This window comes from Enterococcus sp. 7E2_DIV0204 (genome assembly GCF_002140855.1).
GTDB lineage: Bacteria > Bacillota > Bacilli > Lactobacillales > Enterococcaceae > Enterococcus_L > Enterococcus_L lemimoniae.
On record NZ_NGKY01000001.1, the window covers coordinates 1 to 41,229 of the forward strand.

The window sequence follows — 41,229 nt, forward strand, 5'->3', positions numbered from 1 at the left end:
ATTTGGTATCGTATCATGCCAGTAAAGTTGGGCCATTTACCTCTCACGTCCTTTCGTGGTATAATCTACCTAACCAATATTTATTTAATGGCCTTACTTCGTCTGCCAACGAGGTAGGCTCTTTTTGTAGCTTTGATAACCGATCATAACTAATCACCGTGCGATCTCCGTTGCTAAATTCTACAGTTGCAGCGCAGTTGCCTTTATTCACAATATTTACTACTACATCGCAATCAATCAATGCTTGGTCACCAATTTCTAAATCCGTTGCTATTTTCTTACGTCCGCTGTATGTGCCGTGATATCTTGGTAACGTAGTTCCTTTCGCTGATGCGGTTCTTGTTCTTACTGGTGCTGCCATTACTTTTCCCCTCCAATTCTTGGAAACACTTCTTCGACACGACAATTTAAAGCACTTGAAATCTCATAAGCTAATCTTAGAGATGGCTCGTATTTCCCTTCTTGAATCCGTTGGATTGTTTTCTTCGATACTCCTACAGCTTTAGAAAGTTCGTTAATCGTGATCCACTTTGCTTCACAAATTGCTTTTAGTTCACATGTGAATACTGGTTCTTTCTTTTTAAACATGATCGGTTCCTCCTATCTAGTTAGTAGTACAAAATTGAATACTAGTGACAATATCAGTGCGATTGCTACTAAGTAACAAAGTAGCTGCAATCTAACAACTGCTTGTCTTGGCTTCTTGTAATGACAAAATGATGCCAGTCCTTTTTTCATTTCGTTTGCTCCTTTCCTATAAATAGATTGTTAGAAATCATTCACCTTGTTATAATTAAAACGAAAGTGAGGTTTTAAAATGGATGAATACAAAATACCTTTTAGTTCTGACTTAGCTGGTGCGAATGAAACGATGATGCCTTTTAGAGCTATAGCTAAAGATATGAATGATAAAATGCAACCCACTCTAAAGGCACTTCAAATTTATCAACAGCATTTCCCGTCAATTCATGATACGTTTGGTCAGGTTGGGCTTTCTATAAACAATATCTATGCGCCTTTGCTTGAATATCAGAACACATTACTGGAAGCGACTAGAGCATCATCTAAATGGCATAAACTTCTTATAGAAAGTGATGCTTTAAAACAAATTAGAGCTGTCTCCGAAATGTGGAAAACAAATTTTGATTTCGATTTAAGCGCTCTTTCTATATCAGATTTTCGTGTTGGCGTTGTTACTCAAGAACTTGAGCAAGTAATAACTGAAAACCCAGAAGAAGTTGCAGAAAAACTACTTTTTAAAGAAATTCCTGAACCATCTAACGAAGTTGAGTCTCGTATTTTTAAAATCTTGTACGAGTTCAGGCAAGTCCCTGCAAATTCGTCTAATATTTCTGATAAAGCTTATGATTCCCAAAGCGAAAATGTACCCGATAAAAAAATTAAGAAATCTCATGATTCACCTGCCTTCTATAAAGATAAAATGTGGTATGCAGAGGTAATACTTGGACTTATGATTGAGCAAATATACAATACAACCATTGGTATTAATCCAGGAAATACAATAGGTTTTGCATTATTGTTATCTTGCTTCGTCAGATTTATTAGCATAAATGACAGAAAATAGTAATAACACATAGAGGAGTAAATTAATTCTACTTCTCTTTTTTTATCCTCCATAAAACACTACACACCCACATCACCGCTAAAAACGCATAGCCTTGCACCGTCTCGCCTGTGGCGAAACAGATGATCGATACTGCTAGTAGGATTAGGTTTGCTGTGGCTACCACTGAATGACGCTCCTTTTGTATGGTATAATTCACTTGAAAGTGAGGTGAAATTATTATATGAAATTGAATCACGATTGCATAAGAGATTTAATGCTATCAGTTGAAGAAAATCTCAAAATAGATGAAGTCTTAGAATCTTCTGATCTAGAGTCATTCGCATTTTTCAGCAAATACTCTGAGGAAGATATCGTGTACACTATTTTAAAATTATCTGAAGCACACTATCTTAAAGTCGAAACTCAATATGGCGATGATACTTTACAAACGTTACTAATTACTGATGTCACTTGGAGCGGTCATCAATTTTTAGACACAATACGAGATAACAAAGTTTGGAAAAATACTAAGAGTATCGTCTCTAAATTCTCAAGCGTTTCTGTCACACTATTAAAAGAAGTTGCTTCCACCGTTTTACTTGAAATGATCCATAAACAAATTAATCAATCTTAAACTCATGATCATTAACTAGAACAAAAAGATTATTTTCACTTTGTGGATGTTTTTTGTACGTTTGTTCCAAATGTTTTTTTGCGACATTTAAAAATGAATAGTCTTCACAACTGCCATAACTAACTGGGATACTTTCTCCCACCTCATTTTTATAAAAAAATATATAGTTCATTTGGCACCTCCTTATGATGTTTTAGAACAGGTTTTACCAATTGAGGAAGACAGTATTTGAGAAAGCTTTTTCGCATCAATAGCAATTTCTACATTTGTAATTTGCTCCATACTACTCGCAATAGTTTGGAGCAATTTTGTTTGCTCTTTCTGTTCTGTTAATATTTGGTTTAGTACTTCTTCCATTCTTTTCACATCCCTACATTTAATTTCATTTCTCTGCTGCTTAACAATCTTCCATAGACTGTTAGTAGTTTTTACTAAAGCAATTTGTATAGCTTCCTCACAATCAGAACGGTTGATACCAGGATAGGTTTGTTTCATTTCTTGATAAAATCTTTCGACTACATCCAATTTTGATTGCTCCTTTTTATTAGATTTGCTGTGGTGATCATGATACTTTCACCCATCCCATTCACCGATTATTTCTGCGCAAATTCTTTTTGCTTCTTTAGCATCGTAATAACATTTGCCATTAGGTTTCTTACGTTCAATAGCAACCATGCGAGGATCACTAAATATTTCACGTTCCGCAGTAGATAATGACATTGAATTTCTTCTGGCTATTTCTTTTCTATCAAATGTATCTTTTTCTAAATTCAATCTTTCAATAGAAAGCTCAATAGACTCTTTAAGCATTTTGGATAGAATTTTATAGACCAGATCATATAAAGCTCTTTTTAATCCTGCTTCTTCATCCATCTATTCTTCTCTCCTTTATCACAATTCATACATCGTAATAATCGAATCAATAATTTTGTTTGCTTCTGCTGATGTCTTTTTACCATTGACGATTAAAGACAATTCGCTCTTACTGATACCAAATCTTTCAGCTAACATTGTGTATGTTAAAAAATTAGAATTTTTAACATAGTTTTTGATTTTTTCTCTATCTTGTAGAGTAATTTCCGCAATTTCAGCCATTACGTGATCTCCTTCCGTATATTTAGCAAACAAATTTAACAACTATTTTCTAAATTTCATTGACTTATTCTGAGTATTACTCTATACTATGGACATAGTTAAATAAGACATAGAAATATTGATTTATAGCTTTCTTGCCGGTCAGCTCATTTAATCATTCTTGTTTTTTGTTGTCTTTTTAGTTGTTAAATTTGTTTACAAAAATAGTATAGCTTATTATTCAGAATTAATCAACGAATATCTGAGTATTTATCTAGACTTTTTTTGTTTACGTCCAGAAAGGTTGATAAATCAATGAATACTTATGAGATATTGAAAGAGCTATCTAAAGAAAAGAAAATATCCATCAGGCAATTAGAAATGAAATTTGGGTACTCGAATGGGTATTTAGCTAAATGGAAGAACAACACTCCAAATTCAGAAGAATTAATAAAATTAGCTGATTATTTCGACGTAACAGTGGATTATTTATTAGGAAGAACTGATGAACGCACGGTCAATATTAATTCTGATGAAGAGTATTCCGATTTAATTATGATGTTTAGAAAGGGGGAAAAGATTGTCCCAGAAAACAAAAAAGAAGATTATCGAAAGCAAGTTAAAAATCTAATGAATTATATCGCACAATCTATGGACGATGAAGATGACGAATAAGGAGTTTTTCTGATGGACGATGCATTTAATATACGATATTCCCTAACTAATTTACTTGTAAATCAATACCTATTAAAATATAATATTGATCCTTTAAGATATAATTTTGAAAGTTTTTCGACCAATTTTTTTGAGAATAGAAAGATTAAAGTCAAAACAAATCTTCCATTTATTGAAGATGATTACTTCCTAGCTGTCACGGTAAAAAAGAAGAAAAAAGTAAAGGTGTTTATCAATCCTAATTTATCAAAGAACAGATGGAATTTTAGTCTTTGTCATGAATTAATTCATTGCAATTTCGATTTATCCCGTACTGATGAAACGCAAACTCTAGCCAATCAGAGTGGCGATAATGTTTATTATTCAAAAGAAGAACAAAAAGTTGAAGAGTTAGCGAACCTTGGCGCGGGTATTATTCTATTGCCTGATATTTCCATTGTAAAATATTTGGAGACAAATATATCTTTTTACAAAATGGCCGAAGAATTACGAATGAGTAGTGCTGCATTATATATAAGATTAATTCAATTTTGTATGTTTCATTTCGGCTACGATTCGGAATATGCATCTAATTTGATTAAAAGGTTCCAGAACACTGGTGGCAGACAACATATAAATATGGCGTTATCAGGTTATGGATCAACAGTGAAAAAACAAATATTATTAGATTTTGAAAACAGTATATAGGAAGGAGCATTTTTATGGTAAAAAAGATTTGGTCTGAGCGATTTAAGCATGTCTATTCTTATACAAATAAAAAAGGTACTTTCTGGGGATATAGATACCCTTACTATAATTCGCTTGGCAAACGTATAGAAGCTAGCAAATCAAGCTTCTCGTCTGAAAAAATTGCGTACGCAGAGCTATTAGAAGTTATGAATCAGATTGAAAATGGAAACCTACAATTGTTTGACAGCAAAAACATGACTGTCGAAGCGTGGTCAACGGAATGGTTTAACTTCTATAAAGATACATGGTCTCCAAGTACGCTGCAGAACACTAATCAAGCTATAAAACAAGCCATTATTCCAAAATTAGGTACTCAAAAATATGCCAAGTTAGATAAAGTGACTTACAAAAAATTATTTATTGATCCGTTACTCGAGGTTTACAAACCAGCAACTGTCCGTCTTTATCATAGACGTTTTATGACAATGACAAATGCTGCTGTAGAACACGAAAAACTAGATCGTAATAGGCTAAGTGGAATAAAATTACCAAGTGAAGAGAAAGTGATCAAGGCATTTACAAAAAATGAATTGAAGCTATTCAATGCTCAGTTAGCCAATGAGAGTTTAACCAACAGAACTTTATTTAATCTAATCTTAAATACAGGAATGAGAATTGGAGAGGCTTTAGGTCTAACCTGGAATGACGTTGATTTTGAAAATAGCAAGATCAATATTAACAAATCTAGAAATGCTAATGGGCTGGGAAAAACAAAAACATATACTAGTAGAAGAATCATTTCTGTGCACAGAAATGTAATCTCTTTATTAAAGCAATTGAAAGTAGCTGCTAGATTTACTCATTCAACCGATTATTTATTTAACAACGAATACGATAATCCGTATAGCCCAGTGAATGCTAGGTATGCTTTTGATAAAATTATTACCACAATAAACGATCAGCACGGTGAATCTACTATACGAAACATCACTATACACGGTTTGCGCCACACCCACGCTACTTTTTTGCTTGCTGAGGGAGCAGATCCAAAATACGTATCGGAACGTTTAGGACACAAGAAAATTACCACAACATTAGATACCTATACTCATTTATTGAAAAACAAAGAAACTGAAACAGGGGATATGTTCGCAGAAATCCTTGATAAGCTTTAATTTTTTTACCCACAACTGTGGTAAAATTGTGGAAAATAACTTTCAAACTGATAAATCCAAAAATATAAAATAACTATTAAACCATAAAAATAACCGTCATACATAGCTTTTAAAAGCATAAAAAAACCACCACGACCGTCGTCTGTGGTGGAAATGAAGGTTGTTATTTACTCTTGGTAGGAGTAAGTATGAAAAACCAATTCGGGATAATTGGCCTGAAGATAGGTTAACACCTTCACTTAAAATAAAAATGAATAGCTATTTTGGATTTCATAAAAAAATCATGAGTAAACCCTCATATACTTAATTGTTTATGATTTTCTTGCTTTTGATTCTTTCAACCCATATTAGTTCCAACATTTTTATGGCTGTGCTACAATTTTAATAGTATTAAAGAAATGTTACCAATACATTATTTAGCTGCACAAATCAGTCCTTAGAAAAATAGGTCAGCTGTCATTGTGGTAAAGAACACTTCAATGCTACTTCCCTAATTTTCTGCTGGATCAACTGGTTTGTTCCGCTTTAAAATTTAGGAGGAATGTATTATGTTAGATCAAGAAAAAGACAATTTATCTGTTCTATTCTCTGACGAAGTTCAAGGTCCCTTTGTAACATTTATTTTTAACACCCATGTCGCACATCAAAATGTTGAAAAAGATGCCTTAGTTTTAAAAAATTTTGCTAAAGCGGCAAAGATCCGCTTCGAGAAAAAATATACTGATTTATCTTGGGCCCCTTTCCAAGATAAAATCGATGCATTGCTGTCAGATGCTTCATTTTGGCGGAATGCTTCAAAAAGTGTATCAATCATTATTAGCGAACAAGATATTTTCATTCATCGATTAAATGTGGCTGTTGACAACCAATATTACGTTGACGATCGACCTTACCTCCTAGGTATTATCAAAAACAATCAATTTAACTATCGCTATTATCTAATGGCTTTAAACCGTGATTCTATGCAGCTTTATTTAGTTGAAAACAGTCAAGTCAAAACAGTCTCTTTACCAGAAGATGCTCCTACCGATTTGGTTACGACCTTAGGTGATGAATTAACGGGTGGTAGCATGAACTATTCTATTCAAGGCGGTACTGGCTACAATGGCTCGTCTAAAGAAGGTCTAGCCTATCATGGCGTTAATACAAAAGATGAGGAAGTAAAAATCGATTGGACTAATTACTATCAAGCAATTGATAATTACTTAAAAGATACCTTTGCAAACGCTGATCATTTACCAATTCGATTATACACTTTGCCAGAAAACCAAACACTTTTTAAAAAAATCGCTAAAAATCCTTATTTAACAACTGATGTTTCTATTTCCCTTTCTCCTGCTCAAGTTTCGCTTCAGGATATTGAAAAAGGAGCACTAAAAATCAATCAAGAATTAGAAGCGCTCGAAACGGCTTCTTATAATCAGTTATTAGATAAAAAATTTGCCGATCAACTTGTTGATATCGTACCTGCATCTGCTGAAGGAAAAGTGTCTCATTTCTTTATCTCTACTTCAAATTTTGTGAATGAAACAACCGACATGTCAACAGAAGAATTTGACCGTCGTAAAGTTTTAAATAAAGTCACAGACAATGTGCTTAAAACTGGTGGAAAAGTGTTTGTGTTAGATCAAAAAGCTTCTCCAGATGAAAAAACACTATTAGCCGTTTTACGCTACTAACTGGATCGATGAAATGGACAAGAGCCGCTCAACAATCCGTTGAGCGGCTCTTTAATCAAGTAAATTAAATATTTTGTTAGCTATAAAACCATGTAAAAACTATCTATTAGTAAGGATAACCTTATTCTCATCTAAACAATCTGAACCCTTCCTACTTTCAAATCTATGCAGCTCCCAGGCTGCGCCTTCGGAATAGATTTCTACGATATAAATCTATCATTACTTTCATATTTAATGCTTAATACTCCTATACTATAACAGAAATAAGTTTTTTTTGACAATTAATCTTCATTTCTTAACAAATTTTTATTTTAAGAAGAGATAATACTAGTCAAACAGGTCTAAATATGATATATTAATAGTGTAGTTTTTGTTCGGTAATATATGTGTAGCTGTTTCAAATAAACATCTTCCACATTTTCACCTTTCAAGTAATTGCAAAATATGTGTATATCACAAGGAGGATTTTTATTATGGAAACAGGTACAGTAAAATGGTTTAACTCAGACAAAGGTTTTGGATTTATCACTGCAGAAAACGGTAACGATGTATTCGTACATTTCTCAGCTATCCAAGGCGACGGATTCAAAACTTTAGAAGAAGGTCAAGCAGTGACTTTCGACGTTGAAGAAGGCCAACGTGGTCCTCAAGCTACTAACGTTAACAAAGCGTAATTAACTTAACCTTAGTAAATTCAAAACCTGACGAATGTTCGTCAGGTTTTTTTATTAAAAAAAATCTAGTTCAGAATACTAATATTCTGAACTAGATTTTTAACTTTTTTCAATAAGCTGAACTAACGCTTCTCCAAAGCCTGAACAACTCACTAATGTCGCCCCTTCCATTTGGTCGGCAAAATCCTTCGTTACAGTTTTATTCATCAATGCTTCTTCGATGCTTCTCGTGATTAGCTGACTAGCCTCAGTCCACCCTAAGTAATCAAACATTAATACACCGGAAAGCAACAGCGATGAGGGATTCAGCTGATTTAATCCTGCAAATTCAGGTGCTGTTCCATGTGTTGCTTCAAAAATTCCGTGGCCTGTTTCTAAGTTTAAATTAGCTCCTGGCGCAATCCCGATCCCCCCAACTTGAGCTGCTAACGCATCAGAAATATAATCCCCATTTAAATTCAAGGTCGCAATCACATCATAATTTTCAGGGTGTAATAAAATCTCTTGTAAGAAAATATCAGCAATTCGGTCTTTAATGATCAATTTACCTGACGCTTCAGCTTCCGCCAGTTGTTGATCTGCGGCAGCCTTTCCTTCTTTCATTTTAATATCTAAATACGTTTCCCAAGTAAAGACTTTATCGCCAAATTCATTGGTAGCCAAGGTATAGCCCCACTTTTTAAACCCGCCTTCTGTAAATTTCATGATGTTCCCTTTGTGAACCAGCGTGACCGATTTACGATTATTTTTTAAAGCATATTCAATAGCCCCTCTGACTAATCTTTCTGTTCCTTCTTTAGAAACAGGTTTGATCCCGATTGCTGATGTTTCTGGGAAGCGAATCTTATTGACACCAAATTCAGTTTTTAAATACCCAATCAGTTTTTTGGCTTCTGGACTTTCAGCAGGAAATTCAATTCCCGCATAAATATCTTCCGTATTCTCTCTAAAAATCATCATATCTGTCTTTTCAGGATGTTTTAATGGCGATGGTACACCTTCGAAATAACGAACTGGTCGATAACATATATATAAATCTAATTCTTGTCGCAACGCTACATTCAATGAACGGATACCACCTCCAATGGGTGTTGTCAATGGTCCTTTGATCGCCACAAGATGGCTATTTATCGTCTCCAATGTTTTATCCGGTAGCCAGCTACCTGTTTTATTAAACGCCTTCTCACCAGCCAAAACTTCTTGCCAAATGACTTTTCGAGTTCCTTGATAAGCCTTATTTACAGCAACATCAAAGACATTTTTGGCTGCTTGCCAAATTTCCGGTCCAATTCCATCCCCTTCAATAAAAGGAATAATCGGAAAATCTGGAACAACTAATTTTCCCTCTGCCAAAACAACTTTTTCCCCATTTATCATGCTTCCATGCCTCCTGAATGTACTGTTGTATTTAAATCACCATATTTTAACTGCTTAGGACCTACATAATGCGAGCGTGGTCTAATTAAACAAGCTTCTTTTTTCTGTTCATCGATATGACCTAGCCAACCAGAAACCCGACTCATCGCAAAAATCAGTGTAAATAAATCACTATCAATATCTAGACAATGATAAACTGTGGCAGAATAAAAATCCACATTAGGAATCAAGCCTTTGGTCTCTTTTAAATACTGTTCCACTTGGCAAGATAAAAAATACCATTGTTCTTTTTGCGTTATTGCAGACAACTCTTTTGCTAGTTTTTTTAAATGTTTTTTTCTTGGATCTTCGGTTTTATATACGCGATGACCAAACCCCATAACTTTTTCTTTACGATCCAGTTTTTGATTTAGATACTCTTCTACATTTAGATTGTCAGAATCAATTTCTTTTAGCATATCAAATACTTTTTCATTAGCTCCGCCATGCAGTGGTCCTTTTAAAGAGCCAATCGCCGCTGTGATGCACGAATAAACATCAGACAACGTAGAAGCACAGACTCGGGCGGTAAAAGTGCTTGCATTTAGATCATGATCTGCATGTAAAACCAAGGCTTGATTCATGGCCGATACCTGTACTTGATCTGCTTCAACTCCTGTTAGCATATAAAGAAAATTTGCTGCGATTGATAAGTCACTTCGTGGTGGAATTGGGTCAAGCCCTTTTCTCAAACGAGCATACGCTGCAATAATCGTTGGCATTTTTGCTTGTAAAGAAATACTTTGCTGATACGCTGCAATTTCATCTGTTGCTTCAGCGTTCGGATCAAACACACCTAATAACGAAATCGTTGAACGCAACACACTCATTGGATGTAGGTTCTGACGTGTTTGAATTTTTAAGCACGTAATAATCGTATCAGATATTGGCATCTGTGTAGATAGTTCTTGTTTAAATTTTAGTAACTCCGCTTTTGTTGGTATTTTCAAAAACCATAGCAGGTAGATTACTTCTTCAAACTGAACATTCTCAGCAACTAGATCGTCAATATTAAAACCGGCAAAGAGCAATTGATTTTCCACGATCGAACTAATTTTTGTTTCAGAGACAACAACACCTTCTAAACCTTTGTGAATCTCCATCCAATTCCTCCTGACTCTAAAAGCGTAGTAGGTTCGTTCAGCTCTGACAGAAAAATAGGAAAATATGTTTGTGGCGATTTTTTGCCACAGGTAGATTTTATCTTTTTTCCGAAGAGCTAGCCTACTTAGCTAGATAACTATAAAAGCGGAACAAATCGTTTAATCCTGTAGAAAATTAGGAAATTGTTATTGAAACGTTCTTTGTTTCACTGACAATTTATCTATTTTCCTAAGGATTGATTTATGCAGCTAGATATGGTGACAACGTTCCGCTTCGCTACACCTTGTACTTTTCAACATCAGTTCTTTTCATTCACTGTGTTTCAAAGCAAAAGCGTAGTAGGGTCGTTTATCCTCGACTAAACACGTAGCCAGAATCATCATTTATCTTTTCATCAAAGAACCAACTTATATATCTAGAGAAAATAAAATAACAACCTTCGTGTCATTTTATCTCAAATTTTTTCACTTATCCCAAACTAACCTTGAAGTTTCTTCCGAATCACCATTGGTAAGATTCCACCATGCTGATAATAGATGATATCAACCGCTGAATCAAAACGAAGAATCGTCTCAAATTGAATTTTTCCTCCGTCAGGTTTAGTTGCTGTAACGGTTACTGTATCTAAAATACCTTTTGTTTCATCGATAGCAATATCAAATAGCTCAGTTCCTGTTAAACCTAAGCTATCTGCATCTTCACCTGATTTGAACTGTAATGGCAAGACACCCATCATCACTAAATTAGAGCGATGAATTCGTTCGTAACTTTTAGCAATCACAGCTTCAACACCTAAAAGCTGAACACCTTTAGCAGCCCAATCTCGAGATGAGCCCATTCCATAATCATCACCAGCTAAAATCACTGTTTTTGTTCCTTGCTTTTGATAATTCATCGCAGCATCATAAATAGCCATTTTTTCTTGTGTTGGTGTAAAAATAGTATAGCCTCCCTCTACACCTGGAACTAACTGGTTACGAATACGAATATTGGCTAACGTCCCTCGCATCATCACTTCATGGTGACCACGTCTGGCACCATAAGAGTTAAATTCACGAACTGGCACACCTCGTTCAATCAAATAATGACCTGCTGGACTATTCTTTTGAATACTCCCAGCTGGAGAAATATGATCAGTCGTCACAGAATCCCCAAACTTTGCTAACACAGCTAATTGTTTTAATGGTTTTCTCACAACTCTTTCTTTGGTCATACCAGAAAAATAAGGTGGATTTGCAATATACGTCGATGTTTCTTCCCATCCATATAACGGTTCTGCGTCGGTCTCAATGCTATTCCACTCTTCATTATCACTAAAAACCCTAGCATATTCTTGTTTATATAACTCAGGCGTCACACATTCATCAATCAAGGCTTGAATTTCATCACGCGTTGGCCATAAGTCGTTGAAATAGACCGGAATACCACCTTCACCAATACCAATCGATTCATTGAGTACATCAATATCGACTGTTCCAGCTAAGGCATACAAAACAACTAATGGCGGAGAAGCCAGATAATTGGCTTTTACTAAAGGATGGATACGCCCTTCAAAGTTTCGGTTCCCACTTAAAACGCCAGCAGTCAAAAGATCATTTTCTTTGATCACTGCCTCAACTTCCGGTTTCAAAGCACCCGAATTGCCAATACACGTTGTACAACCATAACCAACTAAATGAAATCCTAGCTGTTCTAAGTACGGTAATAAACCAGCTTTTTCCAAATAAGCTGTTACAACTTTTGACCCAGGAGCTAAGGAAGTTTTTACATAGTTTGGTACATTTAGTCCAAGTTGCGCTGCTTTTTTAGCAACCAAACCGGCACTTAACATAACAAATGGATTCGATGTATTCGTACATGAAGTAATGGCAGCAATCGCTACGGCTCCTGGTTTTAATTCATGGTGAACACCTTCTAAATCGAGAGCAACACTTTGAGTTTGCTGTTTTTCAGACAAACCGAATCCTTGTAATCCTTCTGGTGCACTTATAGCTTGTTCAAAGGCACTTTTCATTTCTGATAATGGTACAAGATCTTGTGGTCTTTTAGGCCCTGCAAGGTTTGCTTCAATTTTACTTAAATCAATTTCAATCACTTTAGTGTAGTTTGGCTCTAGATCAGTTAAAGGATCATAAAATAATTGATTTTCTTTTAAATAGCGTTCCGTTATTGCTACGGCTTCTTCTTCCCTTCCTGTTAGTCGCAGATAACGAATCGTTTCATCATCCACAGGGAAGAAGCCACACGTTGCACCGTACTCTGGTGCCATATTCGCTACAGTTGCTCGATCAGCTAAACTCAAACTGACTAGCCCTGTACCAAAAAATTCAACAAATTTTCCAACAACTTTTTGCTTTCTCAAGACCTGGGTCACTTTTAACGCCAAATCTGTCGCTGTCGCTCCTTGAGATAATTCGTTGATAAAACGAACACCAACCACTTCTGGAATTGGAAAATAAGAAGGCTCACCAAGCATACTGGCTTCCGCCTCAATACCGCCAACACCCCAGCCTAAAACGCCCAATCCATTAACCATCGTGGTATGTGAGTCAGTTCCAACTAATGTATCAGGATAAAGTAACGTCGTACCATCCTCTTGTTTTTTTTGTGTCACAACTGTTGCTAGGTATTCAATGTTGACTTGATGAACAATTCCAGTTGCAGGTGGCACAACACGATAATTATCGAAGACTTTTTGGGCCCAACTTAAAAAGCGGTAACGCTCTTGATTTCGTTGAAATTCCATTTTCATGTTTAATTGTAGTGCTTGTTTAACTCCTGCAACATCTACTTGGACAGAATGATCGACAACTAAATCGACTGGGACTTCAGGATTGATGGTTGTAGGATCGCCTCCAAAATCAGCAATTGTTTTTCTTAATGAAGCTAAATCAACAACTGCTGGAACACCAGTAAAATCTTGGAGAATCACTCGGGCCGGTTTGAATGGCACCTCACCTTTATTCTCATGCTCTGAAGACCATTGCGCTAAATTTTCAATATGTTCTTGCGTGATCCCGACACCATTTTCCTGTCGCAATAACGATTCTAACAGTACCCGAATACTAAACGGCAACGTTGAAACAAATCGATTCTGTTCCGTTTCTAATGAAGCCAACGAATAATATCGATACCTTTGATTCTTCATTTCAAAAAAAGCCTCTGATGATTGTTTGCTAGTAATCAAAAACATCCCTCCTAATTTAAAAGCGGAGCGGGCTCGTTTAGTCTCGACTGAAAAATAGGAAATTATAACTGAGGTGCTTTTTGCCTCATTTATAATTTATCTTTTTTCCGAGAGGCTAGCCCACGTAGCTAGATAACAATAAAAGCGGAGCGGGCTCGTTTAGCTCTGACAGGAAAATAGGAAAAATCGATTGTGGTGCTCTTTACCACAAACTATTTTTATCTTTTTCCCGAAGAGCTAGCCCGTGTAGCTAGATAACTATAAAAGCGGAACAAATCGCTTAATCCTGTAGAAAATTAGGAAATTGGCATTGAAATGCTCTTTATTTCACTGACAATTTATCTATTTTCCTAAGGATTGATTTGTGCAGCTAGATAACAATAAAAGCGAAGCGGGATCATTTAGCCTTGACAGGAAAATAGGAAAAAATGACTGAGACGCTTTTTTGTCTCACTCCATTTTTATCTTTTTCCCGAAAGGCTAGCCCGCGTAGCTAGATAACAATAAAAGCTGAAAGAGCTCGTTCAGCTTCGACAAGAAAATAGGAAAAAATGACTGAGGTGCTTTTTGCCTCATTCAGTTTTTATCTTTTTTTTCGAGAAGCTAGCTCTTGAAGCTAGATAACACATCGTAACAACGTTCCGCTTCGCTTCACCTTGTACTTTTCAACATCACTTCATTTTATTCACTGTGTTTCAAAGTAATCCTTAGAGTTTTAGCTCTTAGGAATTGTTTAGATTGAGAGCAGAGCGAAATAACTAGCCCATTCAATTCCTCTCATATGTACAACGTCTATCCTAAAGCATCAAGCAACAATTCTAAATTCGACTTGATTTTAGCCATTATAACGGCATTCTAAGCAAATGTAAACCATTAGAACAATGAGAAAAGTTACATTAATTAACATATATATGTTATAAACGCGTCATATACTAAAAACTCTATCTATCTTAGATATATCAACTATAAAAGGGTAAATACTTAGTTTAAATTAGCTATTCAACATAACTTTCACATTTTTATCTAATTTAAAACACATAATAAAAACGGCGTAATTCAGCCTAAACTACATAACATTTACTGAGTCATATTCCATTCATTTCTAACGATTTTTACTGTTGTCATGTAAGACAAAACTTTTTTATTTTTGCTAAGAAAATCTTAAAAAAATAAATTAAAAGAGTTGCAAAATCGACTGATTTTACAACTCTTTTAATTAAATATCTAGTTTAACGGTTACTTCTTGCATCAAAACATCATAAAAACGATCTTCTCTTCGACCTAAGAAATCTTTACCTTGTTGTGGAAATAAGGCATACATCAATACATCTTCTGTTGACTTTGCATATTCTTTAATTTCTTTTTCGTATTGTGGAAGTTCTGGTGTTAACAAATCTGCCGGTCTAACAGTAATCACCTCTTCATCGCCAATGATTAGCTTTGTCATTTCTTCTGAAATGGCGACTGGTGGTTTTCCATATAGTCCTTTGACATAATCTTTGATTTCTTTTGGAACCATCTTGTAGCGTTCTCCGCTAATAACATTCATTACAGCTTGAGTCCCTACCATTTGTGATAGTGGGGTTACAAGCGGCGGATACCCTAGATCAGCACGAACTTTTGGTACTTCTCTTAGTACTTCTTCGTATTTATCAGCTAACCCTTGTTCTGTTAATTGGCTCAACAAATTCGACAACATGCCACCAGGTACTTTATAAATCAATGTTTTAGGTTCTGTATCTTTTACTTTAGGATTCAACAAGCCATCTTCTCTAAATTTATCGCGAATCGGGTTAAAATAGTCCGCTGCTTCTGCTACTTTTTTCATATCTAAATGTGTATTATAACCTAGATTCTCTAATGCCAATGCCATTGATTCTGTAGCTGGTTGACTCGTTCCACCAGAAAATGAAGAAATGGCAGTATCGATAATATCCGCACCTGCTTCAACGGCTTTTAAATAGGTCATTTCAGAAATTCCACTTGTTGCATGTGTATGGACTTCTAAAGGCACTTGGATTTTACTTTTGATTTCTGTCACTAAACGGTAAGCATCATCTGGTGTTAGAATTCCTGCCATATCTTTAATACAGATCGAATCTGCGCCCATTTTCTCAAGTTCTGTCGTTAACCCTACAAAATAATCGATTGTATGAAAATCACTGGTTGTATAGGAAATTGCCGGCTGACAATGCCCACCAAATTTTTTCGTTGCTTCAATTGATGTTTGTAAGTTTCTAGTATCATTTAGCGCATCAAAAACCCGAATAATATCGATACCGTTTTCGATTGATTTTTGGACAAAGGCTTCAACAACATCATCAGCATAGTTTTTATAACCTAGTAGATTTTGTCCTCGTAAAAGCATTTGTAGCTTTGTATTTTTAGTGACTTTTCGAATCGCTCTTAATCGTTCCCACGGATCTTCATTTAAAAAACGAATACAAGCATCAAATGTTGCACCGCCCCACACTTCTAAAGCATGATAACCTGCTTCATCTAATGTTTGGATGATTGGCAACATATCACTTGTCGGCATGCGTGTAGCGATTTGGCTTTGTTGACCGTCACGCAGCACAGTTTCAGTAAAAAGGATTTCTTTTGTCATTTCATCCTTCCTTTCTCAATAAGTTCGTTATTGTCTCTTGCATTTCTTGTACGCTGTGACGTCTTTGTCTACCGCAAACCTTTGCCTCTTCATTACAAATAAAACAAGTTCTAGGTTTGTGATTTAGTTCGGTACGACTGACAGAACATAAGAGATGATCTTTTAGATAAACGACATCTAAATCCATCAAACGACCATAGACATGCGTTTCTTCACTTTCAATTAGTTTTTTCTTCAGTTTTTCAGGTGTTTCATCAAGGACTAAATAATATTCTGAACCTGTTTTTAACTCTCGGTGTTTCCGAGCCGCTATTTTTTCAGGAGGAAAAAGTGGATTTAGCTCTTTAATGACAGTTAAAAAAGCTTTTTTTAGCAACTCATTCGTTTTTACAGGTCCTGGAATATTCATCGTAGCGCTTAATAAGACGCAAGTAGGATATTTTTGTAAAAGCTCTTGCTGAATACTAACTCGTTTTTCTCGAGCATTCAGCATATCTATCATCGTAATTGTTTCTCCCTTTAAATAGGTTTTAGACATTTCTGACCACATCAATGATGGAGCCATCACGGTATTCAATCAATGCAACGACTTTGTTCCCATACTCGATTGTATCTGGTCTATCTACGATACTATAGGCTTTTTCTTGAAGTTCTTTCATCGTTAATTGAGGTACATCTAATGCTTTAAAATGTTCGATTAGATCTTGACGTTCTGGATTGATTGCAATGCCGACCTCAGTTACAACGACATCGATACTACTACCAGGTGTTACAACTGTGTTGACTTCTTCGACGATTGTTGGAATGCGTCCTCTGATCAGTGGTGCAATGACTAGGCTCATTTTACATGCTGCACTTGTATCTGAGTGTCCGCCTGATGCCCCGCGGATCACACCATCTGACCCAGTTATTACATTTACATTAAAATTCGTATCGATTTCAAGAGCTGAAAGAATCGCTGTATCTAATTGATTGATGACAGAACCTTTGCTTAATGGTGAAGCGTACATGTTTGCGTCAATTTCATAGTGATTCTCATTCTTGCCTAAAGAAACGGCAGATGGATGGTCAAAGTCTTGGACATCGATGATTTTTTCAACCAATCCTTCTTCTAATAATTCAACCATCGCATTCGTGATACCACCTAAAGCAAAACTAGCAGTAATACCATCTTTGATCATCGCTTCCTTCAAAAATCTAGAAACAGCTAATGCTGCTCCACCAGTTCCAGTTTGGAAAGAAAAACCATTTTTATAATGAGGTGAATGTGTGATCACTTTGGCTGCATATTCTGCAATCAGTAGCTCTTTCGGATTTTTAGTAAAACGGGTAGCGCCTTTAGCAATACCATTTGGATCACCGATTGCATCAACTTCTACAACAAAATCAACATCCGTTTGTGGAATACTGACTGGTGTGTTAGGGTACGGCATTAGACTATCCGTAATGACTACTACTTGATCAGAATACTTAGCATCGATCATTGCATAACCTAATGATCCGCATGTTGCTTTGCCCTTAGTTCCGTTAACGTTTCCATAAGCATCCGAGCTCGGTGCACCAAGAAAAGCGACGTCGATATGGATATCTCCAACTGCAATCGCTCTCGCACGACCACCATGGGAACGGATTACAACAGGATTTTCCATGATTCCTTCAGAAATCGCTGCACCAACTTTGTCACGCAATCCACTAGAGGTAATATTTGTCACTACACCATTTTTGATATGCTCAATCAATGGTTCATGTACATTTGCGATTGAGCTAGGCGCAATCGATAAATTTTTGATCCCTAATGCTGCGATTTCTTTTAATACCATGTTCATCACAAAATCGCCTTCACGGAAATGATGATGGAAGGAGATCGTCATGCCATCTTTTAGTCCTGTTTTCTCAATCGCTTCTCTTAGACTACCTAACAGCTTTGTATCTCTCGGTCTAACAGGATTGATTGTCCGACTCGACTCTTTGTACTCATGAATATTCGCTAGTTCTCCTTTAAATAAACCATATTGTTCAGCATAATTATCTGGAATTTCTTTGCCTACATTATTTTTCATCTTAGACTTCCTCCTCAGAAATTAATTTTGCTGCAATCGCTAGAGCAATCACTCGCTCTGCTCGTTCAACAATCGGTTTATCCACCATTTTTCCGTTCACTGAAATCACACCCGAACCTTTGGCTTCGGCTTCACGAATGCCCCAAATCACTTCTTTGGCATTTTGGATTTCTTTTTCTGTTGGTTCATAAACGCTGTTTACTAAAGGGATTTGGCGTGGATTGATCACAGATTTACCATCAAATCCTAATTGCTTAATCAGCTCAACTTCAGCTAAGAAGCCTTCCGTATTATCAACATCTGAATAGACAGTATCGATTGCAGCAATTCCTGCTGCTCTAGCAGAATGCAGAATAAAACTACGGGCAAAAAATAATTCTTGTCCATTTGGATAGCGATGAGTTTTCATATTTGTAACATAATCTTCTGCACCAAGTGCGATTCCGATCAAGCGCTCGCTTGCCTGCGCAATTTCTCTCGCATTTAAAACACCTTCAGCCGATTCGATTGCGGCCATCATTTTTGTTGTCCCAATGCTTACGCCATATTTGGTTTCCATTTCAGTGATCACAGCCGCCACATCCACAATATCTTGAGCCGTTTCTGTTTTGGGCAAGCGAATCACATCAACACCTGCTAAAACCATTGCTTCAACATCTTGGCGCCCAACTGTATCTAACCCATTAATTCGAACAACCGTTTCTACAGTTGAGTAATCAAATGTCCGTAAAGCATTATAGACAAGTAAACGAGCACTATCTTTTTCTTTTAAAGAAACTGCATCTTCTAGGTCAAACATCAACGAATCCGCGCCGTACAACGTCGCATCTCTTAGCATTGAAGCATTTGCTCCTGGTACAAACATCATAGTTCTTCTTAAGCGTTCCATGTATTTAACACCTGCCAGTCTACATTTTCTTCACCAGCAGCGCGATAAACAGCCGCCACCGTTCGAGCTTGGATGGTACAATCCAATGCACCTTTATCAATTGCTTGAACCTTCGCGTCAGTGACGGACAAATTAGTTAAAGTCTCTTGTATTTTTACGCGAATTTGACGTCCAAACTGTTTTTCAACACTACTGTCTAGATCAATTTGAATTCCTTGTCCACTGTTTTTCCCAATTGTAATCATAATATCGCTTGATTCAGTTGTACCAGCAGATGCGTTTTGTTTGATTTCCAAAATAGACACCTCATTACTTATTTTTTTGTTTGATTATTTCTTCAAAAGTTTTGGGTGGAACAAGTGATTTAATTGCTGCATAATTCTCTTGTTCCATTAAAGCACGAACTTTTGTGGCGCTGATTGCTTCTCCATCTATTTTTTTTCTTGGTAAAATAACTAGCTTCAGCTCAGAACCAAAAGTCTTTTTCATCGCCTGATTGTAAATTTCAGTTACTTCTGAAAATGGCTCTTCTCCAACAAATCTGGTTGAAATTGACAGAGTTGTGGCAATCTTTTCTTTAAATAAAGTAGCATCTAAAATAGCCTGAACCTTGGCAATATTAGCCTTCGCCTGATCCTTCAAAAAATAAGCTGGAAAGGTCGCACTGGATACCATATATTCTCTTGTCGGTAAAACAACTACATTTGTTAAATGACGGACTCCTTCTTTTACCAATTCAAGACGTGTATTTGCATCAAATAACGATCGTTCTTCAGATAAAACGAACAGATACACCGTTTCAGCTCTTTTAGCTGCTTCTGTTACTAAATATAAATGACCATTTGTAAATGGATTGGCATTCATAACTATTGCGGCGTTTTGCTTTGTGTTTCGTTGATGCTTTTTAAGTTCCGCTAAATAGTCTTTAAAATCAGGAAAACCTTGCTCCATAAAAACCAATTCACTCGTTGCAGCAATTTCCGTAAAACCCAAAGAGTGAAATAACTTGCTAGTTTTTGGCTTTGTATACAAAAAATAATGCTGATACCCAAGTTCCTGCAATCTTTCTCGCAATGCTTGAATAATTTGAGTAAGTAGATTTTCATTTTGATAAGAAGGATCCACCGCAACACATTTTAAAATGTTCCTAAAAATCGATCCCGTTCCAATCAGTTTCTCCTGATCATAGATACCAATCGTATAGTCTAACTGGTCATCTGGTATAAGATCGGCATTAATCAAAAAATCTGACCACTGCTGTTTTGCTGCCAAATCTCGATCAAGCCAAATTCTTCTGATGTTCATTGTTTAACACTTCCTAGCTTTTCGGTGGGAATAATTTATTTAACATAAACGACGCAAAGTAAATCACGAAAATGACCACAAACACGCCACCCCAACCAAAAACCAATAGCTCTAATGATTTTAATAAATCAGCTGACATAACCAAGCTCCTTTCCCTTTCTTCTATTCAAAACGCTACGCAAGCAATGCTAATAATAAGCCACCCGCAATAACTGAGGCAATCTGTCCAGATACATTTGCACCTGCTGCATGCATTAAAATAAAGTTTTGCGGATCTTCGTCTGTTGCCATTTTTTGAATCACTCGACTAGACATCGGGAATGCTGAAATTCCTGCTGCACCAATCATTGGATTGATTTTTTCTTTTCTAAATAGATTCAATAATTTGGCAAACAAAACACCACCAACTGAATCCATTACAAAGGCAACTAACCCCAAACCAATAACCATTAACGTATCAATTTGTAAAAATTCTTCGTATTGCATTTTCACTGAAATTGCCAATCCTAGCACAATACTGATGATGTTTACTAGCTCATTTTGCGCCGTTACAGATAAACGATCTAAGACTCCACACTCACGCAGTAAGTTCCCAAACATTAAGAATCCAACTAGTGGAAGCGAAACTGGTGCTACCAATCCAGCAACAACTGTGATCACGATTGGGAATAAAATTTTCGCTGTTTGTGATACTTCACCAGCACGATAAGTCATACGGATTTTACGCTCTTTTTTCGTTGTAACAGCTTTGATTGCCACTGGTTGAATAATAGGAACTAAAGCCATATAAGAATATGCGGCTACCATAATTGCACCCATATATTTTGAATTCAATGTGTTTGCAACGAAGATAGAAGTTGGCCCATCAGCTGCTCCGATAATTCCGATAGAAGCTGCATCATTTAAATCAAATCCTAATAACACTGCCGCAATAATCGTAAAGAAAATTCCAAACTGAGCGGCTGCTCCGAACAATAATAAAAAAGGATTTTGTAATAATGGCCCGAAATCGATCATAGCGCCAATTCCAATAAATAGTAATAATGGAAATAACTCAGTCGAAATTCCTATATCAAACAACACTTGAAACGGACCAGCTTCTCCACCAGCACTTAATACACCTGAATTAGGAAAATTGACTAAAATCGTCCCTAATCCCATTGGCACTAGCAAGGTAGGTTCGTACTCTTTTTTGATCCCTAAGTACATCAGGATGCCCCCGATCACCATCATTACAATGCGACCTGGCTCCTGCCCCATTCCTACTACGCCTTCAATTAATGTCTCCACAAACGTCACTCCTCTTTTAAAATTAAACTACTTTTTTCTTATTTAACCGATTGTAATCAATGGTTCTCCTGGGTTGACCATGTCACCTTGTTGAACATGAATTCCTGTGACTGTGCCGGCTTTACCAGCTACAATTTCATTTTCCATTTTCATGGCTTCAAGAATCATCAACGGTTGATTTTCCTGTACCGCATCCCCGACATTAACCAAAATTTTCAAGATCGTTCCAGGCATAGGTGATGGCATTGCATCATTTCCAGCTGGCGCGCTTGCGGTCGGTGCCGGTGTTGCTGCTTCAACTGGTGTAGGTGTTGGTGCTGTTTCTACAACAGGTGCTACTGGCGCTACGACCGGTGCTTGCGGCACACCGCCAATTTCTTCCATTTCTACTAAATACTCTTTTCCATCAATTGAGATTTTAAACTTACGTAACATTTCTTTTCCTCCTAAAATTTAAAGTGTAATGGGCTCGTCCAACTCTGACTGAAAAATAGGAAAAATTGACTGTGATGCTTTTTGTCACATTCAATTTTTATCTTTTTTCCGAAGAGTTAGCCCGTGGAACTAGATAACGCAAAAGTGTAATGATCCCGTTTAGTCTCGACTGGAAAATAGGAAAAATCGATTGAGACGCTTTTTGTCTCACTCTATTTTTATCTTTTTCCCGAGACCTTCAATCCTTAGAGTTTTAACTCTTAGGAATTGATGAGATCGAAGCGGAGCGCAGTGCCTGGCTCATGAAGCAAGATAACACAAAAGTGTAATGGGCTCGTCCAGCTCTGACTGCAAAATAGGAAATTATGACTGAGGTGCTTTTTGCTTCTTTCATCATTTTCTTTTTTCCAACAAACTGACCGATACTATCAAGTAATCCAAAAACTAAGTCGTTCTTTTCTCCTTGATCGACTGAATAACAAACTGACTTTCTGCGTGATCAGCCGATGCAATGCTCGTAGCAATCACAGAGACCAACTGTGCTTCTGGATTTCTTTTTGAAATACGTTTAATAATAAATTCACTTTCAGGTTGATCTCCAGCAGCAATTGCGCTTGCTATCAATGAAACAAATTGATATTCCGTACTTTCCACTGGTAGATATCCCACAATTTCTTGCCACTCATTTTCTTCTTCACTAGGAGAAAGCGGTGGTTTATCCGTTTTCATTTCTGTTTTTTCTTTATTAAACAGCCGTTCAAATAGACCCATGAACTCACATCCTTTCTGTTTATGAATTCATTATAGGTAAAAACGATTACAATAAAATGAAATCAGCAAGCATAAATTGTTCTTTCACTGTTCCTCTTCATCACAAATCTACTAAATCGCATACAAACACTGATATATCAACGTTTATACACATTTAAGGTTTTATTAACATCTTATTAACATCTCTTTAAGAAACCGCTCACATCCGTGTTTTTTTGGTGTTCTTTTTCCACTTGTCGTCTATTTATCTAAACTTTCTTAGATTAAACTTAGCATTGTTAACGAAATAAGAAAGGGCTTTCTATTTTATCTTACTGTTATTTTTCTACTGATCCAACACCACAAAAGAGACGCCCGATTGTTTCGGAAAACGAATTTAGTGTTGAAGGAGAGAAAAAAATGTTATTAACTGTTTTGTCTTATGTGATGATTATCGTCTTTATGTTCGTCATCATGAAAAAGAAAATGTCACCGTTTACAGCTTTAGTTTTGATTCCACTTATTTTTGCTCTGATTGCAATGTTTGCGGGTGTTTCTAAGAAAGGCTCTATCGGAGACTTTGTTATGGAAGGAATCAAAACAACATCCACTACTGGTATCATGTTATTGTTTGCCATTCTTTATTTTTCAATTATGTTGGATGCAGGGTTATTTGACCCAATCACGAAAAAAATGATTCATATCGCTAAAGGCGATCCCATGAAAGTATTGATTGCAACAGCTGTTGTTGCAGCCGCTGTATCTCTTAATGGAGATGGAACGACAACTACTTTGATTTGCTGTTCTGCTTTTATTCCTATCTATAAGAAACTTGATATGAAATTGATGAACTTAGCAGTCATTGTTATTTTACAAAATACAATCATGAACTTACTACCTTGGGGCGGACCAACTGCTCGTGCGATGAGTGTTTTGAATGTTGGTGCTGAAATTTTAGCCTATCTGATTCCTGGTATGATCATTGCATTACTGTATGTGATTTTCATCGTGGCACCTTCTATGGGGCGCAAAGAGCGTGCTCGCCTTGGAATTAAACAATTGACAGATGAAGAAATTGATGCAATGACCACTGTAACTGATGAAGAAACATTGTCCATCCGTCGACCAAAAATTTGGTTATTCAATGCGATTCTAACAATTGGTCTGATTGTATTATTAGTAACAGATTCATTTGTTGGTCTTGGTTTACCACCGTTGTTCTTATTCTTGACAGGTACTGTAATTGCTTTAATGGTCAACTACCCTGTCTTAAAAGATCAATCAAAACGTATCGGTGCAAATGGCGGCGATGCTGTTCAAGTTGTCATCTTAGTTTTTGCAGCGGGTGTCTTCATGGGACTCTTCCAAGGAACTGGTATGGCAGATGCATTAGCTCAAAGTTTCACAAAAATTATTCCAAATCAATTGGCTGGTTTCTGGGGCTTAGTGATTGCCTTGATTTCAGCTCCTGGTACCTTCTTTATTTCAAATGATGGGTTCTACTTTGGGGTCTTACCTGTTTTAGCCGAAGCTGGACGTGCCTATGGTTTTACCGATATGCAAATGGCTTTAGCTTCTTTGATGGGTCAAGCCTTCCACTTATTAAGTCCACTGGTAGCCTTCATTTATCTATTACTACGTTTAACAGGTTTAGATATGGGACAATGGCAAAAAGAATCAGCAAAATGGGCGTTAGGAATTTTTATTATCTTTGTTGTAACGATCATTCTAACTGGTCATATGCCACTTTATATTCCGCAATAAAAAACTTAATCCTTGAAAATCGCATAATCTGTAAAATGGTTTATGCGATTTTCTGTTAAAAAGAAGATTTTCTTATATTTTTTATCTTATTCTTAGCAATACCAAATAGGAATATTTAGTTAGTTTCCTACTATTAGTCTGCAAAGGAGTAATCAGATGAGTACAATATCAGAAGCAGTTGGAAAAAATTTAGATTTAAGTCTTAATGAACCATTGAAAGAACTTGTGTATAAAGCGTTCAGAAAAACAATCATTCTAGGTGAAATCCCTGCTGGACAACGGATCAATGAAAAAGAGTTTTCTGAAGTAATGAATATCAGTCGCACACCGATCCGCTATGCACTTCAAAAATTAGTTGAGGAAGGACTGGTTGATCATGTTCGCGGTGTCGGCATCATCGTTCGAGGGATTTCACTTAACGATGCCAATGAGATTTATGCTATTAGAAAATCATTGGATGTTTTAGCTACGATCACAGCAATGAAGGAGATGACTTCTGCAGATTTTGAAGAGTTAAAGTTCTTGTTAGAAGAAACTGAACGGTTAAACGAAGCAAATGAAATCGATCAAGTCTTACAAAAATTTTCTGATTTTAATGAATTGATTTATGAAAAAAGCAAGATGTTGCGCTTAAAATCGATCGTCATGAAATTACGTGAATACTTAGTCTATTTTCGAGATATTTCAATACGCTCAAAAGATCGACGTGATAAAGCGCTGAATGAACATTGGTTGATTTACAAGTGTATGTTGAACCAAGAGGAAGAACAGTTAAAACAACTGATTAAGGAACATTTAGATTATTCGCAAACCTTTATTCTCAAAGAAATGGAAAAACATTTAAATGAAACAACTAAATAGAAATAAAACGCTAAATTTAATCGGTGAATTTGCTTTAGAAGCATTACTATATGAAGCAGCCCTTTATCCTAAACCTGGCTTAGTCGATCCTAAAAGTTGCGGTGCACATGCAGACATGAATTATTTTACTTTTATTGATAGTAGTACTGCACTGGCTCCCTTTTTAACAGAGTATGCTAATTTAGGATTCAACCATGAGGGAACACCTTTTGCCTTGTTTGAAAAAGTTCGTACACTTGGACAATTGGCTGAAGCTGCCATGTTAGCTAAAACAAAGGGTGTCAATACCCACAAAGGCGCAAATTTTTCTTTTGCCTTACTGTTAAGCGCAACAGGAAAAATAATTCAGGATCAAAAACTTGAGCTGCCTTTTACTGAAAAAGACACAGCAGCAATTTTTGACTATATAAAACAGATGACAAAAGGTTTGATTTCTAAAGATTTTGCCGGTTTAGCTCAAAAAAAACACTTAAGCTATGGAGAAAAACTTTATTTAGAACATGGTATTGTGGGGATTCGCGGTGAAGCAGAATTAGGTTATCCTGCACTTAAAAATAGTGCTCTTCCATTTTTAAGACAACATCATAACAGAGAACAACAGACCTTATTCTTACTCCTATTACTACATTTAATGGCAACAATTGAAGATTCTAATTTAATTAATCGAGGCGGTATTTCAGCTTGGCAAAATGTCCAAAAACAGGCGACTGAACTTTTACAAACTTTTTCCATAAATAGCTCTAAAAAAGAACTAGAAGACGCTTTGATTTTGTTCGATCAACAACTGATCAAAGAACATCTCAGTCCTGGTGGTTCAGCCGATTTAGTTGCGTTAAGCTTCTTTTTTGGTCGCTTAGAAGGTCTATTTTGAGTTTTACATAAAATAATACAAAAACAGGTGATGACCATTGATTGATCACCACCTGTTTTTATCACTATACTAACGATTAACTAAATGCTATTCCCTGCCTCTTTCCCTTCAGGATTAAACAGATAGCCAATCCCCCATACTGTCTGCAGATATTTCGGTTTTTTAGGGTCATCTTCAATTTTATTTCTTAAGTAGTTGATATATACCGTGATCAGATTCTTATCCATGTCACCGTCACTCCAAACACTGGCATAAATTTGTTCCTTACTAAATACTTGATAAGGATTTTCCATAAAAAATAAAATCATCATGATTTCTTTAGATGTCATGTTCACGATTTCACCATTCTTGCTAAATTGATACTGATTTTTATCGAATGAAAAGATGCCATCTCTCAACATCGTTTCTTCTCGATATTGGCTTAATGTCAATAACTGCTCTGTTCGATTTAATGTACTGACGACTTGCGCTCGTAATACATCTGGCGCAAATGGTTTAGAAAGGTAGACATCTCCTCCGGACTCTAGACCACTGATGATATCTTGCTCGCTTTTTTTCCCACTAACGAAGATAATGGGTGTCAAAGGCTGACGTTCTCGGATCAATTGAGCTAAATGGTATCCGTCATTTTCATGTTCTAAACTGACATCTAAAAGAAATAATTGAAACTCTACTCGGTTCATGATATCCAACGTTTTTTCGATCGTATCACTTTGATAAACTAATAATCCCGTTGACTGAAGCGACTTCCAAATCAATCGACGAATTGCTGGATCATCATCTACCACTAAAATTTTTTCATTCCGCAACGTGCACACCTCATTATTCTTTTTTACATTATCTATACAATAGCTGAATTAACTTTAAATTTCAACATGAACTTGTTATGATATGAACAGACTTTTAAAAGGAGCTAGACCAATGAAACGAACAAACAGAATTGTAAACATCATGATCGCAGCGATGACTGTTTTTATCGTTGTATCCGTTTTCTTTGCAATTCAAGGATTTTCTATCATTCGCAAAACAACGACTGCTAGTAGTCAAGATTTTTTACTTCAGTCGACAGAGTATGTTGGGAAAGTGATCCAACTGTCCATGAAAAATCGCCACCAAGCGCTTAATTATCTAGCGATCGATGGAAATTTAAAAAATAGTGATGATCCGGCGACTTATCTAAAAAACAGTGCCTCTTCTCTAAACACTTTTTTTGAGTCACTAAACAATGAAACCGATGCTCTTTTTTACATCGAACCTGACGGTACTCCTCTCTATGCTTTTCATTGGGATGCTCAGGAAAAACAGGTAACCACCGCTGATATCCAAACGATTCGTCCCTTTATCAGCCATGATTTATCCCTAAAGCAGCTACTTGATAAACCCACTGCACAAAATGGTGATTCCTATTTTATCGATAAAAAGGCCTATGTCAATTTTTATCAAGAAATTCGTACCGCAGCTGGCACTATTGATGGCTATTTGATTTTACCGTTAAATCTAGAAGCATTTTATAAAAACTTCTTACAAGATTTTGAATTAGATTACAAAGGGTATCCCATGATCAAAGATCGCTCGATGACAGTTGTGATGCATCCGGTCGCCCAGCAGGTTGGCTTAGATATTATTAATGGGCGAGAAAAATTGTATCCTGATTTTGATTATTCTGATTTAAAACGTCTCGAAAAATATCAGCTAAGCCATGATTCAGGAAAATTAACCTATAAATCTTATTGGTGGGATGAAGATACACCGACTGAGGTCTTAAAAATCAGTGCCTTTGAATGGATCGATGTAGGTCTCGCTCATTGGGTCGTTGCAATCAATGCTGATTATAATGAACGAAATGATGATATTATTAATTTTGTCATTGTGTTGTCCTTCCTTTTAGTTTTATTATTACTTTTAATTATCATTTGCTCGTTGTTTATTCATAATTTTAGAAAAAAAGAAACGATTGAAGCAGAAAACCGGCAGCTGATCGAAAAACAAAAACAACAAAAAATGCAGCATCAATTGGAATTAGAACTTTACCAACGAAATAAGATGGAAACAGTCGGTCTACTGACAACTTCGATCGTCCATGATATGAATAATTTCTTAACACCGATTATCGGCAACACTCAGTTGTTGTTGGAAGAACATGGAGAGGATCCTGTATTAAAAGCAGATTTAGAGGAAATTCTTCATTCTGCTCAAAAGGGAAAACAACTTTCATCCAATGTTCTACGCTTTTCAAAACCTCAGAAAAGCGTTCAAGAATGGATCGATATTTCAGCGGCTATTGGGGTTGCTACTCACTTGATTGGAGAAATCATCCCTAAAAAAGTACAATTGACTCTGTCTATCCAAGAAAATCTAGGGACGACAAAATTGGAAGAAACCGATTTACAGAATTTGATCTACAATTTGATTACCAATGCCTATCAAGCGACTAAAGAGAATACAACAAAACAGCAAGAAATTCACGTAACTGTTTCACCTGCTTCAAAAGAATTAACTGAACAGCTGAAAAAGACAAGTTATCAGATGAATCAGCTGAATCGTTTTGTTACCTTGGAAATTTCTGATAACGGTCCAGGGATTCCCACAGAATTACAAGAAAAAATATTTGAACCTTTCTTTACAACAAAATCTGCTGATGAAGGGACTGGTCTTGGTCTTTTCGCAGTTACCTCGATTGTTGCAAAATATGAATGGCATCTTTCATTAGTATCAGAAGAAGGCCAAGGAACTAGCTTTTTTATCACCTTTCCAGTTCGTTTTTCTGAATAAGTCTGAAATGGAGTGATGTGGGACAAAAGTAAAAAGCACTTTTGTTTCACACCCTAAATATGAATAAACGGTGGGAGCAGAAGCAACCCCTTCGGAAATAAGCTGAAATTCACAAAAATTTGAAGTGCAATTTTCGTGAATTTCTTCTTATTTCTCGGGGTTAAACACTCCTGTCCCAACCTCTTCTATTTTTTCATTCTAAGTCGGACTTATTCACTTATATCATAAGATATTTACATTAACTTAAGGTTTGTAGTTTTTTTTTCGCTTATTTTTCGTTATACTAATGTGAAATCATTTATTGAAGGAGTTCTATCTATGGGGAATTATTTTAGTATTATCATTGGGCTTATTTATCTTATTGGCGTTTTTATTATTCCGAAATGGCGGAAAAAAAAGGTAAACCAAAATTGGAAATTTTTTGAGTTGCTTTGGTTTTCACTTTGTTTTATTGTTTATGTCATTTTTTTAGAAATACAACTTCATACTTATTATTTTTTGATTCCATTAAGCTTTTTATTATTCTTCCTGTTCTGTTATTTCAAGGAAAAACGTAGATTAATCAATGGGTTATTCTTTAATTTGTTTTTAGTTGTCGGGATGACCTATTTGGGGGTTTTGCTTGTTAGAACACTGAACCCACTATTGATTATTTTAGCAGGGATCACAGGTGTCGTTTTGTTGTTACTGCTATTGATTGGACTTTATGCTTTACTCGCTTTCTTATATTGGAATGCGATTGTCGTTATGCGTAAAGAAGGCCATTCATTAGCGAATTTATTGACCTTGCTTTTAGCTATCGGCTTGACCGTTTTTCTGATTTTCAATTATTATTCAGCGCGAATTTTGCCGCAGTGGGCTTCACTATTATTTGGGATCTTACCCTTCATCATGTTTTATTTTTCAATCGTTTTCTATAATTTTTTAACGATTTCGATTATTTATCAATTTAATCAGCCAAAATATGAGCAGGATTTCATTATTGTTTTAGGTTCAGGTTTGATTGATGGCAAAACAGTACCACCACTTTTAGGCAAACGAATCGAAAAAGCGATTCAATTTTACCAAGCCCAGTCCAATGCTACTTTGAATCCACCCAAAATTTTGATGTCTGGTGGTAAAGGTGACGATGAGCATATCGCTGAAAGTATTGCGATGAAACAATATGCCATTGAAAAAGGGATTCCAGAAGAAGCTATTTTAGTTGAAACCAATTCTAAAAACACCTTGGAAAACATGCGCTTTTCAAAAGAAATCATGGAGCAAGATTTTGGGGGAACTGGTTTTCAAGCGATTTTCACAACGAACAATTTCCATCTATTTCGTGCCGGACTTTTTGCCAAAATGGCCAATCTGAAAGCAGATGGGATTGGGGCTCGAACAGCTTTCTATTTTCTACCTAATGCCTTTTTAAGAGAATTTATTGCAATCGTAATGATGCATAAACGTCGTCATATGATCGTGTGTGGTCTGATTACACTAATGATGCTTCTATACGCATTAGTTGAATTCTTTTTTGTCACTAACCATTAAAACTGAAAATCCTCTAACTTTAGCACCTTATCTAAAGTTAGAGGGTTTTCTTTAATATAACTGGACATGACGTATTTCATCGTAGCCGATCTTATGTCCGCCTACATAGAGGCCCAATTCGTCATGACCTTGAATCAGGCCAATGATATCTGCTCCATAATTCCCTTCAGAGTCTAGTTCTTCTTTTTGAATCGTCACTTCAACCTGATTTTGAAAGGCCTGTGCTAACACTTCATCGATGTCTGACCAACTCATTTGTCGTTTCTTTTCGGCTGGCTGTCTTTTTTTTTCTCGTTCAATGAGTGCTGTATGTTCAGATAAATAGAAACCTGCCCATTTTTTCATTTTCCGATCTTGATATTGTTCAAAATAATAATCTCGTTCCTTGCTCATTGTAAGCCCTCCATTCCTCCTGCGTGCCCGCCAACTAGTGATACTCTGGAAATTGCTGTACCGCCAGAGGAAATTGAACTTGCATGAACCAATGAAACATAGCCAAAGCGCTGTCGAATTTCGTCAATCAACTGGTCTAGTTTTCGTTCTTTTAGTTGCTCATCAGGCTCATGAAATAAATCTAATTGAATATAAGTATTATAGTTCAGTTTGGAATAGGTAATTCCAATATGTCGTACTTTTTCTCCATGCCAATGTTGTCTAAAAATAGTTAAACAGTATTCAATCAGTAGCCTGCTGCTGTTTGTTAAAGGTACTTTCATTTGTCTTGAAAAACCTGATCCACCCGACAAAGCTGATTTTGAAAAGCCCACAGATAAATGAACACATTCAGTCTGACAATGGGCTTTTCTAAGACGCGCTGCTACTTGTTCCGCCATCTCTCTAATCACAACTTCGATCTCATCTTGTCTCATATAATCGCGCATCAAAATCTGAGAATTGTTATAGGAACGTTCTTCTGGTATGTATTTTTCGGACAAACGACTTCGGTCGATACCATGGGCATGGGCATATAACTGTTCGCCAATAACCCCCAAATTCCTTTTGAGACTGTTTACATCTGCATGAGCCAAATCATACACAGATCGAATGCCTAAATTGTTTAAACGCTTGGCTAAACGGTGACCAATCCCCCACATATCCGTCATTGATTCAATACGCCAGACGTTTTCAGGAACGTCTTCATAGTGCCATTCAGCTAACCGTTCTTTATTGCGCTTCGCTTCGATGTCCATCGCTAATTTAGCTAGTAAAGGATTATCGCCAATACCAACTGTGATTGCTAATCCTGTCTCTTTTTTTATCCGTTTCTGGATGATTTTAGCCATAGCTTTTGGTGTTTGACCGAACAATTTCCAACTAGCACTTACATCTAAAAAGGATTCATCGATCGAATAAATATGCAAATCTTCATTGGCAACATACTCTTTGTAGAGCTCATTGATTTTCATGTTTTCTTTGATATACTCATTCATCCGCGGTGGTACGATCATTAAATCTGGATGATTAGGCACATCGTATTTTCTTGTTACATTAGTAATTCCCAGCACTTCTTTTGCTTTTGGAGAAGACGCCAGAACAAGACCGCCAGTATTTTCAGCATGACTCATTACAACTAGCATTTTTTCTAGCGGGTCATATCCTCTAGCTACACATTCGACTGATGCATAAAAAGATTTTACATCAATACAAAAAAGCACTCTTCTAGGTTCTTTTTCATAATCAAATATCATCTCAATCCTCTCCTTATTCTATTTCACAATCAATTATACGAACGTATGTTCATTTTGTAAAGGGGAACAACTTTTTAAGTTTTGAAAATAGACAAAATTAAAAGAATAAGAGACCTCTCAGAACAAATTGGAATGGCAATAATTTTTTTGACAAAAATTATTGCCATTCCATCTTGTTGGATTTTACATGTATCCTAATTAAAGCTCCTATACTAGAAATACGGACAAGTTGTTCGCTATAATCTATTAGAGGAGTTTTTATTATGCAGACAAAAACATCAGCTACAAGATATTCAAAAGAATTTAGAGAATCGATGGTGTCACTAAGTCAGACCGGTCGGTCTGCTAATTCATTATCAAAAGAATACAACGTAAGTGTCTCTACACTTAGTAAGTGGATTCGTCAAGCAGATCCAAATGACCGGGATATTCTCTCACTAAATGAACGTGCACTACTAAAAGAAAATAAACGATTAAAAGAAGAAATCGACATTTTAAAGCGAGCGGCGGTGCTTTTGGCAAAGAATTAATCAATAAGGGACGTGCTACTGTACTACGAGTGGTTCGTGTTAACTTAGAAGCAAAGCACCGCATTACTCGTATTTTAAGCGTTCTTAAGATTCCTAGAACGACGTATTATGATTATTTAAATTGGCACCCCAGTAAGCGAATGATTAGACGACAACAGATAAAAGAGAAAGTATTAGCGTCCTGGTTATCGTATCCAATGTATGGGTATCTGAGGATGACCAAGTATTTTAATGAAAATCTCAACTACCCAGTTAGTCGCTACCTTATCTATCGCCTTATGCGTGAGCTAGGGATTCATTCACGGATGATTAAAAAAATGAAGAAACCTAGCACCTATACAGACGTTGCCAAGTTACCAAACCTAATAAGAAAAATGAATGACTGGTCTAAAGTACTTTTAACAGATATCACGTATATCCGAGTGAAAGGGAAGTGGGTTTATTTAGCTAGTCTATACAATCCAGAAACCCGAAGGGTTATCGCTCATAAGGTCGGAGCCCATATGACAAAAGAGCTGGCAACGAGTGTGCTAGAGAAAGTAGATTTGTGCAGACTTGGAGTAAAGATTGTACACAGCGACATGGGAAGCCAATACACAAGCGATTTATTTAATCAGACGCTACAAAATAGACAAATAAAGCACTCCTACTCTCGAAAGGGTTGCCCAGGAGATAATGCAAGAATAGAAAGTTTTCACTCGATTTTAAAACGAGAATATGTCAATTTTCAGTCCTTTCAAACACTTGATGAAGCGATTGTTGGCATTGATAGCTATATTCGTTGGTACAATAGTGATCGAATTTCTCTCGTTGCCTAGCGAAAAAATGTGCTACTTTCAAAAAAAACGAATGTTGAAAGTGTTATTTAAGTGCGCCTTTTGGTGTTCCGTTTAAAAATATGAAGGATGATTTAGATTGAATAGTGCATCATTTACTTTGCCTAACTGTTTTTATTGCTCTCACAACAATTCTTTCGCATTTTTTTGTTCGGATTCTTGACATAGGTGCCTATACTATTTTCAATTTTTTCCACTATTGTATTTTGCCTGCCATATGTTGAGTGTTTCATATTAGTGTACTGATTAACATATTCTTTACGCAGTAAGTTTTTAAATGACTTGTATTTACTATGATTGTTGTATTTTTTAATCGTCCAAGTCACAAAGGGAATCACTGCAATACTTACCACCCCAACACAAACACTAACTAGATCTATATTCATTGAAAGTTCACTTCCTTTATTAATTGTGTTTGGATCTCATTCATGCTGCTACCAATCTTTTTTTGACTCAATTTAGAATTTTTTTGGCCCGATTTGTTGAAACCCTTGATCAAATTCAATTTCAAACCATTCAAACGTACTATTGAATAAATTAACAATACTCGGCAGCATGGCCAAAAATAAACTACTCAATTGAAATTTATTTTGAAAATCTATCCATAACCCTACAAGAGAAAGAATACTCAAAATTATCGACATAATTCTTTTTAATAATGTATCAGTTCGGTATAGTTTCCTGCATTTCTTTTCTTGAATGAATATTTGTTTTGTAAGAGGATTCTCAAACCAGTCTCTATTAATTTTTTCTAAATCAACTTGATTGTTAGTTAATGAATCTGAAATCCTTCTATCTTTAGACTCCTCTTGCCTTTTGTAGTACAAGTCAGAATGTTGTCTTACCGCTAAACGGTAACCGTAGGATAAGTAAACTCTTACAATCGCATACAATACAAATAGACTATAAGTAATTATTAGCACTTCTTCATATCTCCTTTCTATCATTTTTGGATCTCATGCATGCTGCTACTCATCCTTTTGAAAAGACTACTTAATTTCGGCTTCAGGATTTTTCTTGTCTATACTCAAATGGGTTTTTAGCAGACGTTACTTCTTGTAAAATGACTAATGGATCAGAAATTAATTCAAACTTTTCATCTTCTGGATAGGTCACAGCTATTTCAGGATTATTACCAGCAAATTTTTTTACTGAATCCATATTTTCCCAAATTGAACATAGAAAGAAGTGGCAGTATTCTTCTTGATCTACTACTTTTAAATAGGTGTTTAAATTGCCTTCTGTATTTCGAGTTTCTTCAACTCCAGTTATTAATTCATAGTCATAGAATCCTTGTTTATGTTTCATTGGAACGCATCCATGCCATGTTCTTGAAATCATCTAAATCCTCTCCTTTTCATTTCTATCCTTTTTAGCAATCATAGAGTTTGGTTTCACTAGAACTCTTTATTTACAATCCAATTAAAATTTTCGTATTTTTCCATTTCGTTCTCTTGTGCTACCTCTTGTTTAATTTTTAAAATTAGTGGTGAAGAATTATTCTCATTCAAATCTTCTAACTTTTTCCATACAACTCCATCTGAATCATTAAGTCCATCTGACAGAACCTTAGGCAATGACTTTCTGCTTGTGGTATCAGCCATAACATCATAAAACACCATGATATGATGAACAATATGCATAACGTTTACTTCTTTAATAAAAGCATCATATACTCTTGGATTTGAATATGAGTTTATCTCATAACCTGTTTCTTCTAAAAATTCTCTACACAGTGTTTCTGTTAAACCTTCAAATTCCTCCTGGCTTCCTCCTGGAATATCGAATCTATTTTTATATGGTCCTGCATTTTTCTTTATACACATTAAATAATTTTTTTTCTTATTAACGCCATAAACCCCAAAATGAGTACTAACACTATCCTTATTTTTCATAGCTTTCACCTATATTTCTAGATTTATTTTCTTTTCCCATTACTTTGATCCTCGTAAATGATATACATACAATTTTGGCATATTCTATATTTCTTTCTGATGTTTTACAACATTTGAAGGAAGCGAATCAAATTAATATACGTGATTTAGTTCTTATTGATCCTTTTTGATAGATTTGATAAATTTTAACAATTCTTTCTTTTGATCATCATCTAAGGTTCTACAAAGAGATATGAATATTTTATCCATATTATGTTTCTTAAAGAAAACCAATACATATCCTTCTTTAACAAAGGAAGACTCCTCTTTATTTTTTCCAAAAATTTTTAATACATCAACAACGTGGATTTTATCGGTATTATTTACTTGCAGAATAATAACCTCTCCTTTTTTTATTTCAAAAAGGGGACTGCCATTCTTAATTACAAGGCAAGGATATTTTTTGTGATTCTATACCTATCATTTCCACTAATACTTGATTCATCTTCAATTATATATTTCTGTAAGTATATCCAGTTTTGATAATCTCTAGATTTGATTCCAAAATACTGAATAGGTCCTTCCCTCTATTTTTAAGCATCTTACGATCAATATATAAGACGACTTTTTCATTACTAAAATCATGATTCAGTTTTATGTTCCCTTTTGTTCTAGAAATTCCATCGGAAAATCTAACAGGTTTTGATTGTCGAATGATTTTTTTTATTGGGAAAGTACTTTTATAATTAAGTTTAGCATAATTATTGGATACAGTTATCCCAAGTATATGTAGGAAAGAAAGACTTCCTGGGATCGAAACACTTTCATCAAAAATAGTTGATATCTCGGACCAAGGCACAAAAATTTTGTTTCTAGAAAAATTTCTTACCACTCCATCAGGTAGTATTTGAATTATTGGTTTTCCTTTCATAATCAAATTTATTATAAAGTTCCCGTAGAAGTTCTTGGTGTATATCTCAGTTATTTTTCTATTTCTCGCTTCTCCCATAACTATAAAATTCCTTTCTTAGTTATTGATCATTTTAGGTTCTATCTTTCTGATTTTTTTAGAATACAGCATAGATAAATCGTGCTGTATTCTTTGTGCTATATTATATATAGCAATTACCTATTTGATCCATAATCTACACTTGTTGTGTACAAATGAATCCCATCCAGATAAACATGAATGAATATCTTTTGTAATGCATCACATGGTTCTGGTATTGCTGTTATCATTAGAATACTCCTTTCTCAAAACGCAAAGTGATAAGCCACGACCATCTTATTTAGGTCTTCGTACTTAATATAGTACAACTCACAAAAAAACTTCACTTTTGAGAAAAAAATTTAGCTTTTATTTACTATAAAACGCATACTCTACTCTCTTCTCTCTTCTCATTCGATCCTTTTTGATTAATATTACTTTTTCTTCTTACTATTCAAAGCTAGTACAATGGAACTGAAAAATTCTGCAATTGCGGAAAATAAACCTTCCATATTATTCAACTATCTTTCTTTTCATCCTTTTGGGGATAATTCTTTTGTTTCACTTGATTCAACTAATTTGATTATTGCCATCCTCTTTTTTCATAGTTTCCTCTTAAATATGTCATTTCAAATTCATGAAACTTTTCTCTGTGTTCATTTAATGAGAGGTTAGAATAACTATTAAAATCATTATATCTATCAAAATATTTTATGAGTGTAAAGAAACAGATACCTTCATCAAAATATATTCCTGAATGGCTAGTCCAATAAATCGCTTCTCTCGATTGAAAAATTCTATTTATATTTTTGTAGAGTAAAAAATGATTCTCTTTCAAATTAAACCAAGTTTCTGGTAATATCTTACGATCATTAAAATTGTCCTTTGCCTGTTTTGTTCCCCATTTCTCTTCTGTGGCATTATGCTGCGCAAAAATTAACCTGTAAACAAAATTACTAAATATATCAGCAATTCTTATCTCTTCAGCTTTCATTGAGTCTAATTCTTCTAATGAATAAAAATTAATGCTTTTAAATTCAATTCCAGAATCTTTATCAGGAAACATATCTATATTTTCTACTGATATTCCTTTTTCTTCTAATAAACTAATGAATCCATTTAATACATAATTATGATTGAACTTATTATCAAATCTATCTCTTAGGATATCTTTATCTAAAATATCCTTTAACACATTTATAACCTGAATCTCAACGTGTTTTCTTTCAACTCCTTGTCCCATAACTGATATTTCATTGAGCAAGGCTTTCATAACTTCTAATTTTTCTTCTTTGGATACCTTATGATCATACATTTTTTTAAACGTTACAGAATTTCTGTAGACATAAAAAAACTTAATTAACGAATACAAGTGGACTTCAGTCATCATATACGGATCTTGCTTTGCAAAAAGCACTCTAAGATCATTTTTTAGTATATCTTGCAGTTTCTCTATATTCACCCAACTCAGGAAATTTTGTTCAAATTTCGAAATTGTTGTCAAATGAATAATAATATCATCTGTAAATAATGAGAAAAAGTCGTTATAAAATTGAGTTACTTTGTCATCAAAACTAGCAATCCCATAACTAAATGTATCCTTGCCAGAAAAATATTTTCTGGGTATCTGAGATTTAATGTTTTTAATATTGCTACCTTTTAGCTCACCACGATTAATAAAAAAATTTTTGTAGTAACCTTCAAATACTGTATATTGACTTAATAATGTAACCTCTAAAGCTTGCGGAATACCTACAAATAAACCGATGTACGAATCTGAATAATCTTCATTATTAATTATAGTCTTATCAGTAATTCGGTAGTCGTGCGAAGACTCGTCGAAATAGAAATTATATTTTGTCATGTTCTTCTCCTATACTTTTGTTCAGTATTAATCCTTTTTAGTTACCCTTAGTTTAGGTTAGTCGGTTCAATTATAGAAATTTTTTTTACAGCTTCCCATATTTTATTTGAAACGATTGTAGAACTTTTGGTTCTGTTTTCTTCTAAAGGAGATTCTTGTCTATAAATAGTTGAAAGCTCATCATGTGGGACAATTATCCAATTTTTTAAAGGCTCACGATTACTTTTAGGAAAAGCTATAAGGATACCCTTTCCATAATACTTTTTATCTACAGTTATTCTTCCTTTTAACTGTATTTTGAACACATCATTTGTTTTACAGTGTACCGCTATAAAATCTGCACCCTCATTATCCACAGGTAGCCACGAACACATATAACCGTAATCAACTAATACTGCTGCTAATTTCAAAAAATTTCTGTGTTCTCTGAATTTTTTTGGCATATCATCAAATGGTAATTTTTCCAATAATTTCCTTTGTTCTACTAACTTTAGTATTTCTGTCTCAGAATGTAATGGTTCCATAATTTTCTCCTTCAGCTATTGATCCTTTTTAGTAAATTCACCTATTCATTTCTTTTGTTATCTCTTCCTCGACAGCTAACACCAATTTTTCATGTAGATTTCTCATTTTATTGGTGTTTTCTTCCAAAAGTATTTTGTACTTTTCTTTCAACTCATTCAACTTACTAGAGGATTCATTCCTACGAACTAATGCTCTTTTTTCTTCAGTATATTTAAATAGTAGGTCATATCTAATTTGATTAAGTACAGTTTCATATGATTTGAAAAGATTATTACTTTCCACTGCACAATCCTCCTTACTGATCCTTTTTGAAAACCATTCAATCTAATGATCCTAAAACTTCTCTTATTGATTCTTTGCGATATAAGTCTTCTGATATTTGATCAAAGACCATTGCAACAAATGTATATCTTCTGCTAATTCTCTATAATCCGTTGAGTTCATATGCTTGTGGTACTTATTTATTCGATTAGTTAAATTTTCAAATTGCCTATCAAACTCTTTTTGACTACTTTCTATGCTTTTCATATTTTCTTCTTTTGCTTCCCCAACATCCATTAACTCAATCCTTTCTGATCCTTTTTGTTATGTAAAGAATGAAAATATTTATCCTTCTTTTTCGATTTAACGTTTTTATAGAAATTTAGCTAAAACATTAAGACCAGACACTACTCTATTTTCTAAATCTATATAATCCTTTTTCTTCACTACTTGGAACTAAATAATATACTTTATCTGAATCGAATGCCTTTTTTCCAAATCTTTTAATAACAAATATATCTTTATTAAGGACTTCTTTATTTAAATATATCCTAATCCTACCTTTTCCATCGGATTCAATATTTGATATATTATTTTTAATATCTTTTGTTTCTACAGTACATGATAAATCATCATGATCTTTTATCATAAATTGTAAACGATCAACTTTTTCCAAGGTTGATTCGTCAATATTGTAGAATGTTTGTATGGCAAATCCATTTCCTTCACCATAGTCTCGACTAGTAATAACTTTTGTTTTTACATCTTGACCATTATCTTCGTTAATTAAATTTATTTCATTAGACCGTTTATTATCTTCCGCAGCAGTTAAAGCATCTTTTATTCTTAAAATTAACGTTGAACCTTTTGTGGATTCGGAAAATATAAAAATTAATGTTGCTGAGAGTAATGTTGCTAATGTTCCACTAAATATATCAGATAAAATTTGAATTGTAGGTCACCTCTATAGTTGAATTTTTGTTGTGCCTTAGTCTTAATGTTTTAGCCAAATTTCTATCGTTTTTGGATCTCATGCATGCTGCTACTGATCCTTTTTGGAACTAATTTTCATTGGTTCTAGCAAAAGAAATTTCCCTACAAAGTCTCATTGTAGCATTCTTTTTCAGTTCCTCTTGCAGCTGTTCTTCAGTTTCAAATGTGATCATTGTCCCATAATGCTTTTCTAGTTCATTCATCAATTCAACGAGTGCCAAATTCCTTCTGTATGACCCTTTTTGATTTTTGAGTTCGCTAAAATCTGCTTCAATTTCATTCAACATTCTTTTCAACATTATTCCTCCTTCATTTTTCTTTTTTCTTTTTTATAGTAAATGACTGTTTCAAAGTCAAATTTGATTCCACGATTCTTTTGTGCCTTATCTAGGTACGTAGGCTTTGGAATATCTTTAATAGAAACGCCTGTCCATTCTAAATAATCTCGTACAAGTTTTGAAAATTGAAGATAAGCTTTTTTTTCAGAAGTAGCAATTTTTTCATTTACAATATTAGAGTCCTGTAAAACAAATATTTTCCATACTTCATTATTTGCTTCTTGTTCCGTCATACCTGTTAGATACTCCATACCTTCTCTACTTATGATTTGCGTTCCTTTTCCGTTCCCTATCTTAGTAAAAGTTCCCTCAAGGAACTTTTCAGGATAATTATTGTATC

The 41,229-nt window shown here is 35.1% G+C and carries 46 protein-coding genes and 1 pseudogene; 13 read left to right on the plus strand and 34 right to left on the minus strand.

The window, feature by feature from the left end:
* Positions 1 to 43 precede the first annotated feature (43 nt).
* Genes A5819_RS00005 through A5819_RS19080 form a run of 3 tightly spaced genes read right to left on the minus strand, consistent with a single transcriptional unit; the run spans position 44 to position 738 of the window.
* Positions 44 to 361 carry a hypothetical protein gene (locus tag A5819_RS00005; RefSeq protein ID WP_086281398.1) on the minus strand — a complete coding sequence of 106 codons (318 nt, stop codon included), beginning with the start codon at positions 359 to 361 and terminating at the stop codon, positions 44 to 46.
* Complete coding sequence (locus A5819_RS00010; RefSeq protein ID WP_086281396.1) at positions 361 to 588, minus strand: helix-turn-helix transcriptional regulator; 228 nt, start codon at positions 586 to 588, stop codon at positions 361 to 363. The genes A5819_RS00005 and A5819_RS00010 overlap by 1 nt, the downstream gene beginning before the upstream one ends.
* Before the next feature lie 12 nt (positions 589 to 600).
* Positions 601 to 738: a hypothetical protein gene (locus tag A5819_RS19080; RefSeq protein ID WP_176271322.1), complete on the minus strand. Its 138-nt coding sequence runs from the start codon at positions 736 to 738 to the stop codon at positions 601 to 603.
* Positions 739 to 817: 79 nt separating this feature from the next.
* Here A5819_RS19080 and A5819_RS00015 point away from each other — a divergent pair, with 79 nt between their 5' ends.
* On the plus strand, positions 818 to 1,585 hold the full coding sequence (locus A5819_RS00015) for a hypothetical protein (RefSeq protein WP_086281394.1): 768 nt from the start codon (positions 818 to 820) through the stop codon (positions 1,583 to 1,585).
* Positions 1,586 to 1,808: 223 nt separating this feature from the next.
* On the plus strand, positions 1,809 to 2,201 hold the full coding sequence (locus A5819_RS00020) for a DUF2513 domain-containing protein (RefSeq protein WP_086281392.1): 393 nt from the start codon (positions 1,809 to 1,811) through the stop codon (positions 2,199 to 2,201).
* Here A5819_RS00020 and A5819_RS00025 read toward each other — a convergent pair.
* Genes A5819_RS00025 through A5819_RS00040 form a run of 4 tightly spaced genes read right to left on the minus strand, consistent with a single transcriptional unit; the run spans position 2,188 to position 3,296 of the window.
* A complete protein-coding gene (locus A5819_RS00025; RefSeq protein WP_086281390.1) occupies positions 2,188 to 2,373 on the minus strand; it encodes a hypothetical protein in 186 nt (61 codons plus the stop codon). The two genes, A5819_RS00020 and A5819_RS00025, sit on opposite strands and share 14 nt — an antisense overlap.
* Before the next feature lie 11 nt (positions 2,374 to 2,384).
* A complete protein-coding gene (locus A5819_RS00030; protein ID WP_086281389.1) occupies positions 2,385 to 2,726 on the minus strand; it encodes a hypothetical protein in 342 nt (113 codons plus the stop codon).
* A gap of 48 nt (positions 2,727 to 2,774) precedes the next feature.
* On the minus strand, positions 2,775 to 3,074 hold the full coding sequence (locus tag A5819_RS00035) for a hypothetical protein (RefSeq protein ID WP_086281387.1): 300 nt from the start codon (positions 3,072 to 3,074) through the stop codon (positions 2,775 to 2,777).
* Between the two features lie 18 nt (positions 3,075 to 3,092).
* Positions 3,093 to 3,296 carry a hypothetical protein gene (locus A5819_RS00040; protein WP_086281385.1) on the minus strand — a complete coding sequence of 68 codons (204 nt, stop codon included), beginning with the start codon at positions 3,294 to 3,296 and terminating at the stop codon, positions 3,093 to 3,095.
* A 294-nt stretch (positions 3,297 to 3,590) separates the two neighbouring features.
* On the opposite strand from A5819_RS00040, the gene A5819_RS00045 reads away from it, so the two are divergent.
* The 5 genes from A5819_RS00045 to A5819_RS00065 all read left to right on the plus strand — a co-directional run bounded on the left by A5819_RS00045 (position 3,591) and on the right by A5819_RS00065 (position 8,147).
* Positions 3,591 to 3,950, plus strand: coding sequence for a helix-turn-helix domain-containing protein (locus tag A5819_RS00045; RefSeq protein ID WP_086281383.1), 360 nt, complete (start codon positions 3,591 to 3,593; stop codon positions 3,948 to 3,950).
* A 12-nt stretch (positions 3,951 to 3,962) separates the two neighbouring features.
* Positions 3,963 to 4,637, plus strand: a complete 675-nt coding sequence (locus A5819_RS00050) for an ImmA/IrrE family metallo-endopeptidase (protein ID WP_086353002.1) — start codon at positions 3,963 to 3,965, stop codon at positions 4,635 to 4,637.
* A gap of 14 nt (positions 4,638 to 4,651) precedes the next feature.
* On the plus strand, positions 4,652 to 5,794 hold the full coding sequence (locus A5819_RS00055; RefSeq protein WP_086281379.1) for a site-specific integrase: 1,143 nt from the start codon (positions 4,652 to 4,654) through the stop codon (positions 5,792 to 5,794).
* Positions 5,795 to 6,342: 548 nt separating this feature from the next.
* A complete protein-coding gene (locus tag A5819_RS00060; RefSeq protein WP_086281377.1) occupies positions 6,343 to 7,473 on the plus strand; it encodes a hypothetical protein in 1,131 nt (376 codons plus the stop codon).
* Between the two features lie 473 nt (positions 7,474 to 7,946).
* Positions 7,947 to 8,147 (plus strand): cold-shock protein, encoded by a 201-nt coding sequence (locus tag A5819_RS00065; RefSeq protein ID WP_010760878.1) that lies wholly within the window; start codon positions 7,947 to 7,949, stop codon positions 8,145 to 8,147.
* Between the two features lie 99 nt (positions 8,148 to 8,246).
* On the opposite strand, the gene icd is transcribed toward A5819_RS00065, so the two are convergent.
* The 13 genes from icd to A5819_RS00130 all read right to left on the minus strand — a co-directional run bounded on the left by icd (position 8,247) and on the right by A5819_RS00130 (position 23,212).
* On the minus strand, positions 8,247 to 9,524 hold the full coding sequence (icd, locus tag A5819_RS00070) for an NADP-dependent isocitrate dehydrogenase (protein WP_086281375.1): 1,278 nt from the start codon (positions 9,522 to 9,524) through the stop codon (positions 8,247 to 8,249).
* Positions 9,521 to 10,666, minus strand: a complete 1,146-nt coding sequence (locus A5819_RS00075; RefSeq protein WP_086281373.1) for a citrate synthase — start codon at positions 10,664 to 10,666, stop codon at positions 9,521 to 9,523. The genes icd and A5819_RS00075 overlap by 4 nt, the downstream gene beginning before the upstream one ends.
* A gap of 479 nt (positions 10,667 to 11,145) precedes the next feature.
* Complete coding sequence (gene acnA / locus A5819_RS00080) at positions 11,146 to 13,854, minus strand: aconitate hydratase AcnA (protein WP_217808601.1); 2,709 nt, start codon at positions 13,852 to 13,854, stop codon at positions 11,146 to 11,148.
* A 1,216-nt stretch (positions 13,855 to 15,070) separates the two neighbouring features.
* Positions 15,071 to 16,462, minus strand: a complete 1,392-nt coding sequence (locus A5819_RS00085; RefSeq protein WP_086281369.1) for an oxaloacetate decarboxylase subunit alpha — start codon at positions 16,460 to 16,462, stop codon at positions 15,071 to 15,073.
* Between the two features lies 1 nt (position 16,463).
* Positions 16,464 to 17,000, minus strand: a complete 537-nt coding sequence (gene citX / locus A5819_RS00090; protein ID WP_254907168.1) for a citrate lyase holo-[acyl-carrier protein] synthase — start codon at positions 16,998 to 17,000, stop codon at positions 16,464 to 16,466.
* On the minus strand, positions 16,993 to 18,522 hold the full coding sequence (gene citF / locus A5819_RS00095; protein WP_086281365.1) for a citrate lyase subunit alpha: 1,530 nt from the start codon (positions 18,520 to 18,522) through the stop codon (positions 16,993 to 16,995). Before citF ends, citX begins: the two co-directional genes overlap by 8 nt.
* A 1-nt stretch (position 18,523) precedes the next feature.
* Positions 18,524 to 19,411, minus strand: a complete 888-nt coding sequence (gene citE / locus A5819_RS00100) for a citrate (pro-3S)-lyase subunit beta (protein ID WP_086281361.1) — start codon at positions 19,409 to 19,411, stop codon at positions 18,524 to 18,526.
* The gene (citD, locus tag A5819_RS00105) at positions 19,399 to 19,707 is read right to left on the minus strand and encodes a citrate lyase acyl carrier protein (RefSeq protein WP_086281359.1); all 309 of its coding nucleotides are present in this window, start codon (positions 19,705 to 19,707) and stop codon (positions 19,399 to 19,401) included. Before citD ends, citE begins: the two co-directional genes overlap by 13 nt.
* Positions 19,708 to 19,720: 13 nt before the next feature.
* Complete coding sequence (citC, locus tag A5819_RS00110) at positions 19,721 to 20,716, minus strand: [citrate (pro-3S)-lyase] ligase (protein ID WP_086281357.1); 996 nt, start codon at positions 20,714 to 20,716, stop codon at positions 19,721 to 19,723.
* Between the two features lie 13 nt (positions 20,717 to 20,729).
* Complete coding sequence (locus A5819_RS19560; RefSeq protein ID WP_010760868.1) at positions 20,730 to 20,855, minus strand: OadG-related small transporter subunit; 126 nt, start codon at positions 20,853 to 20,855, stop codon at positions 20,730 to 20,732.
* Between the two features lie 35 nt (positions 20,856 to 20,890).
* Complete coding sequence (locus A5819_RS00120) at positions 20,891 to 22,006, minus strand: sodium ion-translocating decarboxylase subunit beta (RefSeq protein ID WP_086281355.1); 1,116 nt, start codon at positions 22,004 to 22,006, stop codon at positions 20,891 to 20,893.
* Between the two features lie 42 nt (positions 22,007 to 22,048).
* On the minus strand, positions 22,049 to 22,441 hold the full coding sequence (locus tag A5819_RS00125; protein WP_086281353.1) for an acetyl-CoA carboxylase biotin carboxyl carrier protein subunit: 393 nt from the start codon (positions 22,439 to 22,441) through the stop codon (positions 22,049 to 22,051).
* Between the two features lie 444 nt (positions 22,442 to 22,885).
* The gene (locus A5819_RS00130) at positions 22,886 to 23,212 is read right to left on the minus strand and encodes a hypothetical protein (protein ID WP_086281351.1); all 327 of its coding nucleotides are present in this window, start codon (positions 23,210 to 23,212) and stop codon (positions 22,886 to 22,888) included.
* Between the two features lie 399 nt (positions 23,213 to 23,611).
* Between A5819_RS00130 and A5819_RS00135 the strand changes: the two genes are divergently transcribed.
* The 3 genes from A5819_RS00135 to citG all read left to right on the plus strand — a co-directional run bounded on the left by A5819_RS00135 (position 23,612) and on the right by citG (position 26,687).
* A complete protein-coding gene (locus A5819_RS00135; protein WP_086281349.1) occupies positions 23,612 to 24,955 on the plus strand; it encodes a CitMHS family transporter in 1,344 nt (447 codons plus the stop codon).
* 156 nt (positions 24,956 to 25,111) lie between these two features.
* A complete protein-coding gene (locus tag A5819_RS00140) occupies positions 25,112 to 25,816 on the plus strand; it encodes a GntR family transcriptional regulator (RefSeq protein WP_086281347.1) in 705 nt (234 codons plus the stop codon).
* Positions 25,800 to 26,687 carry a triphosphoribosyl-dephospho-CoA synthase CitG gene (citG, locus tag A5819_RS00145; RefSeq protein ID WP_086281344.1) on the plus strand — a complete coding sequence of 296 codons (888 nt, stop codon included), beginning with the start codon at positions 25,800 to 25,802 and terminating at the stop codon, positions 26,685 to 26,687. The genes A5819_RS00140 and citG overlap by 17 nt, the downstream gene beginning before the upstream one ends.
* An 80-nt stretch (positions 26,688 to 26,767) precedes the next feature.
* Here the strand turns inward: citG and A5819_RS00150 are convergent, their stop codons facing one another.
* On the minus strand, positions 26,768 to 27,496 hold the full coding sequence (locus A5819_RS00150) for a response regulator transcription factor (RefSeq protein WP_086281342.1): 729 nt from the start codon (positions 27,494 to 27,496) through the stop codon (positions 26,768 to 26,770).
* Positions 27,497 to 27,608: 112 nt separating this feature from the next.
* Between A5819_RS00150 and A5819_RS00155 the strand changes: the two genes are divergently transcribed.
* Both A5819_RS00155 and A5819_RS00160 read left to right on the plus strand, forming a co-directional pair.
* A complete protein-coding gene (locus A5819_RS00155) occupies positions 27,609 to 29,459 on the plus strand; it encodes an ATP-binding protein (protein WP_086281340.1) in 1,851 nt (616 codons plus the stop codon).
* A 318-nt stretch (positions 29,460 to 29,777) separates the two neighbouring features.
* Complete coding sequence (locus A5819_RS00160) at positions 29,778 to 30,992, plus strand: YdcF family protein (RefSeq protein WP_086281337.1); 1,215 nt, start codon at positions 29,778 to 29,780, stop codon at positions 30,990 to 30,992.
* A 51-nt stretch (positions 30,993 to 31,043) separates the two neighbouring features.
* On the opposite strand, the gene A5819_RS00165 is transcribed toward A5819_RS00160, so the two are convergent.
* Positions 31,044 to 31,385 carry a hypothetical protein gene (locus tag A5819_RS00165; protein ID WP_086281335.1) on the minus strand — a complete coding sequence of 114 codons (342 nt, stop codon included), beginning with the start codon at positions 31,383 to 31,385 and terminating at the stop codon, positions 31,044 to 31,046.
* Positions 31,382 to 32,680, minus strand: coding sequence for a Y-family DNA polymerase (locus tag A5819_RS00170; protein WP_086281333.1), 1,299 nt, complete (start codon positions 32,678 to 32,680; stop codon positions 31,382 to 31,384). Before A5819_RS00170 ends, A5819_RS00165 begins: the two co-directional genes overlap by 4 nt.
* Before the next feature lie 263 nt (positions 32,681 to 32,943).
* Between A5819_RS00170 and A5819_RS00180 the strand changes: the two genes are divergently transcribed.
* Positions 32,944 to 34,028, plus strand: a protein-coding gene (locus A5819_RS00180) for an IS3 family transposase (RefSeq protein ID WP_139843325.1) whose coding sequence is annotated in 2 segments (ribosomal slippage) — positions 32,944 to 33,181 and positions 33,181 to 34,028 — 1,086 coding nt in all. Because the reading frame shifts where the segments join, the coding sequence is not laid out codon by codon here.
* 476 nt (positions 34,029 to 34,504) lie between these two features.
* Here A5819_RS00180 and A5819_RS00190 read toward each other — a convergent pair.
* The 11 genes and pseudogenes from A5819_RS00190 to A5819_RS00240 form a co-directional block, all read right to left on the minus strand.
* Positions 34,505 to 34,993: a hypothetical protein gene (locus A5819_RS00190; protein WP_086281325.1), complete on the minus strand. Its 489-nt coding sequence runs from the start codon at positions 34,991 to 34,993 to the stop codon at positions 34,505 to 34,507.
* Positions 34,994 to 35,051: 58 nt separating this feature from the next.
* A complete protein-coding gene (locus tag A5819_RS00195; RefSeq protein WP_086281323.1) occupies positions 35,052 to 35,387 on the minus strand; it encodes a hypothetical protein in 336 nt (111 codons plus the stop codon).
* 56 nt (positions 35,388 to 35,443) lie between these two features.
* Positions 35,444 to 35,941 carry an NUDIX hydrolase gene (locus tag A5819_RS00200; RefSeq protein ID WP_086281320.1) on the minus strand — a complete coding sequence of 166 codons (498 nt, stop codon included), beginning with the start codon at positions 35,939 to 35,941 and terminating at the stop codon, positions 35,444 to 35,446.
* A 490-nt stretch (positions 35,942 to 36,431) separates the two neighbouring features.
* On the minus strand, positions 36,432 to 36,929 hold the full coding sequence (locus tag A5819_RS00205) for a hypothetical protein (RefSeq protein WP_086281318.1): 498 nt from the start codon (positions 36,927 to 36,929) through the stop codon (positions 36,432 to 36,434).
* Between the two features lie 562 nt (positions 36,930 to 37,491).
* Positions 37,492 to 38,772 carry a hypothetical protein gene (locus A5819_RS00210; RefSeq protein ID WP_086281316.1) on the minus strand — a complete coding sequence of 427 codons (1,281 nt, stop codon included), beginning with the start codon at positions 38,770 to 38,772 and terminating at the stop codon, positions 37,492 to 37,494.
* A 47-nt stretch (positions 38,773 to 38,819) separates the two neighbouring features.
* Positions 38,820 to 39,296, minus strand: a complete 477-nt coding sequence (locus A5819_RS00215) for a hypothetical protein (protein WP_086281314.1) — start codon at positions 39,294 to 39,296, stop codon at positions 38,820 to 38,822.
* A gap of 37 nt (positions 39,297 to 39,333) precedes the next feature.
* Complete coding sequence (locus A5819_RS00220) at positions 39,334 to 39,579, minus strand: hypothetical protein (protein WP_086281312.1); 246 nt, start codon at positions 39,577 to 39,579, stop codon at positions 39,334 to 39,336.
* A gap of 63 nt (positions 39,580 to 39,642) precedes the next feature.
* Positions 39,643 to 39,855 (minus strand): hypothetical protein, encoded by a 213-nt coding sequence (locus tag A5819_RS00225; RefSeq protein WP_086281311.1) that lies wholly within the window; start codon positions 39,853 to 39,855, stop codon positions 39,643 to 39,645.
* 115 nt (positions 39,856 to 39,970) lie between these two features.
* Positions 39,971 to 40,234: a hypothetical protein gene (locus tag A5819_RS00230; protein ID WP_086353003.1), complete on the minus strand. Its 264-nt coding sequence runs from the start codon at positions 40,232 to 40,234 to the stop codon at positions 39,971 to 39,973.
* Between the two features lie 385 nt (positions 40,235 to 40,619).
* Positions 40,620 to 40,850 (minus strand): hypothetical protein, encoded by a 231-nt coding sequence (locus A5819_RS00235; protein WP_086353004.1) that lies wholly within the window; start codon positions 40,848 to 40,850, stop codon positions 40,620 to 40,622.
* Positions 40,850 to 41,229, minus strand: a pseudogene (locus A5819_RS00240) (hypothetical protein); the annotation flags it as partial. The pseudogene A5819_RS00240 and the gene A5819_RS00235, both read right to left, overlap by 1 nt.

Excerpts from the sequence above, each read along its gene's own strand:
- A5819_RS00005 (WP_086281398.1), bottom strand. The coding sequence starts at position 361 with ATGGCAGCACCAGTAAGAACAAGAACCGCATCAGCGAAAGGAACTACG.
- A5819_RS00170 (WP_086281333.1), bottom strand. The coding sequence starts at position 32,680 with ATGATATTTGATTATGAAAAAGAACCTAGAAGAGTGCTTTTTTGTATT.
- A5819_RS00165 (WP_086281335.1), bottom strand. The coding sequence starts at position 31,385 with ATGAGCAAGGAACGAGATTATTATTTTGAACAATATCAAGATCGGAAA.
- A5819_RS00155 (WP_086281340.1), top strand. The coding sequence starts at position 27,609 with ATGAAACGAACAAACAGAATTGTAAACATCATGATCGCAGCGATGACT.
- A5819_RS19080 (WP_176271322.1), bottom strand. The coding sequence starts at position 738 with ATGAAAAAAGGACTGGCATCATTTTGTCATTACAAGAAGCCAAGACAA.
- A5819_RS00085 (WP_086281369.1), bottom strand. The coding sequence starts at position 16,462 with ATGACAAAAGAAATCCTTTTTACTGAAACTGTGCTGCGTGACGGTCAA.
- A5819_RS00140 (WP_086281347.1), top strand. The coding sequence starts at position 25,112 with ATGAGTACAATATCAGAAGCAGTTGGAAAAAATTTAGATTTAAGTCTT.
- A5819_RS00225 (WP_086281311.1), bottom strand. The coding sequence starts at position 39,855 with ATGGATGTTGGGGAAGCAAAAGAAGAAAATATGAAAAGCATAGAAAGT.
- A5819_RS00025 (WP_086281390.1), bottom strand. The coding sequence starts at position 2,373 with ATGAACTATATATTTTTTTATAAAAATGAGGTGGGAGAAAGTATCCCA.
- A5819_RS00015 (WP_086281394.1), top strand. The coding sequence starts at position 818 with ATGGATGAATACAAAATACCTTTTAGTTCTGACTTAGCTGGTGCGAAT.
- A5819_RS00020 (WP_086281392.1), top strand. The coding sequence starts at position 1,809 with ATGAAATTGAATCACGATTGCATAAGAGATTTAATGCTATCAGTTGAA.
- A5819_RS00235 (WP_086353004.1), bottom strand. The coding sequence starts at position 40,850 with ATGTTGAAAAGAATGTTGAATGAAATTGAAGCAGATTTTAGCGAACTC.
- A5819_RS00010 (WP_086281396.1), bottom strand. The coding sequence starts at position 588 with ATGTTTAAAAAGAAAGAACCAGTATTCACATGTGAACTAAAAGCAATT.
- A5819_RS00050 (WP_086353002.1), top strand. The coding sequence starts at position 3,963 with ATGGACGATGCATTTAATATACGATATTCCCTAACTAATTTACTTGTA.
- A5819_RS00135 (WP_086281349.1), top strand. The coding sequence starts at position 23,612 with ATGTTATTAACTGTTTTGTCTTATGTGATGATTATCGTCTTTATGTTC.
- A5819_RS00195 (WP_086281323.1), bottom strand. The coding sequence starts at position 35,387 with ATGATTTCAAGAACATGGCATGGATGCGTTCCAATGAAACATAAACAA.
- A5819_RS00215 (WP_086281314.1), bottom strand. The coding sequence starts at position 39,296 with ATGGAACCATTACATTCTGAGACAGAAATACTAAAGTTAGTAGAACAA.
- citG (WP_086281344.1), top strand. The coding sequence starts at position 25,800 with ATGAAACAACTAAATAGAAATAAAACGCTAAATTTAATCGGTGAATTT.
- A5819_RS00205 (WP_086281318.1), bottom strand. The coding sequence starts at position 36,929 with ATGGGAGAAGCGAGAAATAGAAAAATAACTGAGATATACACCAAGAAC.
- A5819_RS00160 (WP_086281337.1), top strand. The coding sequence starts at position 29,778 with ATGGGGAATTATTTTAGTATTATCATTGGGCTTATTTATCTTATTGGC.
- icd (WP_086281375.1), bottom strand. The coding sequence starts at position 9,524 with ATGATAAATGGGGAAAAAGTTGTTTTGGCAGAGGGAAAATTAGTTGTT.
- A5819_RS00055 (WP_086281379.1), top strand. The coding sequence starts at position 4,652 with ATGGTAAAAAAGATTTGGTCTGAGCGATTTAAGCATGTCTATTCTTAT.
- A5819_RS00130 (WP_086281351.1), bottom strand. The coding sequence starts at position 23,212 with ATGGGTCTATTTGAACGGCTGTTTAATAAAGAAAAAACAGAAATGAAA.
- A5819_RS00200 (WP_086281320.1), bottom strand. The coding sequence starts at position 35,941 with ATGAAAAATAAGGATAGTGTTAGTACTCATTTTGGGGTTTATGGCGTT.
- citE (WP_086281361.1), bottom strand. The coding sequence starts at position 19,411 with ATGGAACGCTTAAGAAGAACTATGATGTTTGTACCAGGAGCAAATGCT.
- A5819_RS00045 (WP_086281383.1), top strand. The coding sequence starts at position 3,591 with ATGAATACTTATGAGATATTGAAAGAGCTATCTAAAGAAAAGAAAATA.
- A5819_RS19560 (WP_010760868.1), bottom strand. The coding sequence starts at position 20,855 with ATGTCAGCTGATTTATTAAAATCATTAGAGCTATTGGTTTTTGGTTGG.
- A5819_RS00125 (WP_086281353.1), bottom strand. The coding sequence starts at position 22,441 with ATGTTACGTAAGTTTAAAATCTCAATTGATGGAAAAGAGTATTTAGTA.
- A5819_RS00065 (WP_010760878.1), top strand. The coding sequence starts at position 7,947 with ATGGAAACAGGTACAGTAAAATGGTTTAACTCAGACAAAGGTTTTGGA.
- citX (WP_254907168.1), bottom strand. The coding sequence starts at position 17,000 with ATGTCTAAAACCTATTTAAAGGGAGAAACAATTACGATGATAGATATG.
- A5819_RS00075 (WP_086281373.1), bottom strand. The coding sequence starts at position 10,666 with ATGGAGATTCACAAAGGTTTAGAAGGTGTTGTTGTCTCTGAAACAAAA.
- A5819_RS00060 (WP_086281377.1), top strand. The coding sequence starts at position 6,343 with ATGTTAGATCAAGAAAAAGACAATTTATCTGTTCTATTCTCTGACGAA.
- citC (WP_086281357.1), bottom strand. The coding sequence starts at position 20,716 with ATGAACATCAGAAGAATTTGGCTTGATCGAGATTTGGCAGCAAAACAG.
- A5819_RS00190 (WP_086281325.1), bottom strand. The coding sequence starts at position 34,993 with ATGATAGAAAGGAGATATGAAGAAGTGCTAATAATTACTTATAGTCTA.
- A5819_RS00040 (WP_086281385.1), bottom strand. The coding sequence starts at position 3,296 with ATGGCTGAAATTGCGGAAATTACTCTACAAGATAGAGAAAAAATCAAA.
- A5819_RS00210 (WP_086281316.1), bottom strand. The coding sequence starts at position 38,772 with ATGACAAAATATAATTTCTATTTCGACGAGTCTTCGCACGACTACCGA.
- A5819_RS00035 (WP_086281387.1), bottom strand. The coding sequence starts at position 3,074 with ATGGATGAAGAAGCAGGATTAAAAAGAGCTTTATATGATCTGGTCTAT.
- citF (WP_086281365.1), bottom strand. The coding sequence starts at position 18,522 with ATGAAAAATAATGTAGGCAAAGAAATTCCAGATAATTATGCTGAACAA.